This window comes from Mesorhizobium sp. ES1-6 (assembly GCF_020164775.1).
Lineage (GTDB): Bacteria > Pseudomonadota > Alphaproteobacteria > Rhizobiales > Rhizobiaceae > Mesorhizobium.
This window is the reverse complement of record NZ_JAIUGU010000004.1, coordinates 56213-110534: the sequence shown is the minus strand read 5'-3', so window position 1 is coordinate 110534 and position 54322 is coordinate 56213. Positions and strand designations below refer to the sequence as shown.

Here is a 54322-nt window from a genome sequence, read left to right as displayed (position 1 = left end):
CCAATATCCGGACGGGCTGGCGCTCTATCTCGGCACGATGTTCGTGCCGTCGAAGGATCGCGGCGAAAAGGGCAAGGGGTTTACGCACAAGGTCGGCGACATCGTCACCATCTCGTCGGAGAAATTCGGCGCGCTGGTCAACCGCGTGCGGCTGTCGCCTGACTGCCCCCACTGGACTTACGGCGCCAGCCATCTGATGCGCGACCTCGCCAAAGCCGGCCTATTTTCTGCTTGATTTGTTCCTGCTATGTTCTATACTTCTCGACCGGATGCAACTTGCCCGGTCGAGAGTAGTGATGAGTAGGCAACCTGCGTTGGGAACCGCCAAGAACGGCCAGATGTTTTGCCGACGGGATGAGTCCGAGCGACATTTTGACGACCGGATATTCTTCGCCATACTGGCCGAGAGCGCTATCGCCGGCCCCCTGGCGTGCAAGGCTGTCGCCCTCGAGCGGGAGCTGGGGTTGCAAGGCTGGCTTGTTCCGGAAGACCACATCCATATCTCGCTCGTCGGTCTCGGCGATCATGACGGGTTTCCTCAAAAGTTAGTCGAAATCGCCGGCCACATAGGCTCCATGGTGATCGCAAAACCTTTCGAGGTTTCGTTCGATCGCCTATCGGCTTTTGGCGGAGGTTCGCTCGTCCTTCGCGGTGGCAGTGGCAGCAATCCGGCATTGCAGGGGTTCTGGCGCAACCTTGCCGCTCTGATTTCCGACAGCCCGTTAAAAGGCTTTCTCACAAAGTCCATTGAACCGCACGTCACGCTGCTTCGCGATGAAGCCCGTGCTCCCAAAATTCGCGAACGATCAATTGACCCAGTCAGGTGGTGGGTGCGGGATTTTGTGTTGATTCACAGTCTCATCGGCAAGGGAATTTATGAGGAGCGTGGACGCTGGCAATTGACCGGGCGGGACGATTCCCTGGCCGGCATGTGAGACATCATCGTCACACGGCCACGCTATATCTATCGTCCTGACACGCCTTGTCAGCTGTCATCAGGGCAAAGCTGGCGGACCGGCAAGCGCTTCCCTACTTCGAATGCGTCTGAACAGGAGGAACACATGCCAATCGCGGAAATTGCCAAGGATTTCACCGAGCTGCTCCAGCAGGGCGATCACGCCGGTGCTGGCGAGAAGTACAACGCCGACGATATCGTCAGCTACGAAGCCATGGAAGGACCAATGGCCGTGGCCCATGGCAAAGAGGCTCTCAAGCAAAAGGGCCAATGGTGGCAAGAAAACCACGAAGTCCACGGTGGCTCGGTCGAGGGCCCTTATGTCAACGGCGACCAGTTCGCCGTGCGCTTCAAGTTCGACGTCACGCCCAAGGCCACAGGCGAGCGTGTCACCATGGATGAAGTCGGCCTGTACACGGTCAAGAACGGCAAGATCACGGAAGAGCGTTTTTACTATTGAGCCGCGAATCTCACCGGCCGGGAGCCTGCTCTTTGGGCTCCATGTCGGCAAACCAAGCATGATGGCCGGGGCCATACCCGGCCATCATGCGGCGGCTCAAATCGTCTTCACATATTGCGCAAGCTGATCGGCCACCGTGCCCCAGCCGTCGAAGAAACCCATCTCTTCATGGCTGTTGCGGGTCGCCTCGTCGCGATGGATGGCGGTGGCGGTGTAGCGTGTGCCCTTGCCGTCCGGGTGCAGCGAAATGACCGCGGTGATGAAAGGCTCGCCCGAGGGCCGATAGCCGGGCAATAGCGCATCGGTCCACACCAGCCGCTCGTTCGGCACGATCTCCAGATAGCAGCAATGGCGGTCGTTGACCTCCTTGCCGTCGGGCGACTGCATGCGTGTCCGGAACAGCCCGCCCGGCCTCAGATCGATCTCGCAGTCGGTGATCAACCAGGGCTTCGGCGTGAACCATTGCTTGACATGCTCCGGTGTCGTCCAGGCTTTCCACAGCAATTCGCGCGGCGCATCGATGGCGCGCTCCAGCATCAGGTCCAGTCTGGGATCCGGCTTGAACGGATAGCTCATTTTTCCTGCTCCTTGAGGGTCATCACATAGGCGTCGAACTGGTCGAGGCGGCGCTCCCACAGCGTGCGCTGTTCGGCCAGCCAGCTTTCGGCAAGTTTCAACGGTTCAGGCGCAAGCTCGTAAGTCCTGACCCTGCCGGTCTTTTGCGACCGAACCAGCCCGCAGCTTTCGAGTATTTTGAGGTGGTCGATGAAGGAGGGCAGGGCCATCTCGAAAGGCTGCGCCAGTTCGCTGACCGAGGCGGGGCTCCTGTTCAGTCGCTCGACCACGCGCCGCCGGGTCGGGTCGGCAAGCGCGCGAAAAATGCCGTCGATCGGCGGGAGGCTTGGACTTGCGCTCTGGAGGCTCGTCATCGATCGGTCCTGGGTCATCGCCAAAAGTGATGAGCGATACTTAGGTAAATTCCTTAGTATTGGCAAGCGCAAATTTCGCGAGCTGCTGGCAAAGCGGCAAGGGCGGTTCTAGGTTGCGAGACGGATTCGACTGTCAGCCACGGGAAGCACGTCTTGACGATCACCATGTACGGCATCACCAATTGCGACACGATCAAGAAGGCGCGCGTCTGGCTGGAGAGCCGTGACGTGCCCTATCGTTTCCATGACTATCGGACCGAAGGGATCGAGGCGGGCAAGCTGAATGGCTGGGTCGGCGAGGTCGGCTGGGAAAAGCTGCTCAACAAAGGCAGCACGACGTTTCGCGAACTGCCGGAGGCGGACAAGCAAGGCCTCGACGAGAACAAGGCCAAGGCCCTGATGCTGGCCAAGCCGACGATGATCAAGCGTCCGGTGCTGGAGGTTGGGGACAGCGTCCTCGTCGGGTTCAAGCCGGACGTTTATGAGGGGGCGGTGGGGAAGTAGGGCACCCCTTACTTCGTCATCCTATGGCGAAGCAAGGAGCGAAGCGACGCAGCGCGGACCATAGGATCCATGCCGTGACTTACGAACGTTGCAACGGTGCAGGTTATTGCTCCGCTGCACCCTCCACGGAGGCCGCGGCACGGATCCTCGGGTCAGCCCGAGGGATGACGAACGCGTAGTGGTCGATCGCTAATTGAGAATGCTTTCGCCTGCGGCCCTTGAAGCAGTTCACCGTTCTTCAGCCTTTTCCGCGCAAATACCCCGCCAGCGCCACGGCATTGTTATGCGCCTCGTCGTGCGCGCCGTAGAGCAGCGTCACCTTGCCTTCGCCGTGCAGAGCGCGCAGTCGCGCCACCGTTGCTTCATTTCCATCCAGCTCGGCCCGATACCGCTCCTGAAACTCCGCCCAGCGTTCCGGCTCGTGCCCGAACCATTTGCGCAGTTCGTCGCTCGGCGCGATCTCCTTCAGCCAGAGCGCCAGCGCGGCGTCCACCTTGCTGACGCCGCGCGGCCATATCCGATCCACCAGCACCCGCTGTCCATCGGCCTTGTCAGGTGCTTCGTAGACGCGCTTGACCGCGATATCGAAGGCCATCACACCTCCACCGTCTAGAGCCCCTGGGCCCACTCGCCATTGCGCATCACCGGCACGCGGCTGCCATCCTTGTTGACGCCGTCAATGTCGATCTTGTCCGACCCTATCATCCAGTCGATGTGGATGAAGCTCTTGTTGCCGCCGCGCTGGGCGATCTCGTCCTGGCTGAGCGAGGCGCCGTCGACGAAGCACTTCGAATAGCACTGGCCGAGCGCGATGTGGCAGGCGGCGTTCTCGTCGAACAGCGTGTTGAAGAACAACAGGCCGCTGGCCGAGATCGGCGAGGAATGCGGCACCAGCGCTACCTCGCCGAGACGACGCGCGCCTTCGTCGGTGTCGAGCACTTTCTTCAGCACGTCCTCGCCCTTCGAGGCCTTGGCCTCGACGATGCGCCCGCCTTCGAAGCGCACCGAGATCTCGTCGATCAGCGTGCCCTGGTAGGACAGCGGCTTGGTCGAGGAGACATGACCCTCGACGCGCCTCGCATGCGGCGTGGTGAAGACTTCCTCGGTCGGGATGTTGGGATTGCAGGTGATGCCGTTCTTGGCGGTCGAGGCGCCGCCCATCCATTCATGGCCATCCGCCAGTCCGACCGTCAGATCGGTGCCGGGTCCGGTAAAGTGCAGCGCATGGAAATTGTGGCCATTCAGCCATTCGGTGCGGCCGCGCAATGCCGCATTGTGCGCCGCCCAGTTGCCGAGCGGGTCCTCCACATCCACACGCGAGGCGGCGAAAATGGCGTCGGCGAGTTTCGCCACCGCAACGTCGTCGGCATCGCCTGGGAAAACCTGCCTGGCCCAGGCCAGATCCGGATAGGCGACGATGTTCCAGTTGATGTCGAAGCCGGTGATTTTTTCCAGCGCCGGCTGGTAGGCCATCGAATTGGCCTTGTTGGCGCGCGCCACCTTCGCCGGGTCCTGCGCCGACAACAGCGAGGGATCCTCGCCGCGCACGGCAAGCCGCGCCGCATTGTTGGAGAAGGCTTTCGCCATGCCTTCGTAGAGCCAGCCGGCGGCACGGTCGAAACCGGCGTCGGCACCGAAGCGGTAGCGCGCCAGCGTCATCTCGTCATCGTTGAAGATCGGCGTCACCAGCCCGGCGCCGGCCTTGTAGGCGTGTTCGACGATCCGCCTGGTCAGCGGTAGCGCCGCGATCGACGAGGTCAGCACCAGATCCTGTCCAGGCTGCAATTGCAGCCCGACCTTGATGGCGACTTCCGCCAGCCTGTCGAGCTTCACCGGGTCGATCGTAGCGGAAACGCCGCGCGAATGTGTGGTCATGATCCTGCCTGTCGTCGTGGGATGTCTGATTGAACATAGACCGGTGCCGCGGTGCTTTCCACCGTGATCGCGCCGCCGGGATCGGCGGCCGCCGATCCGAACTGCGCCATAGTCGCCGCGATCTCTTCGCGGATCCAGATCTTGAAGTCCCGCACCTTGCGGCTTTCGGCCTTGGTAGCGGAGGTCACCAGCCAGTAGCCGAGCCCGCTCTGGGCGCGAATGCCGAACGGCGCCACCAGCCGCCCGTCGGCCAGCGCGTCGGCTGCCAGCAATTGCCACCCCAGCATCACGCCATGGCCGGCGATCGCCGATTCCAGGCACAGCATCGGGTCGGTGAAGCGTGCACCTTTCAGGAAGGTGACGGGTTGAACGCCGGCGGCCGCGAACCAGCTCTCCCAGTTGATCATCGCCCGCTCGTCGGTGATGGCGCAGGTCTGCGCAAGGTCCCCGATCGACTTCAGTTTTCGTGCGATGCCAGGCGCGCAGACCGGAAAGACTTCCTGCGCCAGAAGCAGCTCCGCCTTCCCGCCCGGCCATTTGCCGTCGCCAAGCCGGATGGCGATGTCGATGTCGGAATGATCGAGATTGGCCAGCCGCACCGAGGCGTCGATGCGCAACAGCACGTTGGGATGGCGGTCGAAATGCCGCGAAAGTCTGGGCAACAACCATTTCGAGGCAAAGGCCGGGGCTGCCGAAACCACCAATGTGCATTGCGTCGCCTCGTCGGCCAATGCCACGGCCTGCGCAAGCTCGCGAAATCCAGCGCCAAGACGGGCCGCGAAGATGGCGCCGAACTCGGTCAGCACCAGACCGCTGGTCGTACGCTCGAACAGGGCCTGGCCGAGCTGCTTCTCGGTGCGGCTGATCTGCTGGCTGACGGCGCTGACGGAAACGTTGAGTTCGCTGGCGGCGGTCGCGAGCGAGCCGAGGCGGGCGACGGTTTCCACGGCGCGCAGGCCGTTGAGATGAACGCGGTTGAGCATGACCATTTGAGATTTTCTAAACCCATCCGACCGAAATCTCAATTGAAAGACACGCCGAAACGGCGGACTTATCGACGGGAGCCAGACCCGCGGAGCCAGAAATGCTGAGGATGCTGTCGTCGCTGAAGGTCCTGTTCGACGCCGCTTCGTCACATGAAACGCGCTGCGACATCGATACGCTGAGCTGGCTGACCGATCCGCTCGCGCATCCTGCGCTTGATGCGATGTCGGAGCGGGAGCTCGGCGATGTCCCGTTCCGGCTGACGGCGTGCCGGACAATGCATGAGACCGTTTCGCTGAACGCCGGTTTCGGCGGGCGCTGCTGAACCGCGATCCCGGTACTGGCCCAACACAAGGCGGATTGTTTCATCTGCCAGCACATTTATTGTGCACTGCAATGACATCGGCCCCATCGACAGCGCTTCGCTACGCCTTCGCCGGCATGATCGCCATGGCCGTCGCCATGGGCATCGGCCGCTTCGTCTACACGCCGATCCTGCCCGGCATGATGGAGGAACTGCATCTGTCGCCGGCCGATGCCGGCTGGATCGCCTCAGCCAACTATCTCGGCTACCTCGTCGGCGCGTTGGTCGCGGCGGGCAACTGGGCGCATGGACGCGAGCGTTCGCTGATGCTGGCCGCCCTCGGCGCCAACGCCGTGCTGGCCGTCCTGATGGGGCTGACCGACGCCGTGGCCGCCTTTCTCGCCATCCGTTTTCTCGCCGGCCTGGCGAGCGCCTTCGTCATGGTGTTCATGGCCAGCATCGTTTTCAGCCACATCGCGGCGGCCGGGCGCGGCGACCTGCAGGCCTGGCATTTCGGCGGCGTCGGTCTCGGCATCGCGATATCGGCGGCGATGATGGCGGTGCTGGTCACCGAGCATGCCGGCTGGGAGCAGGGCTGGCTGTGGTCGGGTGCGATTTCGGCTTGCGGCTTCGTCGCCGTCGCACTGCTGGCAAATGAGGGTCCGCTCACCGATGGCGCAGCCCCCCGTGAACCGGCGCTGCCGAAAGACCGGTCGCTGATCAAGGTGATCGTCGCCTATGGCCTTTTCGGTTTCGGCTATGTGGTGACGGCGACCTTCCTCGTCGCCATCGTCCGCCAGGGCGGCGGCAGCCGTGTCTTCGAGGCGGTGGTGTGGATGGTTGCCGGCCTTGCCGGTTTCCCTTCGGTCTGGTTGTGGCAGAAGATAGCGGAGCGGATCGGGCTCTATGCCACCTATGCCTTGGGATGTTTCGTCGAAGTTGTCGGCGTGACCGCGAGCGTGACCGCCGGCGGGCGCACGGGACCACTGCTTGGCGGCATACTCCTCGGCGGCACCTTCATTGCCATCACGGCGCTTGGCCTGCAGGCGGCCCGACAGCAGGCGCCAGCGTCACCCCGGCGCATCTTTGCCCTGATGACCGCCTCTTTCGGTCTTGGCCAGATCATCGGCCCGATCGCGGCCGGGTTGCTGGCCCAGGCGTCGGGCGATTTCTTCCTCGCCTCCATCGTCGCCGCGGCCGTGCTGGTCGTCTCCGGCGCCGTCACATGGTCGGCCGCGCCAAAATCGCCATGATTTGTGGTCTTGCTCTGCACCCGGCGTCGGGCAGGGCATTTTCTTTCCTCCTAATGTGTGACCTTATGCCCGCCGAACCACCTGATTTGCACATAGATCGAGGAATTCGCCACAGTGTTCGTATCCTTCTTCCCGCAGCCGAAGCTCTTTTTCTCTTCGGCCGCCATCTGGAGCCTTGCGGCGATCCTGTTCTGGTTTTTCGGCGGGGAGCAATTGGGGAGCCTCATAGGCCTGCCGCCGGCAGCCGCGGGGGCGCCGCCCATCATCGGCATCGCCGTTCTCGTGTCGAAACCGTTCCTCTGGTTCTACATCTATTTCGCGCTCTGCGTGGCGATCTTCTACGCGTTCTGGAGCTGGTATTCGCCGCATCCATGGCAGCGCTGGTCGATCCTGATGACGGCAGTCATCCTGTTTTTCATCTATTTCAACGTGCAGGTCAGCGTCGCCGTCAATGCCTGGTATGGCCCGTTCTTTGACTATGTGCAGGGCTTGATGTCGGGGACCGGAAAGTCGACGAACGCGGAGTTCTACACCGGATTGGCCGACTTCTCCTGGCTGGCGCTGGTCGGCATGAACGTGCAGGTGGTCAATGCCTTCATCGTCAGCCATTGGATCTTCCGCTGGCGCACGGCGATGAACAATTACTTCATCGAGAACTGGGGCAGGCTGCGGCACATCGAGGGCGCCTCGCAGCGTATCCAGGAGGACACGATGCGGTTCTCGCAGATCATGGAGGATCTCGGCTCCAGCTTCGTCCAGTCGATCATGACGCTGATCGCCTTCCTGCCGGTCATGATCCAGTTGCAGGCGCATATCAGCGAGTTGCCGATCATCGGCGCGATCCCGCAGCCATTGGTGGTTGCCGCGCTCGCCTGGTGTCTGTTCGGCACGATCTCGGTCATGATCGCGGGCCTGAAACTCCCGGGGCTGCAGTTCCGCAACCAGCGCGTCGAAGCCGCCTACCGCAAGGAACTGGTCTATGGCGAGGACCATGCGGACAGGGCGCAACCCGCCACCACCGCCGAGCTGTTCGCCAACGTCCGGCACAATTATTTCCGGCTCTATTTCCACTACATCTATTTCAATGTCGTCCGGTACACCTACCTGCAGGCCGACAACATTTTCTCGCTGTTGATTCTCGGACCGTCGCTGGTTGCGCACAAGATTACGTTTGGCGCGTTGAACCAGATCTCGAACGCCTTCGGCAAGGTGACGGGTTCGCTGCAGTTCCTGCTCACCTCATGGTCGACCATCGTCGAATTGCAGTCGGTGCACAAACGCCTGCGCGCCTTCGAGGCGACGCTGCTGGGCGAGCCTCTGCCGGAAATCGACCAGCGCTATCTGGCAAGGCAGGGCGCGGAAGATCCGGCTTAGGAAGTCCACGTTTTCATGGGGTCCAGGTTGGCGGCTCAGCCGCCAACCGTCGCTTGCTTCTGGCTGCTGTCCCGCCGCGAAACATAATCGCGAAAACTGATGCATTCGACATCGGCCTTGACGCAGACCTCGCCGGCAAAGCGTTCCAGCGCGTTCCAGTAGGCGCCGTCATTCATCAGCGTGAAGTGGAAGCCGAGTTCCAGCGGAACGCGCTTACCCTGATATTGCGCGTCGAAGGCGGCGCGGAACGCCTGGTAGGTCCGGTCGGCGAACTCGCCGGCCTTGCTCGGCCGCTCGAAACCGCCGGAATGGCGGACATAGAGATTGTAATCCATGGCGATCACCGGCCGCGATTTCGGCCCTTCCGGAATCTGCGGCAGGGAGAATCTGGTGATGCCGTCGACGGTCTGCGGCAGGGCAGGACCCTTTGAGACGCCGCTGGCGTCGAACTGGTAGCCGGCCGCCGGCAGCGCCTCGTAAAGCGCCTTGCCTGTCGACAGATACGGCGCCCGGAAACCGACCACCGCATGCCGCGCGAAATCGCGCCAGCCTTCGGGTTCGGGCGCAATGCCGTTGATGGCGTAGGCGTTTTCGAGAATGTGCTCGAAGGAGCCGAACTCTTTCAGCCAGTCGGCCTTGCTCCAGCCCTTGCCGTCGAAATGACCGCAGGCATGGCTGGCGATGTCGTGGCCTTCGGATGCGGCAAGCCCGATCTGCTCGAGCCGGTCCGCCACCTCCTGTCTGGATGCGGCAAAGCCGATGTTGGATTTGCCCCCTGTCTTGCCAGGTGCGGTGTATTGGCCGCGTGTCTCGGGCGACAGCAGGAAGACACAGGACAGAAAATAGGTGAAATGCGCCCCGGTGCGCTGGGCCAGCGCTCGGCTGCGCTTCCACTGCGGGATGTCGCGCGCGCTGTCGAAGGAGATGATGACGACCTGTTTCGGCCTTGCCGGTGCTGGTGGCGCGGGCGGATCGGCCAGGGCCGCGCCGGCGGTGGCGAACGAGGCAAGCGAGAACGCGACAACGCGGGACAAACAAGGCATCGGCAAATTTACAGGCTCCGGGTGGTCAGCAAGCCGGCTATCGCGCAAATGTGGCGCGGGTGCGATTGGGGTTTTCGTGGGTTGTCCAGGGGGACAAGCATCCGTTTGCCCCAGGAACAAACTTCCGTTTGCCCCAGGAATAGCCGATTTTCCGGTTGAACCCCTTCCATGCCGACAAAATTTCGCTAAAACGCGGGCTCATGAACCGCCCCGGCCCGGGGCAGGAATGGTTTTGATTGATGTCCGACGACAGTTTTATCCGCGAAGTCAATGACGAGATCCGCCGCGAACAGGCGCAGAAGCTGTGGGACCGTTTCGGCCCGGCCTTGATTGTCATCGCAGCCCTGGTGGTGCTCGGCACCGCCGCCTTCGTCGGCTATCGCTATTGGGACGAGACGCGCGCCAACCGCTCCGGCGATGCCTTCTCCCAGGCGCTGAAGCTCGCCAATGACGGCAAGAACGATGAAGCGCTGGCCGCGCTCGATCAGCTGGAAAAGGATGGCTACGGCGCCTATCCACTGCTCGCGCGCATGCGCGCCGCGACGGTGAAGGCCAACAAGGGCGACGTCGATGCCGCCGTCAAGGATTTCGACGATGTCGCCGCCGACACCGCCATTCCCCAGGGCCTGCGCGACATGGCGCGGCTGAGGGCGGGGCTCCTGCTCGTCGATCACGGCTCCTTCGCCGACGTGTCGAGCCGCGTCGAGGCGCTGACCTCGGACACCAACACGCTCCGCCACACGGCGCGCGAGGCGCTCGGCCTTGCCGCCTGGAAGGAAGGCAAGACCCAGGACGCGCTGAAGCTGTTCGACCAGATCGCTTCCGATGACGGCGCGCCGCGCAACACGCGCGAGCGGGCGACCTTGATGTCCGAACTGATCCGCGGGTCGGGCAGTGCGTCGTGACCCCTTACCCAAAGCGCGCAGCGGTTTGGGACCACGACATGCACGGAAGATGTAGGGTGGGATGACCTTCAAAGTCGCCATCATCGGCAGACCTAACGTCGGCAAATCGACCCTTTTCAATCGGCTGGTGGGAAGGAAGCTGGCGCTTGTCGACGACACGCCGGGCGTCACCCGCGATCGTCGCGTCCATGCCGCCAAGCTTTACGATCTGCATTTCGATGTCATCGATACCGCCGGCTTCGAGGATGCCGGCGCTTCGACCCTTCCGGGCCGCATGCGCGCGCAGACCGAAATCGCCATCCGCGAGGCGGACCTGATCTTCTTCACCATCGACGCCAAATCCGGCCTGCTGCCGGACGACAGGACCTTTGCCGAAATCGTCCGCAAATCCGGCAAGCCGGTCGTTCTGGTCGCCAACAAGGCCGAGGCGAAGGGCGCGCAGGGCGGCATGCTGGAAGCCTGGGAACTTGGCCTTGGCGAGCCGATCCCGGTTTCGGCCGAGCACGGCCAGGGCATGCCCGATTTGCGCGACGCGGTGATCGCGGCACTTGGCGAGGAGCGCGCCTTCGGTGAAGACGAAGACGGCGAAGGCGAAGAGACCGCGGGCGAGGTGCTGATTGGCGAGGACATCGCCGATCCGGACGCCGAGCCCACCTATGACGACACCAAGCCGATGCGCATCGCCGTCGTCGGACGGCCGAACGCCGGCAAGTCGACGCTGATCAATGCGCTGATCGGCGAGGAGCGGCTGCTGACCGGACCGGAAGCCGGCATCACCCGCGATTCCATCTCCGTCGACTGGGACTGGCGCGGCCGCCGCATAAAACTGTTCGATACGGCCGGCATGCGCCGCAAGGCCAGGATCCACGAAAAGCTGGAAGTGATGTCGGTGCAGGATGGTTTGCGCGCCATCCGCTTCGCCGAGATCGTCATTATCGTGCTCGACGCCACCATTCCCTTCGAGAAGCAGGATCTGCAGATTGCCGATCTGATCATCCGCGAGGGCCGGGCGCCGGTGATCGCCTTCAACAAATGGGACCTGATCGACAATCCGCAGGAACTGCTTGCGGAATTGCGCGAGAAGACCGAGCGGCTGCTGCCGCAGGTGCGCGGCATCCAGGCCGTGCCTGTCTCAGCGGAGACCGGTCGCGGGCTCGACAAGCTGATGGATGCCGTGCTGAAGACGCACAAGGTGTGGAACAGCCGCGTCTCGACGGGCAAGCTCAACCGTTGGCTCGAGGCCATCCTGACACATCACCCGCCGCCCGCTGTCGCCGGGCGCCGGCTGAAGGTCAAATACGTCACCCAGGCCAAGACCCGGCCGCCGGGTTTCGTGGTTCAGTGTTCGCGGCCGGATGCGATGCCGCAATCTTATGTCCGCTATCTCTCCAACAGCCTGCGCGAGGCCTTCGACATGCCGGGCGTGCCGATCCGCATTGCACTGAGGACTTCCGATAATCCGTTCGCGGGCCGCGCCAAGAAGCGCTGACCTGTTGCTTGTCGCAACGCCGGCCTGACGAAATCGAAGGGCGTCGGCTAAGAGACTAAGCGACTTTCAGTAGGTTCTCTTTTGTCTCGGCGCCCTCCGGCAACGCCTCGAACGCCGATTGCAACAGGATGTCGGCCAGCCGCGCCGCGACCGGGTCGAGCTCGGCATCCTTCTGGTGCAGGTGCAGGGCCATCCTTGGCAGTGGCGGCAGCCCGAGTACTCCGGGCGCCAGCGCCCTGACAGTGGCAGGCAGGCCGATATCGGTGCGGATCGTCAGTCCAAGGCCGGCGGCAACCGCCGCCCATATGCCGCCAAGACTGGGGCTGGAGAATGCCATGCGCCATGGCCGCCCGGCGCGATCCAGAGTCTCGGTCGCCACGGTGCGCAAAAGGCACGGCGCCTCGAACACCACCAGCGGCAGCGCCTCGCCGTTATGGGGGCCTGCCTCCATTGGTTTGGCCGGGCCGATCCAGCGCGCCTGCACGTCGGCGACATGCCGGCTGTATGGCAGCGTCGTGCCGTCATGCCAGGCGAGCGCGATATCGAGGTTGCCGGAGAGGACACGCTCGGCCAGTTCGTGGCTGCGTCCGATCCGTGCTTCGATCTTGACCTTGGGATGGGCTCGGGCGAAGCGCCCGAGCACTTCGGGCAACACGGCCTCGCCGAAATCCTCCTGCAGGCCGAGCCGCACCCAGCCTTCCAGTTCGACGTCATGGATGGCCGCCGCCGCCTCGTCATTCAGGTCGAGTAGCCGGCGCGCATAGCCGAGCATGGTCTCGCCGGCCTCCGTCAGCGCCAGGCCGCGCCCCGCCTTGCGGAAGATCGGCGTATCGGCCTGCTCCTCCAGTTTCTTCAGCTGTGCGCTGACTGCGGAGGTTGAACGGCCAAGCCGCTCGGCGGCCTTGGCGAAACTTCCCAGTTCCATGCCGGTGACGAAAGTCCTGAGAACGTCGAGATCGAATGTAACGCGTCGCATAATCGTCCTTGTTTTCAGGATTGTTGATCAAAAACTTCCTGATTTTATGGATGGAGCTATGGCGTTACACCGATCCCGTCAAGGCCGATCGACCACACAGTCACGGGAATGAAATCATGTCCGCCACCGTCACGCGAAACGATTGCCAGCCGTTCGGGCCAAGCATAGCCACCCACGCGACCGGCCGGACCTTCAGCCCTGGCCATCGCTGGAAGGTCCTGGGCATCGGCGTCGCCGCGAATGCCGGTTTTTCGGCTACGTTCTCGGGCATACCGGCCACGGCGGTCGTGCTTCGCCAGGGCTATCATTTGAGCAATGCCGAACTCGGCCTGGCGCTCGGCTTGCTTGGGCTGGGGGTCGCGCTCAGCGAATTGCCCTGGGGTTTGCTCACCGACCGCTGGGGCGATCGCCGCGTGCTTCTGATCGGGCTCGGCGCGACGGCGGCCTGGCTTCTGGCAATGGCGATGCTGGTCGTGCCGACACCATCGGGCATTCCCGATGTCACAGTGCTGGCGGCAAGCCTGCTTGTCACGGGACTGCTCGGCGGCAGTGTCAACGGCTCGAGCGGCCGCGCCATCATGGCCTGGTTCCGCGAGAACGAGCGCGGTTTTGCCATGAGCATCAGGCAGACGGCGGTGCCGCTTGGCGGCGGCCTCGGCGCGCTCGTCCTGCCTTCGCTTGCCCTGGCTTTCGGGTTCGCCGCGGTGTTCGGGCTGCTGGCGGCGGCATCCGCCGTCTCCGCCCTGTTTGCCTGGCGTTGGCTGCACGAACCGCCGACGGCAGGTGAGGGTCACGCCGCATCATCCGGTGTGGCCGGACCGGCGCCGTTGCGCAACATCGAGGTCTGGCGCATTTCGACCGCCATCGGCTTGCTTTGCTTTCCGCAGGTGGCGGTTCTCACTTTCGCGTCGGTGTTCCTGCACGACTTCGCCGGGCTTGGCACGGCGGCGATCAGCGCCAGCCTCGCCGCTGTACAGGTCGGCGCCATGGTCATGCGCGTATGGAGCGGCCGCTTCACCGACCGCCATGGCAATCGCCGTCGGTTTCTGCGCTTGTGCAGTGCGCTCAGCGCGCTGGCCTTCGTGGTTCTCTGGGTGCTGGTCCTGGCCGTTCCGGCGCTGCCTGCCAGCCAATCCTTCCTGATCGCCGTCCTGCCCCTGGTGCTTGTCGTTGCCGGCATCTCTGTCTCCGCCTGGCACGGCGTTGCCTATACCGAGCTTGCCACGCTGGCCGGTGTTGGCCATGTCGGAACGGCACTCAGCCTTGCCAACACCTTCGTGTTCGTCGGCTTCTTCCTCGTGCCGGTGGCCATTCCAGGGCTGCTGCACCTCTCGTCATGGCCTGGCGTCTGGCTGTCGGCAGCCGCCTGCGCGCTTGTCGCGTGGCCCATCTTCCTGCGGCCGGCCTGAGCGTTCCCGCCGCAAAACCGCCCGACTTCGAAGCCACGACCTCCAGCCGACCGGGAAAACCCGACCGATCCCGTTAACGTCCCATCAAGGTTAATGCATCATTTTGCTCTCCAGTGGGTCAGTAGCGTTCCTGGAGAGAGTTCCGTGCATCGACGTGTGTTGAAGCGGCTGGTCGCCGCCGCCGGTGAGAAACGCAGCCTTGTGTCTCCGCTCATCATTGGCCTCGGCATCTGGATCGGCTTTCCGACCGTCGCCGCCTACCAGGACATGACCAGCCTCGTCTCCGGCCTCGAATCGCCTACCGCGCGCTGGAACTCCTATGTCGAGAAATCCATAGCCGGTTCGGTCCACGCGGCCGAGATGCCGTTTGTCGATTCCGACGTCACCGGTTCGATCTCGGGGTCCGGCGTGCGTCTTCCCGGCATCGGCTCCGTCTCGTTCCGCGGCAAGGGCGGCAAGGTCAGCGGGTCGCCCGACGAGGATCGCGTCATGCGCGCCGACAAGAAGGGCCGCATCGTCCAGGTCTCTCCGGTGGCGCCGCCGAAGAACTTCAATGCCGGTTCGATCTTCCAGCGGACCTCCTCGCTGATGCGGCCGAGCATGGACGGCGACCTGAAAATGGCCTTCGCCAAGCCGCAGATCAAAGGCAAGGAAATCCAGATCGCCGCGGCATTCCACGCGCGTGAGGACAAGAAGCCGGATCCCGGCGTGCCGGCCATGCTTGCCGCGCTCGTCAACAACGACCATCCCGATGTGCTGGCGACCGCCTATGCGCAATCCGAGCCGGACTATGCCAAGGCCTCACCCTTCGAAGTCCTGCTCCAGGACGAAGAGCCCAACAACGGCCGCTTCATTCCGCCGATGGCCAAGGGCGACCATTCGTGGATACAAAACCCGTTGCCGGCAACCGTCTTCTCCCAGCCGGAGCAGAAATGCCTGGCCAACGGCATCTATTTCGAGGCGCGCGGCGAAACCGTGCGCGGCCAGGCCGCCGTCGCCCAGGTGATCCTCAACCGGGTCCGCAATCCCGCCTATCCCAATTCGATCTGCGGCGTCGTCTACCAGAACGACAGCTGGTTCAACCGCTGCCAGTTCTCGTTCGCCTGTGACGGCAGGAAAAAGCGCATCGACAATCCTGTCGCCTACAAGACCGCGCAGGACATCGGCATGGCCGTCACCGCCGGCAAGATCTTCATTCCGGAGGTCGGCTCGTCGACCCATTACTATGCCCAATATGTCCATCCCGGCTGGGCGCGCACGATGCAGAAGATGACCAAGATCGGCTTGCATATCTTCTACCGGACCTACGGCGGCGGCTGGAGCTGAGCGGCCCGTCTGCCGCCGCTGTTTTCGACCGGTCGCACGGTCGATCGGAGAGCCATTGCCGGGGGGATTCGCGCGACGTATTCCCCTGATCGCGGCGGGCACGATGTCGCACCTTTCTAATACATTGATTTCATTGCCTAAAATACACAAGGCGGAACTTCCGCCCGTGGCTTGACGGGCGCAAACCCTCTAACTATGTTGCCGGCGACTTTAGAAGCGGACGGACGGTGACGGTCTGCCCGGGCAGGGGGGTTGCGATGGCCGAGAAAAACAGGCCAGACGGAACCGGAGAAACCGGCCGCGGCAAGCAGCATGACGCCGAAATCCGCGACGACGATCTTGAGCGACGTCGGCGTGAACTTGGAGCATCGCTTGCGACAAGGCTGCCGAACCGGCTCGAGGGGAAAGACGACGCGAAACCAGTGACCGGATACGGTCAGGCACTCAAACTGTCCAGCGAGTTCATCGCCGGGGTGGTGGTCGGTGCCGCCATCGGCTGGATCATCGACCGTCTGGCGGGAACATCGCCATGGGGTCTGATCGTTTTCCTGCTGCTTGGTTTTGGCGCCGGCGTGCTCAATGTCATGCGTTCGGCAGGCGTTGTGGCGGAATTCGGACAAGGCGCGAAGCCGCGCCGTGACCGGGACGACAGCAAATGACCGCCCTTCTGGCGGCCTGTGAAAATAGCCGCCTTCCATGCGGCAATGACAATTTGGCCGTACGCGGCATAGACGGGGTTTGAACGTGGCAGCTGACAAGGTCGATCCGATCCACCAGTTCCATATCAACAAGCTGATACCGATCGAGATCGGCGGCTATGACTTGTCTTTCACCAATTCCGCGCTGTTCATGGTCGCCACCGTGGTTGTCGCAGCAGCGTTCCTGTTCCTGACGACGTCGAGCCGCAGCCTGGTCCCCGGCCGGCTGCAGTCGGTCTCTGAAATGGCCTATGAATTCGTCGGCAACATGCTGCGCGACGCCGCCGGCACGCAGGGCATGAAATTCTTCCCCTTCGTCTTCTCGCTGTTCATGTTCGTGCTGGTCGCCAATCTGCTCGGCCTGTTCCCCTATTTCTTCACCGTCACCAGCCACATCATCGTCACCTTCGGCCTTGCCGCCCTGGTGATCGGAACCGTGGTGGTCTACGGCTTCATGAAGCATGGTTTCGGCTTCCTGAAGCTGTTCGTGCCGCATGGCGTGCCGGTGTTCCTGCTGCCGCTGGTGGTGCTGATCGAAGTCATTTCCTTCGTGTCGCGCCCGGTCAGCCTCTCGGTTCGTCTGTTCGCCAACATGCTCGCTGGCCACATCACGCTCAAGGTGTTCTCCGGCTTCGTCGTCAGCCTCTCCGCGCTGGGCGCGGTCGGCGTGGCGGGTTCGATCCTGCCGCTGGCCATGGCGGTGGCGCTGACGGCGCTTGAATTGCTGGTCGCCTTCCTGCAGGCCTATGTCTTTGCCGTGCTGACCTGCATGTATCTCAACGACGCCCTGCATCCCGGGCATTGAGGCAAGAGTTTCGGCCCCAAGAGTTTCGGCCAATTGGCGCCGGATGGAATAACAACGGAATTTCAGATCCAAAGGAGTTGAACAAATGGACGCAGAAGCAGCAAAGTACATCGGCGCCGGCATTGCTTGCCTGGGCATGGGTGGCGCGGGCATTGGCCTGGGCAACATCTTCGGCAGCTACCTCTCGGGCGCGCTGCGCAACCCGTCGGCTGCTGACGGCCAGTTCGGCCGCCTGATCTTCGGCTTCGCCGTGACCGAAGCTCTGGGCATCTTCTCGCTTCTCATCGCGCTTCTGGCCCTGTTCGGCTGAGCATTGAGAAGATTGGACAGGCCGGCCGCGCGAGCGGCGGGCCTGATATCTGGGGATAGTCCATGTTCGTGACATCTGCCTTCGCGCAAGAGTCCGCGCCGTCAGCCGACACCAGCCACGCTGCGACCGGAGGCGACACGCATTCCGGCACCGGCGTGCCTGCGGAAGCGCACGGCACGTTTCCGCCATTCAATCCGGAGACGTTCCCGTCGCAGCTTCTGTGGCTGGCGATCACGTTCGGGCTGTTCTACCTCTTCCTGAAGCGGGTCGTGATGCCGCGCGTGGGCGGCATCATCGATGTCCGCAACGATCGCATCAGCCAGGATCTCGACCAGGCAGCCAAGTTGAAGGGCGAGGCGGACGCCGCCGTTGCCGCTTACGAGCAGGAACTGGCGGAAGCCAAGAAAAACGCCAATGCGATCGGCCAGCAGGCCAACGACGCGGCCAAGGCGGAAGCCGAGACCGTGCGCAAGAAGATCGAGGCCTCGCTCGACGAGAAGCTTGGCGAGGCCGAGGCACGCATTGCTTCCATCAAGGCCAACGCCATGAAGGAAGTCGGCAGCATCGCCGAGGACACCGCTTCGGCGATCGTCGAGGCACTGGTCGGCGGCAAGGCCAGCAAGGCCGAGATCGCGGCCGCGGTCAAATCCGTGGCCGGGTGAGGAGCGCATCATGGACGCTACATCTCTCGCAACGCTCTGGGCCACGGTTGCCCTGATCATCTTCCTGGCCATCGCCGTCTACATCAAGGTGCCCGGCATGATCGCCAAGGCGCTCGACGCCCGCGCCGCCAGGATCAGCAATGAGCTCGACGAGGCCCGGAAGCTGCGCGACGAAGCCCAGCAACTGCTTGGCCAGTACAAGAAGAAGCGCAAGGAAGCCGAGCAGGAGGCCGCCGACATTGTCGCGGCAGCCAAGCGCGAGGCTGAAATGCTGGCCGCCGAGGCGCACAAGAAGACCGAGGACTATGTCGCCAGGCGCACCGCGCTTGCCGAACAGAAGATCGGCCAGGCCGAGCGCGAAGCGATCGGCGAAGTGCGCGCCAGCGCCGTCGATATCGCTGTCGAGGCCGCCCGCGCGCTGCTCGCCGCCAAGGTCGACGCCAAGGCCGGAGCCGACCTGTTCAAGTCCGCGCTGCAGGATGTGAAGGCCAAGCTCAACTGAGCTGAGAGTATCAAGCAAATCAAAAGCCGCCCGGGAAACCTGGCGGCTTTTTTGTTTTGTGACGTATGAATTCGTCATCCTAGGGCGAAGTAAGGAGCGAAGCGACGCGCGCAGACCTTAGGATCCAGGCCGGGACTTACGAGCGTCGCAACGGTGGCCGTCGCCTCACTCCAGCTCGGCAAAACTCTCTTCTTCCGCTACCTCGACGCCACCCAGCCTGAACGGCGCGAACGAGACGCGGTGCAGCCGTGCCACCGGGCCATGCGCCTCGATCGCCGTGCGGTGCCGGGCCGTGGCGTAGCCCATATGGACTTCGAAACCGTAGCGGTCGTGGTGGCTGCCGCAGCCGCACATCATGCGGTCGCGCATCACCTTGGCGACGATCGAGGCGGCGGCGATCGACTGCGAGCGCTGGTCGCCCTTGATCAGCGCCCGGCCGTCGCACGGCAATCCCGGCGGCACGTCGCGACCGTCGGCAAGCGCGAGCTTCGGTCGAACCGACAGTCCGACCAAAGCCCGGCGCATGGCTTCCAGGCTGGCCTTCAGGATGTTGCTGCCGTCGATGCCCTCAGCGCTGATCGAGGCCATGGAAACAGCCTGCGCGGAGCCAAGAATGCGCAGGAACAGCGCTTCGCGCTGCAAATGGCTAAGCCGCTTGGAATCGTCGAGCCCTTCGGGAATGTTGGCCGGATCGAGCACCACTGCCGCCGCCACCACCGGCCCGGCCAACGGGCCTCGGCCGGCTTCGTCCATCCCCGCGACCGGCCACAGGCCATCGGCCATCGCCTTCGTCTCGAAGGAGAAATCGGGTTTCTCGACGATTTCGAAGAGAAGCGGAGAATCGGAACGCGTGCGAGCCATGTTGCGGCGAGGTTCGCATCGGCTCCGATTCTCCGCAAGTCCCTCCGGGTCGGGTGGGGCGCCGGACCGGGAGGGCACCGTCTGCAGGCCGGGGCAGGCCGGACGGGATTTTTTCGCCACGGCGGCAATCAAACGGCCGCGGCGGTATGATCGTTCAAAGCAGCATCAACTGCTCCTGATCCTTGCCGGCCGCGACGAACTGATCGGTCCGCAGCGTGCGCCGTTCGGCATTGAGGCCGAGCCGCTTGGCGGTGATCTCGAAGCGCCGGCCGATCTGCCAGGCATAGGGTCCGGCGCCCTTCATGCGCTTGCCCCACTCCGAATCGTAGTCCTTGCCGTCGCGCATCGAACGGATCAGCGACATGACGTGGCGATAGCGATCGGGATAGTGGCGCAGCAGCCAGTCCTTGAAGATCGGGCTGACCTCCAGCGGCAGGCGCAGCACGACATAGCCAGCCTCGCGCGCTCCGGCATGGTATGCCGAGTCGAGGATGCGTTCCATCTCCTGGTCGGTCAGGCCCGGAATGATCGGCGCCACCATCACCGAAGCCGGGATGCCGGCATCCGAAAGCTGCCTGATCGCCTCCAGCCGCTTGGTCGGCGTCGATGCGCGAGGCTCCATCGTCCTCGCCAGCATGCGGTCGAGCGTCGTCACCGACAGCGCCACCTTGGCCAACCCGCGCTCGGCCATGCGCGACAGAATGTCGATGTCGCGCACCACCAAGGCCGATTTGGTGACGATGCCGACCGGATGGCCGCGTGCCTCGAGCACTTCGAGGATCTCGCGCATGATCCGGTACTGCTTCTCGATCGGCTGGTAGGGATCGGTGTTGGTGCCGATGGCGATGGTACGCGGCTGGTAACCGTCCTTCGACAATTCCTTGTCGAGCAGGCGGGCCGCGTCCGGCTTGGCGAACAGCTTGGATTCGAAATCCAGGCCCGGCGACAGGCCCATGAACGAATGCGTCGGCCGCGCGAAGCAATAGACGCAACCGTGCTCGCAGCCGCGATAGGGGTTGATCGACCGGTCGAAGGAGATGTCGGGCGATTCGTTGCGGGTGATGATGGTGCGCGGCTTCTCGACTTGCACCTCGGTCTTGAACGGGGGCAGTTCCTCCAGCGAACTCCAGCCATCGTCGAAGACATGCCGGCTGACAGGTTCGAACCGGCCGGACGGATTGATGCCCGCCGACCGGCCGCGGTTGCGGTCCGGACGGACCCGCATCCCGCTCTGCTCGATCATCGCATTGGCCATCTCGGCTCGTCCTGCTCCGAAGGCTGCAATGTCGGCGCGCATGATCGGTTCCATCTTCGCCCGCTCCCAGGGACTGTCCGTGTTCTGTCGAATCGCTCTGCTCATGAAATTATTCCTATTTTACCGATGAGAACAAAGCAAGAACTTTCTATGGTGCGCCGCAAAAACTGGCGCCGGCCAACCCTTTCCGCTATTCGGCTAATCATGCTCAGTGTTCTCATCGAAACGCACAATGACGAGGAGGGCCTCGCCCGCACGCTGGCGACGCTGATCGGCGGCGCGGTCGAGGGCGTGGTGCGCGAGGTCGTGATCTGCGACACCGGCTCCACCGACCACACGCATCGTGTGGCCGAGCATGCCGGCTGCCACTATGTGGGGAGCGGCGGCATCGCCGCCGGCATTCGCCAGGCCAAGGGTGACTGGCTGCTGTTTCTCGAACCGGGTGCGAGGCTGGTGGAGGGTTGGATCGACGCGGTTGTCGCCCATACGGCCAGGCAGACAATGGCCGCGCGGTTCTCGCGAGCGCGGGGCAGCCGTCCGCCGTTCCTGGCCCGGGTCTTTTCGGCAAACCGTGCGCTCGCCGACGGACTGGTGATCAGCAAGCGGCAGGCGGCATCCCTGTCCAAGAATGCCGCCACCGCCGAGGCCTTGGCGCGCGGGCTGGCGACCAGGCGGCTCGACGCCGAGATCTGGGCGGCGCCGCCGAGGCAAAGGTGATTTTTTGCGACCGCTCTTTGGCAGGCGCGGACTTCGATTTGCGATGGATCCAGTTCGGTCGAAAATCGCAGGCGTATATTGCCGCAATGGCACCCGCGGTGTGCATGGTCCCAGTTTGCACGGCCATATCTGCCTTCTCGTGAACGGTAGGGATTGCCCACGAAAATACTGTCTCCGGCATCCGGTTTGGAATGGCCGTTCGAAAGCGCCGGCGCTGTTCTGCCTGGCGAACACGGCGTGAAGCCGGCACTTTGCCTCGGCTTTTACGACGTCGATTTCCCGCGCCGCAGATGCTCGTCCAGGCGCGGCATGATCTCGACGAAGTTGCAGGGCATGTGCCGGTAGTCGAGTTGTGTCTTCAAGATGCCGTCCCAGGCGTCCTTGCAGGCGCCGGGCGAGCCCGGCAGCACGAAGACGAAGGTGGCGTTGACGACGCCGCCGGTCGCGCGGCTCTGGATCGTCGAGGTGCCGATCTTGTCGTAGGAGATGCGGTGGAACACTTCCGAGAAGCCATCCATGCGCTTTTCGAAGATCGGCTCCAGCGCCTCGGGCGTCACATCGCGGCCGGTGAAACCGGTGCCGCCGGTGGTGATCACGACGTCGACGGCCTTGTCCCGCGACCACGCCAGCACCGTGTCGCGGATCTTTTCGCGGTCGTCGGTGACGATGTCGCGGGCAGCCAGGATGTGACCCGCCTCGGTGATGCGATCGGCCAGCGTCTGCCCGGATTTGTCGTCGGCGAGGCTGCGTGTATCGGAAACCGTCAGCACCGCGATGCGCACCGGAACGAAGGCACGGTTCTCGTCAACCCTGGCCATCTCACTCGGCCTCCGAGGCCATGCTGCGCGTTGCGGCGACGAACCAGTCGGGCTGGCGGGCGCGGATTTCGGCGGCCGCACGCTTGGCTACATTGCCGGTCTCGAACAGTCCGAAGCATGTCGCGCCCGATCCCGACATCCGCGAAAATCCCGATCCAGCCTTATCGAGCCAGGAAAGCGCCCTGCCTATGGCGGGCTGCATCGTAACAGCCGCCGGTTCGAGGTCGTTTCGGGTCACCTCCAGCCAGTTGCGCAGGCTATGAAAATCGATGCGGCGCGGCAGCGGCGGCAGAGGCTCATTGTCGCGACTGGAAATGGCCGCGAAGATTTCCGCTGTCGACACCGGCGTTCCCGGATTGACCAGCACCAGTCCCAGCGCCGAAAAATCCGGCACCATCGAGAGCTCCTCGCCAATGCCGCGCGCCACCAGCGGCTTTGCCGCCAGGCACATCGGCACGTCGGCGCCGAGCGACAGACCGATCCGCGCCAGCCCGGCACCATCGATGTCCAGCCCCCAGCTCTCCGCCAGCCCGCGCAGCACGGCCGCCGCGTCGCTCGACCCTCCGCCCACGCCGGACGCGACCGGAAGGTTCTTTTCGAGCCTGATGCTCACCGGCGGCGTGCTGCGAATGCCGGCGGCCTGCCGCAACGCGTCGCGGGCCTTCAGCACGAGATTGCCGCCATCGAGCGGAACGTCAGGCGCGTAGCGGCCGGACACGCTGAACTCGTCGCTGTCGGTCGGCGCGATCTCGATCCTGTCGCCAAAGCGCGTGAACACCGCCAGGCTTTCGATGAGGTGGTAGCCATCGGGGCGCCTGCCGGTGACGTGCAGGGCAAGGTTTATCTTGGCGGGTGCTGCCCACGTCCGGACAACCGGTCCGGAGTCCACGGTCTCGATTGCGAGTGAAATGAGCGTCAGTCCTTGGCCAGCCGGTATTCGCCGGTCTTCGGATCCTTGACCAGCGTTCCGATCGTGCCGTTCGCCGCCTGTTTTTCGGTCCGCCGCACCTTGGCCGTCACGCGCTCGGCCTCGCGCAGGAAGGTGCGGTAGCCGAAATACGCGGCGACGCCGACGACGGCGAAGAAAATGAGCTGCGGCATGTCAAAACTCCTACCACGCAGGGCCGGTAAGGGCGGCCGGTCGGGTCTTTCGGGCAACCATGCTAGACGCTTTCATGGCTTTTTCAAAGGCCGAAGCGCGTCCACAATGCGCGCTCTTCCGCCGCATCGATGATTCCGCTGGCCGCGGCCGCGGCGATGTCGGGCGCTGAAAAGCCCTTGTTCGAGCCGAACAGGCCGAAGCGGCTGAACAAACCGCGCGGCGCCGAGACCAGCCTGAGCTGGGTCTTCGGCCCGAAGCGGGTCTTCAACACCGTGCGCATGTCGCCGAGCGCATCGACAAGGCCAAGTTCCAACCCTCGCTTGCCGGTCCAGAACAGGCCGGTGAACAGGTCCGGGTCGTCCGCCAGCTTCGTGCCGCGCCGCTCTTTAACCAGGTCGATGAAGGTCTCGTGCACTTCGAGCTGCAGCGCCTTCAGCCGCTCAACGTCTTCCTTTTTCTCGGGCTTGAACGGGTCGAGCACCGCCTTGTTCTGGCCGGCGGTATGGACACGGCGCTCGACGCCAATCTTCTTCATCAATTCGGGGAAGCCGAACGAGGCCGATACGACGCCGATCGAACCGACGATGGAGGAGGGGTCGGCGAAGATCTCGTCGCCGGCGACCGCGATCATGTAGCCGCCGGAAGCCGCGACGTCCTCGACGAAGACAAGCACCTTCTTGTTTTTCTCGACGGCGAGATCGCGGATGCGCTTGAAGATCAGCCGCGACTGCACAGGGGAGCCGCCGGGGGAATTGATCGAGATCGCGACCGCCGGCGCGTCGAAGGAGAACGCCTTTTCGATCAGTCCGGCGGTCGAGGCAATCGACAGGCTCGGCCGGAACTGGCCGCCGCCGGCCATGATGGTGCCGTGCAGCCGGATGACCGGAATGGTGACGACGGTGGAGCGCCAGGATTTCGGCAGCAGGCGGTTGAAAAGACGTTTCACGGTGGCGTGGTCTCCGGCAATGGTTGCAGGCATGTAGGGATTTCCCAGCCAACGGCAATGCGCGGGCCGCGAACGGCTCAGTCTCCGAACAGCGAGGCGAGCCCGTTGGTGATCATTTCGCTGCGCTCGTCGGGGCCGTTGCCCGATCGTGCGTGAAGCATCAGGGGCGGACGAATGGCGAGCTTTCCCCGTGCGCCAAGGGCTGCCCGCACGACAATGCGGATTGCCGCCGCGTCCGGGCGCGGGTGCACGGCGAGCATCTCGGCTTCGCCGAAGCGGCCCGAAATCGCGTCGAGAATGGCGCCGAGCTGTTCGGGCCGCGCGATGACGGCAAGTCCGCCGCGCGGTTTGACAACCGCCGCCGCGCTGCGGATCCAGTTCTCGAACAGGCCGTCCTCCATGACATGGGCTTCTTTTCGCAGGCGCTCCGGGGTCGTGCGGTCGCGCGCGGCGTTGAAGGGCGGGTTCATGATGACGAAGTCGAAATCATTGGCGGCAAGGCCGGCGGCGGCCCGCGCCCGGCCCGACATGGTGACATCGGCGACAAGCACGGCCGCGCGGTCGCTGAGATGGGCATTGCCGGGATGGGCAAGCGTGGCCGACGCGAAGGCGGCCATTTCGGGGGCGCGTTCGACCAGCACGGCCTGGGCACCCGGACAGCGCGACAGCACCGCCAGGCCGGCGGCACCGGCGCCGGCCCCGAAATCGGCGAGCCGCCCGCTAAACGAGGATGGCACCGATGCGGCCAGCATCATGGCGTCCATGCCGGCGCGATGGCCGCCATGCTTGGGCTGCACGAGCCAGAACCGGCCGCGATGGAAGGCATCGACCGTATGGGCCGGCGTATCCGTGGCGAGGGTGGCCGGCGCGGCGGACATTACTTCTGGCGGATCTCGTTGGCGATGCCGGCATCGGTCAGGATGCGGCGCGCGGCGTCTGCCTGATCGGCATCGACCATGACGCGCCGCGGCAGGATGCCCAGCGAGCCGTCGAGCACGCTCATATTCTGGTCGGCGACGAAGCAGCCGATGCCGGCATCGCGCATCAGCGATTCGACAAAGGAGATGATGACGGCGTCATTGGTGCGGATAAGCTCTATCATGGCGGGAAACTCGCAGGTTGCGGCGTGCATGTAAACGTGCGGCGCATTCCGGCATTTCCCGAGGTTGACACGCTGTCACCGCCGCCGCGCCAATTCGCCACTTGCCGTGCCCGTGTCAGCCGCCCTAGAGTCCATGCCGGGACTAAGGGTGCCGTCGCACGCGTTATACCAAGACGGGAGTGATTGTCGTGGGTGTCGTTCTCAACATCGAAAACGGGAGGCGGGAACCCGCCTCCATCAAGGATCTGATCGATCTGACCGCGGCCGATATGGGGCGCGTCAACGAATTGATCCTGTCCAAGGCCGGCTCCGACGTCGAGATGATTCCCGAGGTTGCCAACCACCTGATCTCGTCCGGCGGCAAGCGGCTGAGACCGATGCTGACGCTCGCCGCGGCGCAGATGTTCGGCTATGCCGGCGAGGGCCACGTCAAGCTCGCCACTTCGGTCGAGTTCATGCATACGGCCACGCTTCTGCATGACGATGTCGTCGACGAAAGCGGCATGCGGCGCGGCAAGAAGACCGCCCGCATGATCTGGGGCAACCAGGCGAGCGTCCTGGTCGGCGACTTCCTGCTCGGCCAGGCCTTCCGCATGATGGTCGATGTCGGCTCGCTCGAAGCGCTCGATATCCTGTCGAGCGCGGCCTCGATCATCGCCGAGGGCGAGGTCATGCAGCTCGCCGCCGCCAAGAACCTCGAAACCACCGAGGACGAGCATTTCGCCGTCATCAAGGCCAAGACCGCCGCGCTGTTTTCGGCCGCCGCCGAGGTTGGCCCGGTGATCGCCCAGGCGACCCGCAACGATCGCGCCGCGCTGCGCTCCTACGGCATGAATCTCGGCCTAGCCTTCCAGCTCATCGACGATGCGCTGGACTATGGCGGCACCAGCAAGGATCTCGGCAAGAATGTCGGCGACGATTTCCGCGAGGGCAAGGTGACCTTGCCGGTCATCCTCGCCTACCGGCGCGGCAGCAAGGCCGAACGCACCTTCTGGAAGCGCGCCATCGAGGACAATGTCACCGACGATGCTGGGCTGGAAAAGGCGATCGGCCTGATGACCCGCCACGGCGCCATTGCCGATACGATCGGGCGCGCCCGCCATTTCGGCGAGATCGCCCGCGACGCGCTGGCGCCGCTGGAAGAGACGCCGCAGAAATCGGCGCTGATCGACGTCATCGACTTCTGCATCAGCCGCGTGAACTGAGCGCGGTCATACAGGTTTGGTTTCTCCGGCCAGCGCTAGGGAGAATGGCGACGATTCCTGCCTTGCCGTCTCGACAAGCGGCCTTGCCGCAAATTATCTATAAATCATGGCAAAGGGCATGGACGACACCATCGCGGTGCGCATCGGCAAGGCGCTGGCGGACCGCATCATCTCCGGCGCGATCGAGCCCGGGGCGCGGCTGCGGCAGGACCATATCGCCGAGGAATTCAACACCAGCCATGTCCCCGTGCGCGAGGCGTTCCGCCGCCTCGAGGCGCAAGGGCTCGCCGTCAGCGAACCGCGTCGCGGCGTGCGCGTGGCGGCCTTCGATCTGGGCGAGGTCAAGGAGGTCGCCGAAATGCGGGCGGCCCTCGAAGTGCTGGCGCTGCGCCACGCCGCGCCGCACCTGACTTCGGCCATTCTCGACCAGGCCGAGGAGGCGACGAAGGCCGGCGACAAATCCCGCGACGTCAGGTCGTGGGAAGAAGCCAATCGCGCCTTTCACCGGCTGATCCTGACGCCTTGCGGCATGCCGCGTCTTCTCGCCACCATCGATGACCTGCACGCGGCAAGCGCCCGCTTTCTGTTCGCGGCATGGCGTTCGGAGTGGGAGACGCGCACCGATCAGGACCATCGGGCGATCCTCACCGCCTTGCGGCAGGGAAACACCGAATCGGCCGCGGCAACATTGGGACGGCATGTTCAATGGATTGGCCGAAAGCCGGTCAGGACAGCCTCCGGCGCCACGCGCGAAGCCTTCGCGATCGTGGGTTGAGCGGCCTTTTCCCGCGCACGGGCTTGCCATCAATCCAAAAATGTGGATTCGATAATAGATCGAAGGCAGAAATTATCTATAATTTGGATCGAACGAAGGGAAGCCTATGACCAACCTCGCATTTTCGTCCGCCAGACCGTCCTTCAGCCCGCTGCGCCTCCAGCAGCGATCGATTGGCTGGCAGGCCGGCGCCGTCGTGCTCGGCACGCTGTTCCTGGCGCTGTCATCCTACATCGAGGTGCCGATGGTGCCGGTTCCGGTGACCATGCAGACCTTCGCCGTGACGCTGATCGGTGCGCTCTATGGCTGGCGGCTTGGCGCGGTGACGATCGCCGCCTGGCTGGTCGAAGGCGCTTGCGGCTTTCCGGTTCTGGCCGGCGGGGCGGCGGGCGCATCGTATTTCGTCGGCCCGACCGGCGGCTATCTCTTCGCTTTCCCGATTGTCGGCGCGCTTGTCGGCTGGCTGGCCGAACGCGGCTGGAATGGCAACCGGGTCGTGCTCGCCTTCATCGCCATGCTGCTTGGCAATCTCGCTTGCCTTGTGCTCGGAACGGCATGGCTCGCCGTCATGATTGGCGCCGAACAGGCCATCACCTTCGGCTTCGTGCCGTTCATCGTCGGTGGATTGCTCAAGTCGGCGCTGGGCGCGGCGACACTGACGGCGCTGCCGCGCGGCAAGATGAACTTGCCGAAGCCGTGACGGTCAGGCTGCGCGCCCATCATCTCCTTTGCCTGCTCACCTATGTGGGGAAGGGATACAGCCCCGCTTTTACCGCCAATTATGACGCGATCGCGGAGCGCCTGAGCCGGGGCGAGGACATTCTCCTCGTGTCCGGACCGGACGACGTCTGCGCTCCGTTGCTTGGCGAGCCGGATCCGCACTGCCTGCGCGACAGCGCGGCCGGGCGGGACCGGCAGGCCAGGGATGACGTGGAAGCGCTGCTGGGTCGGCCGATCCGGGACGGCGCCCGCCTCGATCTCGACGCCGCGATCCTCATGCGGTTGCGGCAAGCGTTTTCAACCGGCCATGTGCGCGAGGCGTGCGCGGGCTGCGAATGGAGCCGGCTGTGCGGCGCGGTGGCAAGCGGCGGCTATCGCGATGCGCGACTGCAACGGCCTGTTGACGGGCAAAGCCGTCCCATTTAGCCATGGTTTGTTAATCGGGTGACCCGATTGTGAATTTCGGGCGGATTGAAGCGCGACCCCAAAAAGGCCATGCTTTGCCCGGAATGATCGAGTCTGGGTCGATCCGCTGACGCGGAGATGGCGCCTGGCTGAAAGGGATACGATGCAGCAAGGACGTGCGCGCTGGCTGACAAGGCTGGCAATTGTGACGGGCATGGCGATTTCGGCTTTGCCGGCCTATGCCAAGCAATCCACCGAACCGGTCAAGATTTCGTCGTTCTCGGGCGCCTATCTGGCTGCCAGGATCGCCGAGGGCGACAACGACCTCGACAGCGCCATCGCCTATTACAAGCAAGCCCTGGCCTTCAACCCCGGTGACACGGCGCTGCAGCAGAGCCTGATGCTGTCGCTGATTGCTCAAGGCCGCTTCGATGAATCGCTGGTCTACGCCGACAAGCTCAAGGAGGTGCCGGACGTCGAGCGCTTCTCGCGCCTGGCGCTGGCTGTGGATTCCTTCCACAAGAAGGATTTCACCAAGGCGCAGTACTGGCTCAAGCTGTCGCTGGAATCCGATCTCGACCGCTTGATCTCCGGTGTCATGTCCGGCTGGGCCGAACAAGGTGCCGGCCAGGCCAGCGAAGCGATGGCTTCTATCGACAAGCTGCAGGGGCCGGACTGGTTCGGCCTGTTCAAGGCCTTCCACCGCGCGCTGATCGCCGATGCCTCCAACATGCCCGACAAGGCCGAGGCGATCTACGCCGCGACGATGCAGGATACCGCCGCCGGCGGCGCGGCCCCTGAAACCTGGATGCGCAACGCGCAGGCCTATGCCTCGTTCCTGGCCCGCAAGGGCGACAAGGCCAAGGCGATGTCGGTGCTCGACCAGGCCGAGGCGTTCTCGCCTGGCAAGCTGGAAATCGTCGCCTTGCGCGACAGGATCGGCAAGGGCGACAAGATCGCGCCCTTCGTGTCCGGTCCGTCCGACGGTGCTTCCGAGATTTTGCTCGATCTCGCCACCGCGCTCAACCGTGGTGGCGGCGAGCCATTCGTACGCCTCTATTTGCAATATGCCTTGGCCCTGAAGCCGGACAGCGACGCGGCGCTCGTGCAGCTCGCTGCCGTTGCCGAACAGCTGAAGGACGGCGAGGGCGCCATCGCGCTCTATCGGCGCATCCCCGACTCTTCGCCGCTGAAGGAGATTTCGGACCTGCAGCTCGGCCTCAACCTGGCCGATCTCGACCGCCATGACGAGGCGATCACGCATCTGAAAGCCTTCGTCGACGCCCATCCCAATGACATGCGCGCCTATCTGGCGCTCGGCGGCGTCTACTCCTCGAAGGATGATTTCCGCTCCGCCGCCAATCTCTACGACAAGGCCGTCGAGGTGCTGAAGACGCCGACCGCCGCCAACTGGAACATCTTCTACCAGCGCGGCATCGCCTATGAGCGGCTGAAGGAATGGCCGAAGGCCGAGCCGAATTTCCGCAAGGCGCTGGAGTTGCAGCCGGATCAGCCGCAGGTGCTGAACTATCTCGGCTATTCCTGGGTCGACATGAACACCAACCTCAAGGAAGGCCTTGAGATGATCCAGAAGGCCGTCGACCTCAGGCCGAGCGATGGCTACATCGTCGATTCCCTGGGCTGGGCCTATTTCCGCCTCGGCCGCTTCGATGACGCCGTGCGCGAGATGGAACGCGCCGTGTCGCTGAAGCCGGAAGATCCGGTTCTGAACGACCATCTCGGCGACGCCTATTGGCGCGTCGGCCGCAAGCTGGAAGCCACCTTCCAGTGGAACCAGGCCCGCGACCTGAAGCCCGACCCCGATGTGCTCGCCACCTTGCAGCAGAAGCTGATGAAGGGCCTGCCGCCGATCGAGTCCAACACCGCGCAGGAAACCCCGAAGGTCAAGCCAGAGCCGGTTCCCGCCCCGAAGGGGTGAAATCGCTTTTGAAATGCGAACGGGGCTCTTCGGAGCCCCGTTTTGGTTGGAAAGGCGCATGGCGTCATCAGAAGACGCGGCGACGCGCTGGAGCGTCCTCAGAACATCTTTCGATAGACGACGAAGCCCGAGCGTTCACCGACCTTGTCATAGAGCTTCATCGCGGTTTGGTTGGTTTCGTGCGTCAGCCAGTACACCCGGCCGGAGCCGGCCGCCCGGGCGCGCTCATAGACGCCTTCGATCAGCGCCCGGCCGATGCCCTTGCCGCGCGAGGCCTCGTTGGTGAAAAGGTCCTGCAGATAGCAGTTCGGCGCGATCGCCGTCGTGCTGCGGTGGAACAGGTAGTGGACGAGGCCAAGCAACTGGCTCCCGCTTTCGGCGACCAGCGCATGCACCGGCTCGTAGGCGTCGAAGAAGCGCGACCATGTCATCGCGGTGATTTCACTTGCCAGCGCCGTCTCGCCCGAGCGGCCATAGAACGCGTTGTAGCCATCCCACAGCGGCAGCCACTGCTCGAAATCCTGGCGCATGATGGGGCGGATGGTGATCGGGTTGGACATGGCTCGACCTGCTGTGCCTGACGTGGATGCTTGTTCGAATTGGATCGCGGACCCTCGCGGCGGGCAATGGGCCAGTCCCTGGCAAAGTTTTCAACATCGCCCAGTATGCTCAAGGTGGCGCGCATCGGACGCGCCTTGCTTGACGCTTCGCCGCACTGTCTCTAGGACGTGGCCGCAAGCTAGCCTGTGTCGCCGAGGCCATCGTGACGATTGAAATCCCAGCCCATATGCATCCCAGCCGCTCGTTCCAGGGGCTGATCCTGACCTTGCACAATTATTGGGCCGCCTATGGCTGCGTCATCCTGCAGCCCTATGACATGGAGGTCGGCGCCGGCACGTTTCATCCGGCAACGACGCTGCGCGCGCTCGGACCAAAGCGCTGGAACGCCGCCTACGTCCAGCCTTCGCGCCGTCCCAAGGACGGCCGCTACGGCGAGAACCCCAACCGGCTGCAGCATTACTACCAGTACCAGGTGATCCTGAAGCCCAATCCGCCGAACCTGCAGGAACTCTATCTCGGCTCGCTGGCGGCGATCGGCGTCGACCCCCTGCTGCACGACATACGCTTCGTCGAGGACGACTGGGAAAGCCCGACCCTGGGCGCCTGGGGCCTTGGCTGGGAATGCTGGTGCGACGGCATGGAGGTCTCGCAGTTCACCTATTTCCAGCAGGTCTGCGGCATCGAATGCGCGCCGGTGGCGGGCGAACTCACTTACGGCCTCGAGCGCCTGGCCATGTATGTGCAGGGCGTCGACAACGTCTACGACCTCAACTTCAACGGCCGCGAAGGCGCCGACAAGGTCACCTATGGCGACGTGTTCCTGCAGGCCGAGCAGGAATATTCGCGCCACAATTTCGAATATGCCAACACCGCCATGTTGCTGCGCCACTTCGAGGATGCCGAAGCCGAGTGCAAGGCGCTGCTCGAGGCCGGCGCGCCGGCATCCAACGACAATCTGCCTATGCACAAGATGGTCTTTCCGGCCTACGACCAGTGCATCAAGGCGAGCCATGTCTTCAACCTGCTCGACGCGCGTGGCGTGATCTCGGTCACCGAGCGGCAGAGCTACATCCTGCGCGTACGCAATCTGGCGAAAACCTGCGGCGAGGCGTTCCTTAAGACGCAGGCGGGTGGATTGGCGGCCTGAGCCTCAAGCGCCGTTGATCATTTCGAGGCAAGCGCTGATCGGCGACAGGATCTGGCCGCTCGGACCAGACATCGTCCGCAGCGCCTGCCGCACGCCCGGCATCGAGAAGGCGCCGTGGGCCTGCGCGGTGAAGCAGGCGCTGAGCGCGAGGATCTGAAGAAGTCTGGATGCGGTTTTCATCGTCGTTCAGCCAATAGTTCCCTGCCTGAGCGTGGGTCGCTTCAGCGCTGCGTTGGGTTCATGGAAATCTTTGATCCGAGGACGGGCGGGTTGGGCGCGTCCCGACAAGCCGACTGAAATTTATGGAAAGGGTGACAGCGGCCAGCCGAGTTGCTATGCCCCGCGCGGACCATTTTGCCGCGTGAGCCCCAACCATGCCTGACCTGCTTCTAGAACTTCGCTCCGAAGAGATTCCCGCACGCATGCAGCGCAAGGCGGCGGGCGATTTGAAGAAAATGCTGACCGACGGTCTGGTCGAGGCGGGACTGACTTATGAGGCGGCGCGTGACTATTGGACGCCACGGCGCCTGACGCTCGATATCCGCGGGCTTACCGCACGCTCGAAGGATATTCACGAGGATATCAAGGGGCCGTCGACATCGGCGCCTGATCAGGCCGTCCAGGGCTTCCTGCGCAAGGCCGGCCTGTCTTCGATCGCCGAAGCGCATGTCCATTCCGACCCGAAGAAGGGCGACTTCTACGTCGCGCATATTTCGAAGCCGGGCAGGGCGGCGGAGGAGATCATCGCTGGACTGGTGCCCGCTATCATCCGCGATTTCCCCTGGCCGAAATCGATGCGCTGGGGGCCGGCCTCGGCCAAGCCGGGCTCGCTACGCTGGGTGCGGCCGCTGCAATCGATCCTGTGCACCTTCGGCCCCGAGACCGAGGAGCCGGTCGTTGTCGATTTCGAGATCGACGGCATCCGTTCGGGCAACGTCACCTACGGCCACAGGTTTCTCGCACCCGGCGAAATCACCGTGCGCCGCTTCGATGATTATGTGAGCAAGCTCGAGGCAGCCAAGGTCGTGCTCGACGCCGACCGGCGCAAGGAGATCATCCTCGCCGACGCCCGCAACCTCGCCTTCGCCAACGGGCTCGACCTGGTCGAGGATGAGGGCTTGCTTGAGGAAGTGTCGGGGCTGGTCGAATGGCCTGTCGTGCTGATGGGCGAGTTCGAAGAGGCATTCCTGGCCATTCCCGCCGAGGTGATCCGGCTGACCATCCGCGCCAACCAGAAATGCTTCGTGACGCGGCCGCAAGGGGAAGGCGAGGCGCTCTCCAACCGCTTTTTGCTGACCGCCAATATCGAGGCCAGGGACGGCGGCAAGGAGATCGCTCACGGCAACGGCAAGGTGGTGCGCGCCCGCCTCTCGGATGCGCTTTATTTCTGGACGACCGACCAGGGCGATCTGCCCGATCTCGCTCAACTCGACGCATCGGCGAAGAAATTCGGGCTCGACCTGAAGAAGCCGCTCGACCAGCGCATGGCCCGGCTCGACCATCTCAATGTGACTTTCCATGCCAAGCTCGGCACACAGGGCGAGCGGGTGGAGCGGATCGCGCGGCTGGCGGAAGAGCTGGCGCCGATCGTCGGCGCGGATCCAGCGCTGGCGCGCCGTGCCGCTGTCCTGGCCAAGGCCGATCTCACCACTGAAGTGGTCGGCGAGTTTCCCGAATTGCAAGGCGCGATGGGCCGCAAATACGCGCTGCTTCAAGGCGAGCATTCTTCTGTCGCGGCGGCGGCGGAAGAGCACTACAAGCCGCAGGGCCCGTCCGATTATGTGCCGAGCGATCCGGTGTCGGTCGCCGTGGCGCTCGCCGACAAGCTGGATACGCTGGTCGGCTTCTGGACCATCGATGACAAGCCAACGGGTTCGAAGGATCCGTATGCGCTGCGCAGAGCGGCTCTGGGCGTGGTGAGACTCTTGATCGAAAATGGGATCAAGCTTGCAATGTTGAGTTTGCTAAAAGCCGCCCATGCGACTCACTACGACCGGTTGCACAGCCGTAAGTTAGTGGTCACGGAGCTAGATCCAACAGACTATGAGTTGCCAGAGAACCATCCGGACAGCCTTTGGGGACAGGATGATTTTTCGGATGAAGTTGGGGAGATTAACGCAACGGACGGCTGTAATTATGCCCGATTCGAAAACGGTCAAATCGCGGAAGTGTTTGCGTTTCGGGGCTCATTAGAAGTTCTTCCCGACCTCCTGTCGTTCTTCCACGACAGGCTGAAGGTCTATCTGCGCGACCAGGGCGCTGGCCACGATCTGATAGATGCGGTGATCACGCCGCAGTCCGACGACCTCCTGCAGATCGTGCGCCGCGTCGAAGCGCTTGGCTCCTTCCTCGATACCGAGGACGGCAGGAACCTGCTTGCCGGTACCAAGCGCGCGGCCAACATCCTGGCCGCCGAGGAGAAGAAGAAAACGGCGGTCGCCCAGAGCGTTGAGCCGGCGTTGTTCCGGCAAGATGCCGAGAAATCGCTTTTCGCGGCGGTGAATCAAGCCGAGAAGCAAGCCGGCGAAGCGATTCAAAACCAAGACTTTTCCGCTGCCATGCTGGCGCTTAGCGTGTTGCGTGAACCTGTTGATTCATTTTTTGAGCATGTTCTCGTGAATGATGAGGATCTGTCCGTGCGCGCCAACCGCCTTGCGCTGCTCACGCGCATTCGCACGGCTACCGGTCAGGTCGCGGATTTCTCGAAAATCGCTGGTTGAGAGGCGAGGAAAAATATCGCCCAGCCGACCGTTCGAGCCGGCTTACAGTCATATGACGATGATCTCCCCGTGGCAAAAGGGACATGTTCCCCAACCCAACGGAGGCTTCCATGAATTCCGATCACGAAATCGAAGTGACTGAAGAAAACCCGGCCGCCGCCGAGACGCTTGAATCCGCTTCCGAAACCGCCCTCGATCATGCCGCCGCCACGACCGAAGCCGCCGACCTGTCGGACGATGACGAGGATGGCGATGAGGAGGAAGGCGACGACGAAGACGGCGAAGAGTCCGAAGAAGAAGACGCCGATGACGCCGTGAAGGCCGAAGGCGATGACGCCGAGGAAGAATCCGAAGACGGCGAGTCCGACGAAGAAGACGACGACAAGGAAGAAGCTGCCTGATTTTTCAGGCGACGGTTTTTCTCAAATGAAGGGGCGGCGCTTTCGTGCCGCCCTTTTCGTTGGTCTTGTGTCAGTTTTCCGAACGCCGACTTTTCAATTTTCCAGAATGCTGACGCGCACGCTGTTTTCGTAGACGTCGACCTGGATCAGCGGCTCGCCATTGACGATGGCGCGCTTGGTCGAGGAACTCATCGCGCCGGGGCGTTCCAGCATGCGCTGCAGATCGGCGCGCTGGTCGTTGGTCCTGAACCAGGCATCACCCTCGTCGTCGCTGTCGCGGCGATGGAATTTGTGCCAGTTGGCGCGGTCCTGCCGCACCATCTGCGCGGCGCCGTCCAGCGCATAGCCGTCGCTCGCCTGGTGATCGCGATCCGAAATGCGCGCCACATATGACCCCAGCATGTCGTCCGCATGGGCCGCGCCGCCAAGCAATGACGCCAGCAGCAGCCCTGCCACGGTAACGGTCTTCGAGTTTTTCATGAGCACCCCCTTGCCTTGAACAATACAAATTCCATCTGCCGGGGCCGCCTGGTGAAATTCAGGCGGCAGCGTCGGCCGGCGAGATATGCCAGGATTCGCCGGACAATGGTTCGCAGGGCGCCAGACCGCCGTCAAGCCATCGAGCCCTCTGGTCGGCCAGTCCAGTAGCTCGCTATTTGACCTTGCCGGCTCCCGAAGCAGGCTGTTGGGCCGCCGGTCGCGGCGCGGCCGCCGCCGGTGCTTTCCCTTGCGCTGCCGGCGCGGGGGCTGCCGAGGCGGTCGCCGTGGCGGGGGCGGTCGTGGCGGTGGGCGCCTTGGCCTGCGCCGGCGTCGAGAAGGCGCCGCCGACGATGCCGCCACGAATGATCATCGGGTTCTGCGGGGAAGCGTGGTCTGCCTCGGCCTTGTCCGGGATTGCGGCCACCTTTTCGTAGGTGACATCGGGCTCGCCGAGCGCAACGACAGACACCACGTCGCTCGTGTCGTTTGCTTTCAGCGTAACAATGGAGGGCGTCGAGACCGGCGCGCCGGGAAAGACCAGCGACGAGGCCTGAGCCCCGCCAGCCATTGACGCCAGAGTGATAGCAAGCGTTCCCCAGATACGCACAGACACTGACATAGCTCCCCAATTGCCCAGAAGCCGCACGATAGTGCTCGGCGATTGATGCCGGCTTTCATGGAAACATAGCATTTTAGGAATTGGTGATTTGCCAATGCCCGCTTGCTCCGGCGGCGGCGTCGTACTACGCAGCCGGCATCCGCGAGGTGACCAGAGTGGCTGAAATACTTGCCGTCGGCAAAGCGATGGAACCGGCGCTGGCGCTGCTTGAGGGCGGCGATGTCGTCGCCATCCCGACTGAAACCGTCTATGGACTGGCCGGCGACGCCACCAACGGCATTGGCGTGGCGCGCATCTTCGAGGCCAAGGGACGGCCGCGGTTCAATCCGCTGATCGCCCATGTCGCCGACATGGCGATGGCCGAGCGCATTGCGCTGTTCGATCCGCTGTCGGAGAAACTCGCGCTTGCCTTCTGGCCGGGTCCGCTGACGCTGGTCCTGCCGCAGCGCCCCGGCAACGGCATTCATCCGCTGGTCACAGCCGGGCTCGACACGATCGCCTTGCGCATGCCTAAGGGGTTTGGCGGCGACCTGATCGCCAGGCTTGGCCGACCGCTTGCCGCGCCCAGCGCCAATTCATCCGGCAAGATCAGCGCCACGACGGCGCAAGCCGTTGCGGCGGACCTCGGCGCCCGCATCAAGCTGGTGGTCGATGGCGGCGCCACGCCGGTCGGGCTGGAATCGACCATCGTCAAGGCGGAAGGCGAAAGATTGCGCCTGCTTCGGCCAGGCGGCGTTGCCGCGGAAGAGATCGAAGCGGTCATCGGCATGGAACTGCTGCGCGGCGGTGCCGCCGGCATCGAGGCGCCGGGCATGCTCGCCTCGCACTACGCGCCGGGTGCCGCTGTTCGGCTCAATGCCCAGTCGGTCGGCGAGGGTGAAGCGCTGCTCGCCTTCGGGAGCCAAAGAGCTGAAGGCTGGCGCGGCGCAACCGCTTTCCTCAACCTGTCGGTGTCGGGTGACCTGCGTGAAGCGGCGAGCAATCTGTTCGCCTACATGCAGGATCTTGACCGTAGCGGCGCGCGCACCATCGCGGTTGAGACCATTCCCTTTGACGGACTCGGTGAGGCGATCAACGATCGGCTCTCGCGTGCCGCCGCTCCTCGTGACAACGCACAGCCCACAACGTAGTTTTCCCGCATGACCGAAACTGTGAAGACACTCGATCCCGCTCTCATCGATCGATTCATGGCGATCGTCGGCGAGAAATATGCTCTGCGCGATCAGCAGGACATCGCGCCCTATCTCATCGAGCGACGCGGACTCTGGCATGGCGTGACGTCCTTGGTGCTGCGACCGGGCAGCGTCGAGGAGGTCAGCCGGATCATGCGGCTGGCGACAGAGACCGGAACACCGGTCGTGCCGCAAAGCGGCAACACCGGGCTGGTCGGCGCGCAGGTGCCGGACAAATCCGGCCATGAAATCGTCCTGTCGCTGTCGCGGCTGAACCGCATCCGCGAGATCGATGTCCTGTCCAACACGGTCACGGTCGAGGCCGGCGTCATCCTGCAGACGCTGCAGGAAGCGGCCGATGCCGCCGACCGGTTGTTCCCGCTATCGCTCGCCGCGCAAGGGTCCTGCCAGATCGGCGGCAATCTTTCGTCCAATGCCGGTGGCACCGGTGTGCTTGCCTATGGCAATGCACGTGAACTCTGTCTTGGCGTCGAAGTGGTGCTGCCGACGGGCGAGGTGTTCGACGATTTGCGCAAGCTGAAGAAGGACAACACCGGCTACGACCTGAAGAACCTGTTTGTCGGCGCCGAAGGCACGCTGGGCATCATCACCGCCGCCGTGCTCAAACTGTTTCCCAAGCCCAAGGGACGCGAGGTCGCCTTCGTCGGCCTGTCGTCCCCCGACGCCGCCCTTTCCCTGTTCAGCCTGGCCATGGACCGCGCCGGGGCGGCACTCACCGCCTTCGAGCTGATCGGCAAGCGGCCATATGATTTCACCTTGGCGCACGCCCCGGGGGTGACCCGACCGTTGATGGAGGATTGGCCCTGGTATGTGCTGATGCAGATTTCCTCCGGCCGCTCGTCGGAGGATTCGCGGGCGCTGATCGAGGACGTGCTCTCGGCGGGCCTCGAACAGGAATTCGTCGGCGATGCCGTCATCGCCGCCAGCCTGGGGCAGGGCGATGCCTTCTGGAACTTCCGCGAGCTGCTGCCCGAGGCGCAGAAGCCGGAAGGCGCTTCGATCAAGCACGACATTTCAGTGCCGATCGCATCGATACCGCGCTTCATCGAAGAGGCCGCCGGCGCGGTGGCCTCGGTCAGTGCCGGCGCCCGCGTGGTCTGCTTCGGCCATATGGGCGACGGCAATCTCCACTATAACATCTCGCGGCCCGTCGACGGCGGCGACGAGGCGTTTCTGGCGCTCTATCATGCCATGAACAAGGCCGTGCATGACGTGGTGCGCAGCCTGCACGGTTCGATCTCGGCCGAGCACGGCATCGGCCAGTTGAAGCGCGACGAACTGATCGCCACCGCGCCGCCGATGGCCATCGATCTGATGCGCCGGGTGAAGGCCGCCTTCGATCCGGCCGGCATCATGAATCCCGGTAAGGTTATCTGATCCTTTCAACATCTTGTGGTCGGTGGCATTCCGATAACCATCCCTGAGATCAGCAAAATTTAACCGACTTTCTTAAGCGCGGCGGTAAGGAGCCGGCGCTACTGTTTCCCCATAACGAGGCCGGGAAAACTGGCCCGGAGAGAACCGGACACCGGCTCTCAGGAGACAGACAGGAAGGCGCTCTATGAACGTGAACACTGGACTTAAGCCAGTCTGGGCGGGACGCAACATGCGCCTCGACCCATTCCGCCTGCCGCAGGTGGTGAGCTACGCGACGCGGGACGATTATGGCGACGTGACCTTCACCATCGACCAGCGTGGCGCCGTGATCCGCCGCATGCTCGAGATGAGTGGCCTGCCGGCGATCATCGTCCTGCCCGCCAATGCATTTCGCGGCGTCGCCGCCCGTGCGATGGAGGATCCGGAAGGCAATGTCACGGTGACCCTGGAACTCCTGCACAACGATCCGATGCTGTCGGTGCCGCTGCTGGTGGCCGACGATCTCGAGGACGTTGCCGCCGACTGGCGCGCCTGGGCCGATGCCTACCGTCTGCCGATGCTGCTGATCGAATCCGACGGCGTAGCCCGTACCCTGGAGGAATCGCTCGGTGCCGCCATCAAGACGCTGCCGGCGCAGGACCGCCGCAAGGGCCGCGTTTCCAACACGCGCCGCCCGCGCTTCCTTGCCCGCCGCAGAACCGGGGAGCTGGGTTTGAGGCTCGTCATTGACGGCCAGGAAATCATTTCACGGGAGTAGCCTTCTTCTCCCCGTCACTATATGGGGAGAAGTGCCCGGCAGGGCGATGAGGGGCAGCGCTGGCCTGAGTGTTTGACCCACCTGTCGCCGTTGAACCTCTCGCCTCGCCTTCAAGGTCGGCGCTGCCCCTCATCCGGCTGCCGCCACCTTCTGCCCCTAAACGGGGAGAAGAAAGACTACACCAGCGGCTTCAGCGCCACCCACAATGCACCGCCGATCAGGCCGAGGAAGATCAGCCAGCCGACCTGGTTGTTCGACCGGAACAGCCGCAGGCACTGGTCCGGATCGTCGATATCCAGCACCGCGATCTGCCGGGCCAGATGGGCACCGGCGGCGATCAGTCCCGCCAGCGCCACCACCGGGGCCTGCGCCGAGGCGAAGGCGATGGCAAAGCAGATCAGCATGCCGCCATAGAGCCCTGCCAGCCACGCCTTGGTGTTGTCGCCGAACAGCCGTGCCGTCGAGCGCACGCCGACGATGGCATCGTCTTCCTTGTCCTGGTGCGCGTAGATCGTGTCATAGCCGATCACCCACAGGATCGAACCGATATAAAGCATGATGGCGGGCCCATCCAGATCGCCGAACTCGACCGCCCATCCCATCAGCGCGCCCCAGGAAAAGGCGAGCCCCAGAAACAGCTGCGGCCAGTTGGTGATCCGCTTCATGAATGGATAGACGGCGACGATCACCAGCGAGCAGGCGCCGAGCAGAATGGCGAAGCTGTTGAACTGCAGGAGAACCGCCAGGCCGACCAAGGCCTGCAGCAGGAGAAACAGCCAGGCTCGCCGGCGCGTGGCCTGGCCGGACGGCAGCGGGCGCGAGCGGGTGCGCTCGACCTGGCTGTCGATGTCCTCGTCGACAATGTCGTTATAGGTGCAGCCGGCGCCGCGCATGGCGACGGCACCGACCAGGAACAGCACGAGGTACAGGGGCGCCGGTAGCAGCGAGAGCAGCGGGTCGCCGGGGCGGGGATAGGCGCTCGCGGCAAGTGCCGCCGACCACCAGCACGGCCACAGAAGCAGCTGCCAGCCTATCGGCCGGTCCCATCGCGCAAGCTGCGCGTAGGGCCAGATCGCGCGCGGCAGCACGCGATAGACCCAATGGCCGTTCGGCGCATCGGCGACACGGCCCTGGGCCGTTTTCGACTGGATTTGTTCCATCGGCATGGAGTGGCAGCAGCGGTTGAAACCGTCAAGCGGCAAGCAGGCGCGCGGCACTCCTCAGTCCGTCATGAGGTGAAGATGTCGCGCTTGGAAAACCAGTCCTTCGCCACCTCGATGAAAGCCAGCGCCGCCTTCGATACGCGCTGCTGTGTATCGTGGGTGAGGATGATGCGCTGCATGGGCAGCGGATCCGACAGTGGCGTGCAGACGAGGGGCAGACCGTCATAGCTGCGGTCGCCATGCGGGCGGGTATAGCTGACCGCAACGCCGAAGCCGTTCGCGACCATGCTGCGCTGGAGTTCGAACGAGCTCGTGCGCCTGTGGGCAACGGGCGATAGGCCGCGCCCGCGGAACAGGTCGAGCATATGCTGCCAGCTATGCGGCTGGTCGGTGGTGATCAGCGGATAGGCGGCCAGATCGGCCAGGCTGACCTCGGGGCGGTCCGCCAGCGCATGGCCCGCCGACAACAGCGCGTGCGGCCGCAATTCGTGCAGCAGGATGCGGGCGAAGTGCGACGGCAGGCCAAGATCGTAGCTGAGCCCGAGATCGACGGCGGAGTCCGACAGGCGTCGCCCGAGCGTCTCGAATGTCTCGTCCCGAACGACGACATCGACCTCTGGATGGCGTTCGGAAAAGGCGCGGATGAGGCCCGGCGCGAAATAGGGCGCCAGATCCTCGAAACATCCAAGCACCAGTTCGCCGCCGACCGTCGAACTGACCTTGCCCAGACCCAGGAGTTCGTCCGTCTCGGCAAGGACCTGCTTCGCCTTCGCCACCACGACCCGGCCGAAGGAGGTCAGCGACACGCCGCTTCCCCGCTGGCGCACGAAAAGCTTCTGGCCGAAATCCTTTTCGATCGCGTCGATGGCCACCGAAATCGAGGGCTGCGAAATGTTGAGCGCCCGGGCCGCGCCGGTAACGCTGCCATGGCGGGCAACGGCGATGAGATAGCGTAGCTGGGTGAGGCTGAGGCTCATAGCTGAAGCCTATCTGTCAGATGAGAAGTTATTATTTTACTGAATGAGTTGCCGCTGCGATAGTCGCGTCGATCCTGAAAGGAGGACAACATGGCTTCACAGACCGTTGCTCGCGCCATCGACACCGAAATCATCGATGCCCAGACAATCGCCGACTACCAGCGTGACGGCGCAGTCTGCGTACGCGGCGCCTTCAAGGGCTGGGTCGACACGATTGCCGCCGGCATCGAGCGCAACATCCAGAACCGCAGCGCCACGGCGTCCGACATCGCCAATGGCAAAGGCAGCTTTTTCGACGACTACTGCAACTGGGAGCGCATTCCCGAATTCGTCCAGGTGGTGCGCGAATCGCCTGCGGCGCGACTGGCGGCCGCGGTGATGCGGTCGCGCACCGCGCAGTTCTTCCACGACCACGTCCTGGTCAAGGAACCCGGTACGCAGAAGCCGACGCCGTGGCACCAGGACATTCCCTATTATTTTGTCGACGGCCAGCAGACGGTGAGTTTCTGGATTCCCATCGATCCGGTGAAGGAGGCGACGCTGAGGCTGATCGCCGGTTCGCACAAATGGGACAAGATGGTCCTGCCGGTGCGTTGGCTGAACGACGACAATTTCTATGCAGGCGAGGGCGATTACCGGCCGGTACCGGACCCTGACAACGATCCATCGATGAAAGTTATCGGATGGGAGATGGAGCCGGGCGACGCCATCCTGTTCGACTTCCGCACCGCGCATGGCGCACGCGGCAACATGACCGCGGCACGTCGCCGGGCGCTGTCGCTGCGCTGGGTCGGCGACGATGCCCATTATGTGGAGCGGCCCGGCCGTACCTCACCGCCCTATCACGGTCATGGCATGCAGCCGGGACAGAAGCTGCGCGAGGACTGGTTTCCGGTTATCTTTCAGAGCTGAGCGAGAAGTCAGAATAGAGACGCCGATAGCCAGCGCCTCTATTCGGCAGGGGTAACGTTCCCGTGCGCAATTTCGATCAATCCGCCCTGATGCCTTGACCCGTCGCCCGGAGAGCAATAGCGGGTGTTCTCTCTAAGTCGGCATCAAGAGGTGGCCATGAACGTTCTTCTTCTCGGCTCGGGCGGCCGCGAACATGCGCTGGCCTGGAAGATCGCCGCGTCGCCGCTGCTGACCAAGCTCTACGCGGCTCCAGGCAATCCGGGCATCGGCGCAGAGGCCGAGCTGGCAAAGTTGGATATTGCCGACCACGCCGCAGTCGCCGCCTTCTGCCGCGAGAAAAAAATCGATCTTGTCGTGGTCGGTCCGGAGGGGCCGCTCGTCGCCGGCATCGCCGATGATCTGCGCGCCGAAAACATCCGCGTCTTCGGGCCTTCGAAGGCCGCCGCGCGGCTGGAAGGCTCGAAGGGTTTTACCAAGGATCTCTGCGCCAGGTACAACATCCCGACCGCCGCCTATGGCCGTTTCGGTGACCTGGCCTCCGCCAGGGCCTATGTCGAAAAGACAGGCACGCCGATCGTCATCAAGGCCGACGGGTTGGCGGCCGGCAAGGGCGTCACCGTCGCCATGACGATGGATGAGGCGCAGGCGGCACTCGCTTCCTGCTTCGACGGCTCCTTCGGCGCCGCCGGCGCGGAGGTGGTGATCGAGGAATTCATGACCGGCGAGGAAGCGAGCTTCTTCTGCCTTTGCGACGGCACCACGGCACTGCCCTTCGGCACCGCACAGGACCACAAGCGCGTCGGCGACGGCGATGTCGGACCCAACACCGGCGGCATGGGCGCCTATTCGCCGGCCCCGGTGATGACGCCTGACATGATCGAGCGCACGATGCGCGAGATCATCGAGCCGACCATGCGCGGCATGGCCGAGCTTGGCGCGCCCTTCGCCGGCATTCTGTTCGCCGGGCTGATGATCACGGACAAGGGACCCAAGCTGATCGAATACAACACCCGCTTCGGCGACCCGGAATGCCAGGTGCTGATGATGCGCCTCAGGGATGACCTTCTGGTGCTGCTCAATGCCGCCGTCGACGGCCAGCTCGCGCATACCTCCGTGCGCTGGCGCGACGAGGCGGCGCTGACCGTGGTGATGGCGGCGAGGGGCTATCCCGGCACGCCGGAAAAAGGCTCCGTCATTCGCGGCGTCGAGAACGCCGCGGGCGAAGGCGTCCAGATTTTCCATGCCGGCACCGCGATCAATGGCGGCGCGCTGGTCGCCAATGGCGGTCGCGTGCTCAACGTCACGGCGACCGGCGCCACGGTCGGCGAGGCGCAGGCGCGGGCCTATGCCGCGCTCGACCGCATCGACTGGCCGGACGGGTTCTGCCGCCGCGACATCGGCTGGCAGGCCGTGGCGCGTGAACAGGCTGGCTGAAGCGTCGACCGATGGACGGCGCTACCGCTGGCCGCGATCGAGTTCGGTCGATGCCGTGCTGAGCGGATCGGCCGCCGCGAAGGCGGCGTCGAGTTGTGAGGGCGAGCGCTGGCCGGCCCGCTTCCAGGCGACATACTGGACAATGCCGAAGCCCGGCCGTCGCGGCACCGTCTTCACGACCGGCATATGAAACCCATCGCGGAATTTCGACCAGCGCGAACCGAGCACCGCGACCATTTCCTCGACGGTCGGCGGCGTCGCCACATCGGCATAAATGAGGGTGGCTCTGCCGGCGAGGCCTGCCTCCCGCGAGAGCGGCACCGGCACGCTGGCCAGATAATCGGACGGCACGTCGATCAGCCCGCCGAACGGCCATTGCTGGCGCAGCGTGGCGGCATCGGTTGGCGCGACGTTGACGTCGATGTTGTCGGGTGTACCTGCGACCCGGTAGGGGCAGCGGAAGCGGCCGCAATTGGCCTGCGCCGAGAACTGCCAGAGCGCGTAGCCCTGCCAGTTGCCCATCGGAAAATGCACGTCGATGTCAGGCTTGTAGCGCGCGTACCAAAGCGGCAGCCGCGACAGGAGCCGGTATCTGTAGAGGTTGTCGGCGATATATTGCGCCGTCTTCCCGTTGGTGTAGAGCACCGGGAAGCGGCCGACGCGCCGATGCACCTGGCGCACGAACTCCTCGGCGTCGTCGAGCGACATCCATTGCGTGGGATCGATACCCTCGATGTCGAGAGCCATGAGGTCGTCCGGCGCGGGGTCGGCGAAATCGAGGAAATTATTGGCCTGCTCGACCGGATTGCCGGGGCGGGCGAGGTGATAGGCGCCCCATTTCATGCCGAGTGCCTTCGCCACGACCCGGCGTGTCTGGAACAGTTCGCGCGTCACCGCGTGGCGTTTCCAAAGCGCCTTGCACAGCTTCACGTCGGTATCGCCGCCGAAACAGAAATAGGGCGGCGGCATGCCGTCGGACGCCTTGTTGATGAAGGCGGCGATGCGCTTGTCGGTGGCAAGCTGGGCCCAGTCGATGGAATTATATTCGTAGGCGTCGATGACCAGGGCGCGGTCGGCATTCTTCCACGGCTCGGAGAAATCCGAGGCCTTTGCCGCCATCGACAGTGCCATGACTGCCGCGAAAGCGAGAAGCGCCGTGCGGGCAAGAAAGCGCGCCGTCCTTTTCAAAACAGGGAATTCCCGTTGATCAAAGGCGAATGCTGAACCGCTATGGTTAAGGAAATGCTTATCGAGACGACGCGGTGCGTCAGCCGAACAGCTTCAACGCCGTCGCTACCGACAGGAACATCGACAACGGGCGACCTTGAAACGGCGTGAAACCATGCTTGAGATAAAAAGCGGCGGCTTTGTCGTCCTTGGCGTCGACGATCAGCGCGAAAGAGGCGGGGGCGGCTTGGGCGCAGCGCCGGAGCGCATCCACGATCAATGTCGATCCAACACGTTGTCCCTGATATCGGGTGTCGACAGCCAACCTTCCAATCAATATGGCGGGCAGGACTGGATAGCGCGGTAGGCGTTTCGTCAGCTCTTCTGGCAGAGAAGCGATGGGCAGACTTGCCGCTGCAAGAGTGTAATATCCGGCAATGAGACCGACATCACGGTCTGCGGCGACGAAGCAATTGCTGACTCGGCGTTTGACGTCCTGGCTCGCCTGCTCGCGAAGATAGTGGTCCAGTGCCAGTACACCGCAGCTGAATCCATTCCGAGTATACGAGCCACCCAGTGGCTCGATGATCAAGTCCAGACTCACCGGGATTCGACGACAAGTCGCTTGTAGGCATCGGCGGCTTTGCGCAGTGCTTCATTGGGTTCGGGTGGATTGAGAATGGCCTCGACCAGAGCGCGCTGATCCTCGATGGACAGGCGAATGATAGCCGTCTCCTCAATGGTGCGTTGTGCGGCTTCCTGCGCGGCGGCAACCACGAAGTCACTGACGCTACGGCCCTGAATTTCGGCAGCACGCTTCACCACGCTAAGCATATCTGGCGAAATACGAGCCTCGATACGGGCAGTGCGGGTCTTTTGGTTTGGCATCGCGATCATCTCTGACGCAATATGTACGGGTTTTAACCGTACATATCAAGCGCTGCGGTCATCGTCGGCTGACCGGAGGAAACTCAAACGGATCTGGCGCTGGCTCCTGCCGCAGCGTGCCTTCTGCGGCGCGTTTGCGGTGGTGGGCAAGCGAGCATCGTGGTGAGCACAATATGCCGCGATCCGACCAGTAGGCGGCGCCGTTCGCCAGGTCGCCGTGATAGTAGGAAAATCCGGTTGCCCGGTAGGGCAAACCGCATTCGATGCAGCGATAGGCGTCAGGTCTGGCAAGCATGGCAATGGTCCGGTCGGCTCTGTATATGATCTGCCCAGATCATATACGAGGATGTAATTCCTGGTTGAAGAAATTTTGAGAGCAGCAATTTTGAAATTGACCAGAACCTCCGCGATTTCGTCATCCTATGGTCTGCGCCGCGCCGCTTCGCCCGTGGATGACGACCCCCATGGCGATTGCAAAATCCACGTGACAAAGTTTGACGTTTACGTAAAAAGAAGGTCGCTGGACCATCCGAACGCGGGTGGTTTGCGTCGGCGCTTCCGCATAGGATTTGTCGCCAGGGAGGAGCAGACATGTATCGCGCACCGGTCGAGGATATCGCGTTTACGCTGAAGCACGTCGCCGGCATGAAATCAGCGCTGGATGCCGGTGCCTTCGGCGATCTCGGCGAGGATTTGGTCGATGCCGTGCTGGGCGAAGCCGGCCGTTTCGCCACCGAGGAGGTGGCACCCCTTTACAAGATCGGCGACGAACAAGGCGCCGTGCTCAGGGATGCCGCGGTCACCATGCCGCCTGGCTGGAAGGAACTCTATCGCCGCTGGATCGATGGCGGCTGGAACGCGCTGTCCGGGCCTGAGGAATATGGCGGCCAGGCGTTGCCGACCATGCTTGGCGTCGCCGCGCTCGAAATGTGGAATTCGGCCGCCATGGCGTTCGGCATCGGCCCGACGCTGACCATGGGCGCGGTCGAAGCGCTCGACAAGCACGCTTCGGAGGAACTCAAGGCGAAATACCTCGCAAAGCTCGTGTCCGGCGAATGGATGGGCACGATGAACCTGACCGAGCCGCAGGCGGGCTCCGACCTCGCCGCGCTGCGCGCCCGCGCCGAGCCCGCGGGCGACGGTACCTACCGGATCTTCGGCCAGAAGATATTCATCACCTATGGCGAGCATGACTTCACCGACAACATCGTCCATCTGGTGTTGGCGCGGCTGCCGGACGCGCCGGCCGGCACGCGCGGCATTTCGCTGTTCCTGGTGCCGAAATTCCTGGTCGGCGACGACGGCTCGATCGGCGCGCGCAACGACGTCTTCTGCTCCGGCCTCGAGCACAAGCTCGGCATCCATGCCTCACCGACCTGCACCATGATCTATGGCGACGGCTTTCAGGGCGCCAAGCCAGGCGCCATCGGCTGGCTGATCGGTGAGGAGAACAAGGGCCTCGCCTGCATGTTCACCATGATGAACAATGCCCGTCTGGCCGTCGGCATGCAGGGCGTCGCGGTCGCGGAAGCCGCGACCCAGAAAGCGATCGCCTATGCCAATGAACGGCGACAGGGCAAGGCGAGCGACTATGTTGGCGCCGGCATGGCGCCGATCGTCCATCACCCGGACGTGCAGCGCAATCTCCTGACGATGAAGGCGCTGACACAGATCGCCCGCGCCATCAGCTATTCCTGCGCCCATGCCATCGATCTCGCGCGCGTGTCGTCGGGCGACGAGGCGGCGCATTGGCGCGACCGTGCCAATCTCCTGACGCCGCTCGCCAAGGCGTTTTCGACCGATATCGGCGTCGAGGTCGCCTCGCTCGGCGTGCAGGTGCATGGCGGCATGGGTTTCATCGAGGAAACGGGCGCGGCCGCGCTTTATCGCGACGCCCGCATCGCGCCGATCTATGAGGGCACCAACGGCATCCAGGCGATCGATCTGGTGACCCGGAAACTGCCGCTCGGCGGCGGCGAGCACGTGCATGGCTATATCGACGAACTGGCCGGTATCGCCAATGCGGTGCGCACCTCCAACATGCAAGGCTTCGGCCGAACCGCCGATCTTCTGGATGCTGCCCTTGGCGATCTGACGCAGGCGACCCGCGTCCTGCAAAAACTGGCGGTCGACGGAGAGACGGACAAGGCGCTGGCTGGCGCCACGCCTTATCTCCGGCTGATCTCGCTCGTCGCCGGCGGCGCCTATCTGGCGCGGGCCGCTCTTGCTGATCAGGGCCGCATCGCGCTTTGCCGCTTCTTCGCCGAAAACCTGCTTGGCGAAGTCAGTGCCTTGAAAGAGCGCGTCATCGACGGTGGCGACAGCCTTGCCGCTGCCGGCAAGGCGCTGATGTCCGCCTGACATTCACTGAGGAAACAATCGTGACAGACCACATTCTCGTAGAGCGCCAGGGCGCCATCCAGATCATCCGCATGAACCGCCCCGACAAGAAGAACGCGCTGACGCGCGCCATGTACGCGAAGATGTCGGCTGCCCTTGCCGAAGGTGACGCCGACCCGGCGGTCCGCGTCCATGTCTTTCTCGGCGTGCCAGGTGCCTTCTCGTCCGGCAACGACCTGGCAGATTTCATGGTCGTCGCCACCGGCGGCGACGGCGGCACCGAGGTCTGGGATTTCCTCATGGCGCTGGCCCGGGTCGAAAAACCCATCGTCTCCGGCGTCGATGGCATCGCGGTTGGCATTGGCACCACGCTCAACCTGCATTGCGACCTGACCTTCGCCACGCCACGCACCGTGTTCCGCACGCCTTTCGTCGATCTTGGCCTCGTGCCCGAGGCAGGATCGAGCCTGCTCGCCCCACGCATCCTCGGCCAGCAAGGCGCGTTCGCGCTGCTCGGTCTCGGCGAGGGTTTTTCGGCCGAGCGCGCTAAGGCCGTCGGCCTGATCTACGAGGTGGTGGAGGAAGGGGCGCTGGAGGCTTCGGTGCTTGCCGCGGCTGGCCAGATCGCCGCCAAGCCGCCGCAAGCGCTCAGGATCGCGCGCGACCTGATGCGTGGCTCACGCGACGACCTCGTCGCCCGCATTGAGGTGGAAAGCGAGCATTTTCGCGAGCGGCTGAAGTCCGACGAGGCGCGCGCCGCGCTCACCGCATTCATGACCAGGAAAAAGAGCTGAGCCCCTTTCAGGGGTAAAGCCGCGCCTTGTCCCAGCCACCCTTGGTGTCACGGGAAAAAACCACCCGGTCATGCAGCCGGAACGGTCTGTCGTGCCAGAATTCGATCGTCTTCGGCACGATGCGGAAGCCGGACCAGTGCTTTGGCCTTGGGATTTCGCCGATGGCATAACGGGCCGTGTATTCGGCGACCGCCTTTTCCAGCGCGAAGCGGCTTTCCAGCGGCCGCGACTGTTTCGAAGCCCAGGCGCCGATGCGGCTGCCGCGCGGGCGCGTCGCGTAATAGGTGTCGGCTTCGGCGTCGCTGACGATCTCCACCGGGCCGCGCACGCGCACCTGCCTGCGCAGCGACTTCCAGTGGAAACACATCGCCGCCTTCATGCTGCCAAGAATTTCCTGGCCCTTGGCGCTCTCGAAATTCGTGTAGAACACAAAGCCGCTTTCATCGAATCCCTTGAGCAGCACCATCCGCACGTCCGGCATGCCCTCGGCATCGACGGTCGCCAGCGCCACGCCGTTGGCGTCGTTGATTTCACTCTTGGCGGCGTCGTCCAGCCATGCGGCAAAAAGGTGAAACGGCTCGGCGGCCTCGGTAAAGTCACCGCTTGTTAACTCTGCATCACTCATAGTTTTTCTCAAATTGTCACGAAATCAGGGAGGTTGCCGATTGTCGCGTATCGCGCAAGCTTTGGACAGCAGGCAATGGGGCGTTATCGCTTCAGCCAGCGCGAAAGCGGCGATCGTGGCGGCGGCCTTGCCGCTCGCGGCTTGCGGAGCGGGGGGCTTCAGCCTGGAAAAAGCCGAAGTCGACCGCTCGATCCTGACTTCGAGCACATTGGCAACGCCAGCGCCGGCCGATTCTGATCGCGACTCCGACCAGACGACGATCGGCAATGCGGTGTCGTCCGCCGACATCGAGCAACTCGGTGGCCAGGCGGTGCCCTGGGCGAACACCGGCACCGGCTCGCGCGGCTCCATTACCGAACTGGCGGAGTTGAAGGACAGGGGTCAGACCTGTCGCCGCTTCAAGGCTTCCCGCGAAAGCTTTGACGGTGTTGCCATGTTCGAGGGTGAACTGTGCCTTGCCGGCGCTGGCGGCTGGCGCATGCAGGGCTTCAAGGCGCTCTGAGCCTGCTCCGAAGCCGATCGGGTCGGCTTGGCGGATTTTTCCAAGCCAATCCTCAACCGCCGTCTTCATGGCTCAGGCTCCGATTTTCCACCTTCGATCTGAAGCTCCGCCACTGGAATTTCTTCCTATGCGAGCGCATATAGGAGGCAAGTATGGACTTAACTCATTTCCAGGGCAGGACACATGCGCGACCCCTATGAGGTGCTGGGCGTTGCAAAGAACGCATCGGCCAAGGATATAAAATCGGCGTACCGCAAACTCGCTAAGAAACATCATCCGGACCAGAATCCGAATGATCCCAAGGCGAAGGACCGCTTTGCCGCGGCCAATCAGGCCTATGAAATCGTCGGCGACGAGAAGAGCCGCGCCGCTTTCGATCGCGGCGAGATCGATGCCGACGGCAAGCCGCGCTTCCAGGGCTTTGAGGGTGCGGCCGGTGGCGGCGACCCCTTTGCCGGATTTCGCCGTCAGCAGCAGGGGGCCGGAGGCTCACACTTCGAGTTCCGCTCGGGCCGGCCGGGCGGCGATCCGTTCGACGGCAACAGCGACATCTTCAGCCAGATATTCGGCGATGCTTTCTCCGGCGCGCGCGGTCCAGGCCAGGGTGACCGTCGCCAGCCGGCGACGGCGGCCGACCTCAATGTGACGCTCGACATCACCATCGAGGAGGCGGCCAATGCCGAGAAAGTGACGGCGATGTTCCCCGACGGCCGCAAGGTGGCCGTCAAGCTGCCGGCCTATGTCGAGGACGGCCAGACCATCCGGTTGAAGGGCCAGGGTGAGCAGGGACCGGGTCAGCCTGGCGACGCGTTGGTCAAGATCCACATCCGCCGGCATCCGCGCTATCGCATCGAGGGTCGCGACCTGCACGCCGATCTACCGGTTTCGCTGGCCGATGCGGTGCTGGGCGCCAAGGTGCCGGTCGAGACGCCGACCGGCAGGCTCGCTGTCAACGTGCCCCCCTGGTCGAGTTCCGACAAGGTCCTGCGGCTCAAGGGCAGGGGCCTGCCCGAGAAAGCCGGCGGCCATGGCGATCTCTACGCCCATGTGCGCATCATGCTGCCGGAAGGCGGCGACAGCACGCTGGAATCGCTGTTGCGTGGCCAAAAAGGCTGATCGAGAGCTTTGTCCCCCGAACTGTCCGGTTTGAACGCTTGAAGGGGCTGTGTGCCTGTGCGATAGGCACTTCACAAAGCAGAAACCTTGCGGAGAGCGCTGACATGGCGGGTGGACAGGGCCTAATGGCCGGCAAGCGCGGCCTTATTCTTGGCGTCGCCAACAACAGATCGATCGCCTATGGCATCGCCAAGGCCTGCGTCGATCACGGTGCCGAAATCGCGTTGACCTATCAGGGCGAAGCCTTCAAGAAGCGCGTCGAGCCGCTGGCGGCTGAACTGGGCGCTTTCGTCGCCGGCCATTGCGACGTCACCGATCCGGCGAGCCTGGACGAGGTCTTCGCCAATGTCGCCAATCATTGGGGCAAACTCGACTTCCTCGTGCACGCCATCGCCTTCTCCGACAAGGATGAGCTGACCGGCCGTTATGTCGAGACGACGCGTGACAATTTCCTGCGCACCATGGACATTTCGGTCTATTCCTTCACCACCATCGCCAAGCGCGCCGAAGCGCTGATGACCGAGGGCGGTTCGCTGCTGACACTGACCTATTACGGCGCGGAAAAGGTGATGCCCCACTACAACGTCATGGGCGTCGCCAAGGCGGCACTCGAGGCCAGCGTGCGCTACCTCGCGGTTGATCTCGGCGCCAAGAAGATCCGCGTCAATGCGATTTCCGCCGGCCCGATCAAGACGCTTGCCGCCTCCGGCATCGGCGACTTCCGCTACATCCTGAAGTGGAACGAATACAATTCGCCGCTGAAGCAGACCGTCACGCAGGAGGAAGTCGGTGATTCCGGCGTCTATTTCCTGTCCGACCTGTCGCGTGGCGTCACCGGTGAGGTGCACCATGTCGATTCCGGTTATCACGTCGTCGGCATGAAGGCGGTCGACGCGCCCGATATTTCGACGGTCAAGGATTAGTTCTCTCCGCCCGTCCCGGCCCTGGCCCGATCTCCGGAGAGCTGATGTACCCGCTGGTTTATATCGTGCGCCACGGCCAGACCGCGTGGAACGCCGAGTTCCGGCTTCAGGGCCAGGCCGACACCGATCTCAATGCTCTCGGCCGCGAACAAGCGACCGGAAACGGGCGTCGGCTGGCCGAACTCATCGGCGATCCCAACGAGTTCGACTTCGTCGCCAGTCCGATGAGACGGACGCGCGAAACCATGGAGCGCGTTCGCGCCGCGATGCGGCTCGATCCGCTCGCCTATCGAACCGATGCCAGGCTCATCGAAGTCAATTTCGGTGATTGGCAGAGCTTTACCTTCGCCGAACTCGAGACGCAATCACCCGGGGCGAGCCGGTCGCGCTCCCTGGACAAATGGAATTTTCAGCCGCCCGGTGACGGTGCGGAGAGCTACCAGATGCTGCTCGAACGGGTGAAGCCCTGCTTCGATGAAATGAAGCGCAGGACGATCTGTGTCACGCATGGCGGCGTCATGCGCACCCTGTTTCGTTTCGTACTTGATATGGCCGACGACGAGGCGGCGAACCTGGAGATACCGCAGGATCGCGTGCTCAAACTTGAAGGCAAGAGCCTGGAGTGGCTTTAGGCCGCTGATGGTGGCCAATTCCTAATGCATGTCGCCTGGAAGTGACGTCGGTTTTGGGGAAGACGACATGCAAGAACTAAAGCGCGTCGCGACGTGCTTTAGTTCGTGTCGCTGTCACCCGGCAACTGCATGTCGGTCACGACGTTTTCGCCATTGGTGACGTCATAAGCGATGACGATATCCATGCCTGGCTTCAGCGAATCGAGATCGGTTTCGGCATTGAGCTTGTAGGATTTGCCGTCGTCCAGCGTCAGGGTCAGCGCATCCTTGTCGACCTTCTTGATTAGGCCTTCGGTCTGGCCGGCAAAGGCGGCGGTGGAAAGCAGCAGCGTGGCGGCAACAGCGCCAATCAGGATACGCATGATCGTCCTCTTTGGTCATTGCGCCGGCCTGGGTGGCGGCGGGTCCTCAACGGCGAATGGAAGAAAGCAGAAACCAGCCGAATGTGTCAAAACTTAAACGGCGGGGATGACAGTTTGACCACTGTGGAAAACGCCAATAGAAGGCTGGCTTCAGCCGGCTGCGATGCCGGGCAGGGCGCTTTTCCATGTCTCACAACACGTTCGGCCATCTTTTCCGCGTCACCACCTGGGGCGAGAGCCACGGCGCAGCGCTCGGTTGCGTGGTCGATGGTTGTCCGCCGGGCATCCGCTTTACGCGCGACGAAATCCAGGCCGAACTCGACAAGCGCCGTCCGGGCCAGTCGCGCTTCGTCACCCAGCGCCGCGAACCGGACGAGGTGAAGGTCCTCTCGGGCTTCGTCCTCGACGAGGACGGCGCCACGATGATCACCACCGGCACGCCGGTGTCGATGCTGATCGAAAATGTCGATCAGCGCTCGAAAGACTATGGCGAGATCGCCCGCCAGTTCCGGCCGGGCCATGCCGACTACACCTACGACGTCAAATACGGCATACGCGACTATCGCGGCGGCGGCCGCTCCTCGGCGCGCGAGACGGCGGCCAGGGTCGCCGCCGGCGCGCTCG

Annotated in this window: 64 protein-coding genes (2 of these 64 cut by a window edge); 37 read left to right on the top strand and 27 right to left on the bottom strand. The window is 63.7% G+C overall.

What is annotated here, in order from left to right; genetic code table 11:
• The 3 genes from LB564_RS12655 to LB564_RS12645 all read left to right on the top strand — a co-directional run.
• Nucleotides 1-235: the 3' end of a fumarylacetoacetate hydrolase family protein gene (locus LB564_RS12655; RefSeq protein ID WP_224538050.1), read on the top strand. Its footprint begins 929 nt before the window's first position; the window shows 235 of its 1164 coding nt (coding positions 930-1164); the start codon falls outside the window, past its left edge; its stop codon occupies nt 233-235.
• Between the two features lie 79 nt (nt 236-314).
• Nucleotides 315-935, top strand: a complete 621-nt coding sequence (locus LB564_RS12650; RefSeq protein WP_224538048.1) for a 2'-5' RNA ligase family protein — start codon at nt 315-317, stop codon at nt 933-935.
• 126 nt (nt 936-1061) lie between these two features.
• Nucleotides 1062-1415, top strand: a complete 354-nt coding sequence (locus LB564_RS12645) for a nuclear transport factor 2 family protein (protein WP_224538046.1) — start codon at nt 1062-1064, stop codon at nt 1413-1415.
• A gap of 96 nt (nt 1416-1511) precedes the next feature.
• Here LB564_RS12645 and LB564_RS12640 read toward each other — a convergent pair whose 3' ends face one another.
• Nucleotides 1512-1991, bottom strand: coding sequence for an SRPBCC family protein (locus tag LB564_RS12640; RefSeq protein ID WP_224538044.1), 480 nt, complete (start codon nt 1989-1991; stop codon nt 1512-1514).
• The gene (locus tag LB564_RS12635) at nt 1988-2344 is read right to left on the bottom strand and encodes an ArsR/SmtB family transcription factor (RefSeq protein ID WP_224538043.1); all 357 of its coding nucleotides are present in this window, start codon (nt 2342-2344) and stop codon (nt 1988-1990) included. The genes LB564_RS12640 and LB564_RS12635 overlap by 4 nt, the downstream gene beginning before the upstream one ends.
• 153 nt (nt 2345-2497) lie before the next feature.
• Between LB564_RS12635 and LB564_RS12630 the strand changes: the two genes are divergently transcribed.
• The gene (locus LB564_RS12630) at nt 2498-2848 is read left to right on the top strand and encodes an ArsC family reductase (RefSeq protein WP_224538040.1); all 351 of its coding nucleotides are present in this window, start codon (nt 2498-2500) and stop codon (nt 2846-2848) included.
• A 238-nt stretch (nt 2849-3086) separates the two neighbouring features.
• On the opposite strand, the gene LB564_RS12625 is transcribed toward LB564_RS12630, so the two are convergent.
• The 3 genes from LB564_RS12625 to LB564_RS12615 are packed head-to-tail and all read right to left on the bottom strand — an operon-like array spanning nt 3087 to nt 5712.
• On the bottom strand, nt 3087-3443 hold the full coding sequence (locus LB564_RS12625) for a DUF488 domain-containing protein (protein ID WP_224538037.1): 357 nt from the start codon (nt 3441-3443) through the stop codon (nt 3087-3089).
• 14 nt (nt 3444-3457) lie between these two features.
• The gene (locus LB564_RS12620) at nt 3458-4723 is read right to left on the bottom strand and encodes an aminopeptidase (protein ID WP_224538035.1); all 1266 of its coding nucleotides are present in this window, start codon (nt 4721-4723) and stop codon (nt 3458-3460) included.
• The gene (locus LB564_RS12615; protein WP_224538032.1) at nt 4720-5712 is read right to left on the bottom strand and encodes a LysR substrate-binding domain-containing protein; all 993 of its coding nucleotides are present in this window, start codon (nt 5710-5712) and stop codon (nt 4720-4722) included. Before LB564_RS12615 ends, LB564_RS12620 begins: the two co-directional genes overlap by 4 nt.
• Nucleotides 5713-5816: 104 nt before the next feature.
• Between LB564_RS12615 and LB564_RS12610 the strand changes: the two genes are divergently transcribed.
• From LB564_RS12610 to sbmA, 3 genes are all read left to right on the top strand, one after another.
• The gene (locus tag LB564_RS12610) at nt 5817-6032 is read left to right on the top strand and encodes a hypothetical protein (RefSeq protein ID WP_318012799.1); all 216 of its coding nucleotides are present in this window, start codon (nt 5817-5819) and stop codon (nt 6030-6032) included.
• A gap of 71 nt (nt 6033-6103) precedes the next feature.
• On the top strand, nt 6104-7264 hold the full coding sequence (locus tag LB564_RS12605; protein ID WP_224538027.1) for a YbfB/YjiJ family MFS transporter: 1161 nt from the start codon (nt 6104-6106) through the stop codon (nt 7262-7264).
• Between the two features lie 114 nt (nt 7265-7378).
• Nucleotides 7379-8638 carry a peptide antibiotic transporter SbmA gene (gene sbmA, locus LB564_RS12600; RefSeq protein ID WP_224538024.1) on the top strand — a complete coding sequence of 420 codons (1260 nt, stop codon included), beginning with the start codon at nt 7379-7381 and terminating at the stop codon, nt 8636-8638.
• Between the two features lie 35 nt (nt 8639-8673).
• Here the strand turns inward: sbmA and LB564_RS12595 are convergent, their stop codons facing one another.
• Nucleotides 8674-9681 carry a polysaccharide deacetylase family protein gene (locus LB564_RS12595; protein WP_224538022.1) on the bottom strand — a complete coding sequence of 336 codons (1008 nt, stop codon included), beginning with the start codon at nt 9679-9681 and terminating at the stop codon, nt 8674-8676.
• Between the two features lie 239 nt (nt 9682-9920).
• Here LB564_RS12595 and LB564_RS12590 point away from each other — a divergent pair, with 239 nt between their 5' ends.
• Together LB564_RS12590 and der are read left to right on the top strand one after the other, a co-directional pair.
• A complete protein-coding gene (locus LB564_RS12590; protein WP_140705731.1) occupies nt 9921-10586 on the top strand; it encodes a tetratricopeptide repeat protein in 666 nt (221 codons plus the stop codon).
• A 61-nt stretch (nt 10587-10647) separates the two neighbouring features.
• Nucleotides 10648-12075, top strand: a complete 1428-nt coding sequence (gene der / locus LB564_RS12585) for a ribosome biogenesis GTPase Der (RefSeq protein ID WP_140705732.1) — start codon at nt 10648-10650, stop codon at nt 12073-12075.
• Between the two features lie 55 nt (nt 12076-12130).
• Here the strand turns inward: der and LB564_RS12580 are convergent, their stop codons facing one another.
• Nucleotides 12131-13051, bottom strand: a complete 921-nt coding sequence (locus tag LB564_RS12580) for a LysR substrate-binding domain-containing protein (RefSeq protein WP_140705733.1) — start codon at nt 13049-13051, stop codon at nt 12131-12133.
• 116 nt (nt 13052-13167) lie between these two features.
• On the opposite strand from LB564_RS12580, the gene LB564_RS12575 reads away from it, so the two are divergent.
• The 7 genes from LB564_RS12575 (at nt 13168) to LB564_RS12545 (ending at nt 18763) form a co-directional block, all read left to right on the top strand.
• A complete protein-coding gene (locus LB564_RS12575; RefSeq protein WP_224538019.1) occupies nt 13168-14460 on the top strand; it encodes an MFS transporter in 1293 nt (430 codons plus the stop codon).
• Nucleotides 14461-14604: 144 nt separating this feature from the next.
• Nucleotides 14605-15786 (top strand): cell wall hydrolase, encoded by a 1182-nt coding sequence (locus LB564_RS12570; RefSeq protein WP_224538017.1) that lies wholly within the window; start codon nt 14605-14607, stop codon nt 15784-15786.
• 257 nt (nt 15787-16043) lie between these two features.
• A complete protein-coding gene (locus LB564_RS12565) occupies nt 16044-16445 on the top strand; it encodes an AtpZ/AtpI family protein (RefSeq protein WP_140705736.1) in 402 nt (133 codons plus the stop codon).
• An 85-nt stretch (nt 16446-16530) separates the two neighbouring features.
• Nucleotides 16531-17289, top strand: coding sequence for a F0F1 ATP synthase subunit A (locus LB564_RS12560; protein WP_140705738.1), 759 nt, complete (start codon nt 16531-16533; stop codon nt 17287-17289).
• An 85-nt stretch (nt 17290-17374) separates the two neighbouring features.
• Nucleotides 17375-17599: a F0F1 ATP synthase subunit C gene (locus tag LB564_RS12555; RefSeq protein ID WP_013896722.1), complete on the top strand. Its 225-nt coding sequence runs from the start codon at nt 17375-17377 to the stop codon at nt 17597-17599.
• A 62-nt stretch (nt 17600-17661) separates the two neighbouring features.
• Nucleotides 17662-18261 (top strand): F0F1 ATP synthase subunit B, encoded by a 600-nt coding sequence (locus LB564_RS12550; RefSeq protein ID WP_140705739.1) that lies wholly within the window; start codon nt 17662-17664, stop codon nt 18259-18261.
• Nucleotides 18262-18271: 10 nt separating this feature from the next.
• Entirely contained in the window at nt 18272-18763 is a 492-nt protein-coding gene (locus LB564_RS12545; protein ID WP_224538015.1) for a F0F1 ATP synthase subunit B, read from the top strand.
• Between the two features lie 165 nt (nt 18764-18928).
• On the opposite strand, the gene LB564_RS12540 is transcribed toward LB564_RS12545, so the two are convergent.
• Together LB564_RS12540 and LB564_RS12535 are read right to left on the bottom strand one after the other, a co-directional pair.
• A complete protein-coding gene (locus LB564_RS12540; RefSeq protein ID WP_224538013.1) occupies nt 18929-19624 on the bottom strand; it encodes a ribonuclease HII in 696 nt (231 codons plus the stop codon).
• Between the two features lie 154 nt (nt 19625-19778).
• Complete coding sequence (locus LB564_RS12535; protein ID WP_140705924.1) at nt 19779-20933, bottom strand: PA0069 family radical SAM protein; 1155 nt, start codon at nt 20931-20933, stop codon at nt 19779-19781.
• A gap of 150 nt (nt 20934-21083) precedes the next feature.
• Between LB564_RS12535 and LB564_RS12530 the strand changes: the two genes are divergently transcribed.
• Complete coding sequence (locus tag LB564_RS12530; protein WP_224538010.1) at nt 21084-21596, top strand: glycosyltransferase; 513 nt, start codon at nt 21084-21086, stop codon at nt 21594-21596.
• Nucleotides 21597-21859: 263 nt separating this feature from the next.
• Here LB564_RS12530 and moaB read toward each other — a convergent pair whose 3' ends face one another.
• The 6 genes from moaB to LB564_RS12500 all read right to left on the bottom strand — a co-directional run bounded on the left by moaB (nt 21860) and on the right by LB564_RS12500 (nt 25564).
• A complete protein-coding gene (gene moaB, locus LB564_RS12525) occupies nt 21860-22414 on the bottom strand; it encodes a molybdenum cofactor biosynthesis protein B (RefSeq protein WP_224538008.1) in 555 nt (184 codons plus the stop codon).
• A gap of 1 nt (nt 22415) precedes the next feature.
• Nucleotides 22416-23303: a 4-(cytidine 5'-diphospho)-2-C-methyl-D-erythritol kinase gene (locus LB564_RS12520; protein ID WP_224538006.1), complete on the bottom strand. Its 888-nt coding sequence runs from the start codon at nt 23301-23303 to the stop codon at nt 22416-22418.
• A gap of 26 nt (nt 23304-23329) precedes the next feature.
• Nucleotides 23330-23515: an NfeD family protein gene (locus tag LB564_RS12515; protein WP_224538003.1), complete on the bottom strand. Its 186-nt coding sequence runs from the start codon at nt 23513-23515 to the stop codon at nt 23330-23332.
• Nucleotides 23516-23598: 83 nt separating this feature from the next.
• Nucleotides 23599-24462, bottom strand: coding sequence for a S49 family peptidase (locus LB564_RS12510; RefSeq protein WP_224538696.1), 864 nt, complete (start codon nt 24460-24462; stop codon nt 23599-23601).
• Between the two features lie 77 nt (nt 24463-24539).
• Nucleotides 24540-25340 carry a tRNA1(Val) (adenine(37)-N6)-methyltransferase gene (locus tag LB564_RS12505; protein WP_224537994.1) on the bottom strand — a complete coding sequence of 267 codons (801 nt, stop codon included), beginning with the start codon at nt 25338-25340 and terminating at the stop codon, nt 24540-24542.
• Nucleotides 25340-25564, bottom strand: coding sequence for a DUF2007 domain-containing protein (locus LB564_RS12500; RefSeq protein WP_027142312.1), 225 nt, complete (start codon nt 25562-25564; stop codon nt 25340-25342). Before LB564_RS12500 ends, LB564_RS12505 begins: the two co-directional genes overlap by 1 nt.
• Nucleotides 25565-25752: 188 nt before the next feature.
• On the opposite strand from LB564_RS12500, the gene LB564_RS12495 reads away from it, so the two are divergent.
• The 5 genes from LB564_RS12495 (at nt 25753) to LB564_RS12475 (ending at nt 30608) form a co-directional block, all read left to right on the top strand.
• Nucleotides 25753-26769 (top strand): polyprenyl synthetase family protein, encoded by a 1017-nt coding sequence (locus LB564_RS12495; RefSeq protein WP_224537991.1) that lies wholly within the window; start codon nt 25753-25755, stop codon nt 26767-26769.
• A gap of 106 nt (nt 26770-26875) precedes the next feature.
• Complete coding sequence (locus LB564_RS12490; RefSeq protein ID WP_224537988.1) at nt 26876-27544, top strand: GntR family transcriptional regulator; 669 nt, start codon at nt 26876-26878, stop codon at nt 27542-27544.
• 106 nt (nt 27545-27650) lie between these two features.
• Complete coding sequence (locus tag LB564_RS12485) at nt 27651-28244, top strand: biotin transporter BioY (protein ID WP_224537985.1); 594 nt, start codon at nt 27651-27653, stop codon at nt 28242-28244.
• Nucleotides 28241-28690: a DUF1284 domain-containing protein gene (locus tag LB564_RS12480; protein ID WP_224537982.1), complete on the top strand. Its 450-nt coding sequence runs from the start codon at nt 28241-28243 to the stop codon at nt 28688-28690. The genes LB564_RS12485 and LB564_RS12480 overlap by 4 nt, the downstream gene beginning before the upstream one ends.
• Nucleotides 28691-28832: 142 nt before the next feature.
• Nucleotides 28833-30608 carry a tetratricopeptide repeat protein gene (locus LB564_RS12475; protein ID WP_224537979.1) on the top strand — a complete coding sequence of 592 codons (1776 nt, stop codon included), beginning with the start codon at nt 28833-28835 and terminating at the stop codon, nt 30606-30608.
• A gap of 98 nt (nt 30609-30706) precedes the next feature.
• Here the strand turns inward: LB564_RS12475 and LB564_RS12470 are convergent, their stop codons facing one another.
• The gene (locus LB564_RS12470; protein ID WP_224537977.1) at nt 30707-31168 is read right to left on the bottom strand and encodes a GNAT family N-acetyltransferase; all 462 of its coding nucleotides are present in this window, start codon (nt 31166-31168) and stop codon (nt 30707-30709) included.
• 203 nt (nt 31169-31371) lie between these two features.
• Between LB564_RS12470 and LB564_RS12465 the strand changes: the two genes are divergently transcribed.
• Nucleotides 31372-32316 carry a glycine--tRNA ligase subunit alpha gene (locus LB564_RS12465; protein ID WP_224537975.1) on the top strand — a complete coding sequence of 315 codons (945 nt, stop codon included), beginning with the start codon at nt 31372-31374 and terminating at the stop codon, nt 32314-32316.
• Nucleotides 32317-32319: 3 nt separating this feature from the next.
• Here LB564_RS12465 and LB564_RS12460 read toward each other — a convergent pair whose 3' ends face one another.
• Nucleotides 32320-32496 carry a hypothetical protein gene (locus LB564_RS12460; protein WP_224537972.1) on the bottom strand — a complete coding sequence of 59 codons (177 nt, stop codon included), beginning with the start codon at nt 32494-32496 and terminating at the stop codon, nt 32320-32322.
• A gap of 194 nt (nt 32497-32690) precedes the next feature.
• Here LB564_RS12460 and glyS point away from each other — a divergent pair, with 194 nt between their 5' ends.
• Nucleotides 32691-35036 (top strand): glycine--tRNA ligase subunit beta, encoded by a 2346-nt coding sequence (gene glyS / locus LB564_RS12455; protein WP_224537969.1) that lies wholly within the window; start codon nt 32691-32693, stop codon nt 35034-35036.
• 110 nt (nt 35037-35146) lie between these two features.
• Nucleotides 35147-35437, top strand: coding sequence for an ATPase (locus LB564_RS12450; protein WP_224537967.1), 291 nt, complete (start codon nt 35147-35149; stop codon nt 35435-35437).
• Nucleotides 35438-35530: 93 nt separating this feature from the next.
• Here LB564_RS12450 and LB564_RS12445 read toward each other — a convergent pair whose 3' ends face one another.
• Together LB564_RS12445 and LB564_RS12440 are read right to left on the bottom strand one after the other, a co-directional pair.
• Nucleotides 35531-35917, bottom strand: a complete 387-nt coding sequence (locus tag LB564_RS12445) for a hypothetical protein (RefSeq protein ID WP_140705757.1) — start codon at nt 35915-35917, stop codon at nt 35531-35533.
• Between the two features lie 172 nt (nt 35918-36089).
• The gene (locus LB564_RS12440) at nt 36090-36485 is read right to left on the bottom strand and encodes a hypothetical protein (RefSeq protein WP_224537965.1); all 396 of its coding nucleotides are present in this window, start codon (nt 36483-36485) and stop codon (nt 36090-36092) included.
• A gap of 206 nt (nt 36486-36691) precedes the next feature.
• Here LB564_RS12440 and LB564_RS12435 point away from each other — a divergent pair, with 206 nt between their 5' ends.
• The 3 genes from LB564_RS12435 to LB564_RS12425 all read left to right on the top strand — a co-directional run bounded on the left by LB564_RS12435 (nt 36692) and on the right by LB564_RS12425 (nt 39863).
• Complete coding sequence (locus LB564_RS12435; RefSeq protein WP_224537963.1) at nt 36692-37666, top strand: L-threonylcarbamoyladenylate synthase; 975 nt, start codon at nt 36692-36694, stop codon at nt 37664-37666.
• Between the two features lie 9 nt (nt 37667-37675).
• Nucleotides 37676-39106, top strand: coding sequence for an FAD-binding oxidoreductase (locus LB564_RS12430; RefSeq protein ID WP_224537960.1), 1431 nt, complete (start codon nt 37676-37678; stop codon nt 39104-39106).
• 190 nt (nt 39107-39296) lie between these two features.
• Nucleotides 39297-39863: a DUF6101 family protein gene (locus LB564_RS12425; RefSeq protein ID WP_224538694.1), complete on the top strand. Its 567-nt coding sequence runs from the start codon at nt 39297-39299 to the stop codon at nt 39861-39863.
• A 176-nt stretch (nt 39864-40039) separates the two neighbouring features.
• On the opposite strand, the gene ubiA is transcribed toward LB564_RS12425, so the two are convergent.
• Entirely contained in the window at nt 40040-41023 is a 984-nt protein-coding gene (gene ubiA, locus LB564_RS12420; protein WP_224538692.1) for a 4-hydroxybenzoate octaprenyltransferase, read from the bottom strand.
• 68 nt (nt 41024-41091) lie between these two features.
• Nucleotides 41092-42003, bottom strand: coding sequence for a LysR family transcriptional regulator (locus LB564_RS12415; protein WP_224537958.1), 912 nt, complete (start codon nt 42001-42003; stop codon nt 41092-41094).
• A gap of 90 nt (nt 42004-42093) precedes the next feature.
• Between LB564_RS12415 and LB564_RS12410 the strand changes: the two genes are divergently transcribed.
• Nucleotides 42094-42915 carry a phytanoyl-CoA dioxygenase family protein gene (locus tag LB564_RS12410; protein WP_224537956.1) on the top strand — a complete coding sequence of 274 codons (822 nt, stop codon included), beginning with the start codon at nt 42094-42096 and terminating at the stop codon, nt 42913-42915.
• A gap of 156 nt (nt 42916-43071) precedes the next feature.
• Nucleotides 43072-44349: a phosphoribosylamine--glycine ligase gene (gene purD / locus LB564_RS12405; protein WP_224537954.1), complete on the top strand. Its 1278-nt coding sequence runs from the start codon at nt 43072-43074 to the stop codon at nt 44347-44349.
• Between the two features lie 21 nt (nt 44350-44370).
• Here purD and LB564_RS12400 read toward each other — a convergent pair whose 3' ends face one another.
• From LB564_RS12400 to LB564_RS12385, 4 genes are all read right to left on the bottom strand, one after another.
• Nucleotides 44371-45480: a glycoside hydrolase family 25 protein gene (locus tag LB564_RS12400; RefSeq protein ID WP_224538690.1), complete on the bottom strand. Its 1110-nt coding sequence runs from the start codon at nt 45478-45480 to the stop codon at nt 44371-44373.
• Between the two features lie 136 nt (nt 45481-45616).
• A complete protein-coding gene (locus LB564_RS12395) occupies nt 45617-46108 on the bottom strand; it encodes a GNAT family N-acetyltransferase (protein WP_224537951.1) in 492 nt (163 codons plus the stop codon).
• Nucleotides 46109-46116: 8 nt separating this feature from the next.
• Entirely contained in the window at nt 46117-46404 is a 288-nt protein-coding gene (locus LB564_RS12390; RefSeq protein ID WP_224538688.1) for a DUF1778 domain-containing protein, read from the bottom strand.
• 58 nt (nt 46405-46462) lie between these two features.
• A complete protein-coding gene (locus LB564_RS12385) occupies nt 46463-46699 on the bottom strand; it encodes a hypothetical protein (RefSeq protein ID WP_140705772.1) in 237 nt (78 codons plus the stop codon).
• A gap of 296 nt (nt 46700-46995) precedes the next feature.
• On the opposite strand from LB564_RS12385, the gene LB564_RS12380 reads away from it, so the two are divergent.
• Both LB564_RS12380 and LB564_RS12375 read left to right on the top strand, forming a co-directional pair.
• Complete coding sequence (locus tag LB564_RS12380; RefSeq protein WP_224537949.1) at nt 46996-48765, top strand: acyl-CoA dehydrogenase; 1770 nt, start codon at nt 46996-46998, stop codon at nt 48763-48765.
• A gap of 20 nt (nt 48766-48785) precedes the next feature.
• A complete protein-coding gene (locus LB564_RS12375) occupies nt 48786-49538 on the top strand; it encodes a crotonase/enoyl-CoA hydratase family protein (protein ID WP_224537946.1) in 753 nt (250 codons plus the stop codon).
• A 7-nt stretch (nt 49539-49545) separates the two neighbouring features.
• On the opposite strand, the gene pdxH is transcribed toward LB564_RS12375, so the two are convergent.
• On the bottom strand, nt 49546-50163 hold the full coding sequence (gene pdxH, locus LB564_RS12370; protein WP_224537944.1) for a pyridoxamine 5'-phosphate oxidase: 618 nt from the start codon (nt 50161-50163) through the stop codon (nt 49546-49548).
• 40 nt (nt 50164-50203) lie between these two features.
• On the opposite strand from pdxH, the gene LB564_RS12365 reads away from it, so the two are divergent.
• From LB564_RS12365 to LB564_RS12350, 4 genes are all read left to right on the top strand, one after another.
• Nucleotides 50204-50665, top strand: a complete 462-nt coding sequence (locus tag LB564_RS12365) for an RT0821/Lpp0805 family surface protein (protein WP_224537941.1) — start codon at nt 50204-50206, stop codon at nt 50663-50665.
• A 183-nt stretch (nt 50666-50848) separates the two neighbouring features.
• Nucleotides 50849-51781: a DnaJ C-terminal domain-containing protein gene (locus tag LB564_RS12360; protein ID WP_224537939.1), complete on the top strand. Its 933-nt coding sequence runs from the start codon at nt 50849-50851 to the stop codon at nt 51779-51781.
• Nucleotides 51782-51885: 104 nt separating this feature from the next.
• On the top strand, nt 51886-52704 hold the full coding sequence (gene fabI, locus LB564_RS12355) for an enoyl-ACP reductase FabI (protein ID WP_140705782.1): 819 nt from the start codon (nt 51886-51888) through the stop codon (nt 52702-52704).
• Between the two features lie 44 nt (nt 52705-52748).
• The gene (locus tag LB564_RS12350) at nt 52749-53336 is read left to right on the top strand and encodes a histidine phosphatase family protein (protein ID WP_224537916.1); all 588 of its coding nucleotides are present in this window, start codon (nt 52749-52751) and stop codon (nt 53334-53336) included.
• A gap of 98 nt (nt 53337-53434) precedes the next feature.
• On the opposite strand, the gene LB564_RS12345 is transcribed toward LB564_RS12350, so the two are convergent.
• Entirely contained in the window at nt 53435-53698 is a 264-nt protein-coding gene (locus tag LB564_RS12345; protein ID WP_140705786.1) for a DUF1344 domain-containing protein, read from the bottom strand.
• A gap of 185 nt (nt 53699-53883) precedes the next feature.
• Here LB564_RS12345 and aroC point away from each other — a divergent pair, with 185 nt between their 5' ends.
• A protein-coding gene (gene aroC / locus LB564_RS12340; RefSeq protein ID WP_140705788.1) for a chorismate synthase crosses the window boundary here: on the top strand, nt 53884-54322 show its 5' end (the start). Its footprint extends 689 nt past the window's final position; the window shows 439 of its 1128 coding nt (coding positions 1-439); it begins with the start codon at nt 53884-53886; the stop codon falls past the right edge of the window.

Excerpts from the sequence above, each read along its gene's own strand:
- der (WP_140705732.1), top strand. The coding sequence starts at position 10,648 with ATGACCTTCAAAGTCGCCATCATCGGCAGACCTAACGTCGGCAAATCG.
- LB564_RS12485 (WP_224537985.1), top strand. The coding sequence starts at position 27,651 with ATGACCAACCTCGCATTTTCGTCCGCCAGACCGTCCTTCAGCCCGCTG.
- ubiA (WP_224538692.1), bottom strand. The coding sequence starts at position 41,023 with ATGGAACAAATCCAGTCGAAAACGGCCCAGGGCCGTGTCGCCGATGCG.
- LB564_RS12625 (WP_224538037.1), bottom strand. The coding sequence starts at position 3,443 with ATGGCCTTCGATATCGCGGTCAAGCGCGTCTACGAAGCACCTGACAAG.
- LB564_RS12450 (WP_224537967.1), top strand. The coding sequence starts at position 35,147 with ATGAATTCCGATCACGAAATCGAAGTGACTGAAGAAAACCCGGCCGCC.
- LB564_RS12350 (WP_224537916.1), top strand. The coding sequence starts at position 52,749 with ATGTACCCGCTGGTTTATATCGTGCGCCACGGCCAGACCGCGTGGAAC.
- LB564_RS12620 (WP_224538035.1), bottom strand. The coding sequence starts at position 4,723 with ATGACCACACATTCGCGCGGCGTTTCCGCTACGATCGACCCGGTGAAG.
- LB564_RS12540 (WP_224538013.1), bottom strand. The coding sequence starts at position 19,624 with ATGGCTCGCACGCGTTCCGATTCTCCGCTTCTCTTCGAAATCGTCGAG.
- LB564_RS12595 (WP_224538022.1), bottom strand. The coding sequence starts at position 9,681 with ATGCCTTGTTTGTCCCGCGTTGTCGCGTTCTCGCTTGCCTCGTTCGCC.
- LB564_RS12545 (WP_224538015.1), top strand. The coding sequence starts at position 18,272 with ATGGACGCTACATCTCTCGCAACGCTCTGGGCCACGGTTGCCCTGATC.
- LB564_RS12535 (WP_140705924.1), bottom strand. The coding sequence starts at position 20,933 with ATGGAACCGATCATGCGCGCCGACATTGCAGCCTTCGGAGCAGGACGA.
- LB564_RS12590 (WP_140705731.1), top strand. The coding sequence starts at position 9,921 with ATGTCCGACGACAGTTTTATCCGCGAAGTCAATGACGAGATCCGCCGC.
- LB564_RS12440 (WP_224537965.1), bottom strand. The coding sequence starts at position 36,485 with ATGGCTGGCGGGGCTCAGGCCTCGTCGCTGGTCTTTCCCGGCGCGCCG.
- LB564_RS12470 (WP_224537977.1), bottom strand. The coding sequence starts at position 31,168 with ATGTCCAACCCGATCACCATCCGCCCCATCATGCGCCAGGATTTCGAG.
- LB564_RS12515 (WP_224538003.1), bottom strand. The coding sequence starts at position 23,515 with ATGCCGCAGCTCATTTTCTTCGCCGTCGTCGGCGTCGCCGCGTATTTC.
- LB564_RS12635 (WP_224538043.1), bottom strand. The coding sequence starts at position 2,344 with ATGACGAGCCTCCAGAGCGCAAGTCCAAGCCTCCCGCCGATCGACGGC.
- pdxH (WP_224537944.1), bottom strand. The coding sequence starts at position 50,163 with ATGAGTGATGCAGAGTTAACAAGCGGTGACTTTACCGAGGCCGCCGAG.
- LB564_RS12400 (WP_224538690.1), bottom strand. The coding sequence starts at position 45,480 with ATGGCACTGTCGATGGCGGCAAAGGCCTCGGATTTCTCCGAGCCGTGG.
- LB564_RS12575 (WP_224538019.1), top strand. The coding sequence starts at position 13,168 with ATGTCCGCCACCGTCACGCGAAACGATTGCCAGCCGTTCGGGCCAAGC.
- LB564_RS12390 (WP_224538688.1), bottom strand. The coding sequence starts at position 46,404 with ATGCCAAACCAAAAGACCCGCACTGCCCGTATCGAGGCTCGTATTTCG.
- LB564_RS12565 (WP_140705736.1), top strand. The coding sequence starts at position 16,044 with ATGGCCGAGAAAAACAGGCCAGACGGAACCGGAGAAACCGGCCGCGGC.
- LB564_RS12580 (WP_140705733.1), bottom strand. The coding sequence starts at position 13,051 with ATGCGACGCGTTACATTCGATCTCGACGTTCTCAGGACTTTCGTCACC.
- fabI (WP_140705782.1), top strand. The coding sequence starts at position 51,886 with ATGGCGGGTGGACAGGGCCTAATGGCCGGCAAGCGCGGCCTTATTCTT.
- glyS (WP_224537969.1), top strand. The coding sequence starts at position 32,691 with ATGCCTGACCTGCTTCTAGAACTTCGCTCCGAAGAGATTCCCGCACGC.
- LB564_RS12430 (WP_224537960.1), top strand. The coding sequence starts at position 37,676 with ATGACCGAAACTGTGAAGACACTCGATCCCGCTCTCATCGATCGATTC.
- LB564_RS12475 (WP_224537979.1), top strand. The coding sequence starts at position 28,833 with ATGCAGCAAGGACGTGCGCGCTGGCTGACAAGGCTGGCAATTGTGACG.
- LB564_RS12530 (WP_224538010.1), top strand. The coding sequence starts at position 21,084 with ATGCTCAGTGTTCTCATCGAAACGCACAATGACGAGGAGGGCCTCGCC.
- LB564_RS12415 (WP_224537958.1), bottom strand. The coding sequence starts at position 42,003 with ATGAGCCTCAGCCTCACCCAGCTACGCTATCTCATCGCCGTTGCCCGC.
- LB564_RS12500 (WP_027142312.1), bottom strand. The coding sequence starts at position 25,564 with ATGATAGAGCTTATCCGCACCAATGACGCCGTCATCATCTCCTTTGTC.
- LB564_RS12610 (WP_318012799.1), top strand. The coding sequence starts at position 5,817 with ATGCTGTCGTCGCTGAAGGTCCTGTTCGACGCCGCTTCGTCACATGAA.
- LB564_RS12615 (WP_224538032.1), bottom strand. The coding sequence starts at position 5,712 with ATGGTCATGCTCAACCGCGTTCATCTCAACGGCCTGCGCGCCGTGGAA.
- LB564_RS12640 (WP_224538044.1), bottom strand. The coding sequence starts at position 1,991 with ATGAGCTATCCGTTCAAGCCGGATCCCAGACTGGACCTGATGCTGGAG.
- LB564_RS12445 (WP_140705757.1), bottom strand. The coding sequence starts at position 35,917 with ATGAAAAACTCGAAGACCGTTACCGTGGCAGGGCTGCTGCTGGCGTCA.
- LB564_RS12345 (WP_140705786.1), bottom strand. The coding sequence starts at position 53,698 with ATGCGTATCCTGATTGGCGCTGTTGCCGCCACGCTGCTGCTTTCCACC.
- purD (WP_224537954.1), top strand. The coding sequence starts at position 43,072 with ATGAACGTTCTTCTTCTCGGCTCGGGCGGCCGCGAACATGCGCTGGCC.
- LB564_RS12550 (WP_140705739.1), top strand. The coding sequence starts at position 17,662 with ATGTTCGTGACATCTGCCTTCGCGCAAGAGTCCGCGCCGTCAGCCGAC.
- LB564_RS12645 (WP_224538046.1), top strand. The coding sequence starts at position 1,062 with ATGCCAATCGCGGAAATTGCCAAGGATTTCACCGAGCTGCTCCAGCAG.
- LB564_RS12385 (WP_140705772.1), bottom strand. The coding sequence starts at position 46,699 with ATGCTTGCCAGACCTGACGCCTATCGCTGCATCGAATGCGGTTTGCCC.
- LB564_RS12380 (WP_224537949.1), top strand. The coding sequence starts at position 46,996 with ATGTATCGCGCACCGGTCGAGGATATCGCGTTTACGCTGAAGCACGTC.
- LB564_RS12490 (WP_224537988.1), top strand. The coding sequence starts at position 26,876 with ATGGCAAAGGGCATGGACGACACCATCGCGGTGCGCATCGGCAAGGCG.
- LB564_RS12360 (WP_224537939.1), top strand. The coding sequence starts at position 50,849 with ATGCGCGACCCCTATGAGGTGCTGGGCGTTGCAAAGAACGCATCGGCC.
- LB564_RS12555 (WP_013896722.1), top strand. The coding sequence starts at position 17,375 with ATGGACGCAGAAGCAGCAAAGTACATCGGCGCCGGCATTGCTTGCCTG.
- LB564_RS12505 (WP_224537994.1), bottom strand. The coding sequence starts at position 25,340 with ATGTCCGCCGCGCCGGCCACCCTCGCCACGGATACGCCGGCCCATACG.
- LB564_RS12460 (WP_224537972.1), bottom strand. The coding sequence starts at position 32,496 with ATGAAAACCGCATCCAGACTTCTTCAGATCCTCGCGCTCAGCGCCTGC.
- LB564_RS12605 (WP_224538027.1), top strand. The coding sequence starts at position 6,104 with ATGACATCGGCCCCATCGACAGCGCTTCGCTACGCCTTCGCCGGCATG.
- moaB (WP_224538008.1), bottom strand. The coding sequence starts at position 22,414 with ATGGCCAGGGTTGACGAGAACCGTGCCTTCGTTCCGGTGCGCATCGCG.
- LB564_RS12410 (WP_224537956.1), top strand. The coding sequence starts at position 42,094 with ATGGCTTCACAGACCGTTGCTCGCGCCATCGACACCGAAATCATCGAT.